The organism is Sphingobium quisquiliarum P25 (genome assembly GCF_000445065.1).
Lineage (GTDB): Bacteria > Pseudomonadota > Alphaproteobacteria > Sphingomonadales > Sphingomonadaceae > Sphingobium > Sphingobium quisquiliarum.
This window is the reverse complement of the sequence record NZ_ATHO01000175.1, coordinates 1-57671: the sequence shown is the minus strand read 5'-3', so window position 1 is coordinate 57671 and position 57671 is coordinate 1. Positions and strand designations below refer to the sequence as shown.

39 protein-coding genes are annotated in these 57671 nt (G+C 61.9%); 16 read left to right on the top strand and 23 right to left on the bottom strand.

What is annotated here, in order from left to right; all coding sequences use genetic code 11:
- Positions 1–7: 7 nt before the first annotated feature.
- The 9 genes from uvrC to L288_RS41620 form a co-directional block, all read right to left on the bottom strand.
- On the bottom strand, positions 8–1924 hold the full coding sequence (gene uvrC, locus L288_RS41660) for an excinuclease ABC subunit UvrC (RefSeq protein WP_031305003.1): 1917 nt from the start codon (positions 1922–1924) through the stop codon (positions 8–10).
- A gap of 405 nt (positions 1925–2329) precedes the next feature.
- Positions 2330–2944 (bottom strand): F0F1 ATP synthase subunit B family protein, encoded by a 615-nt coding sequence (locus tag L288_RS41655; protein WP_021240112.1) that lies wholly within the window; start codon positions 2942–2944, stop codon positions 2330–2332.
- Positions 2937–3431: a F0F1 ATP synthase subunit B family protein gene (locus tag L288_RS41650; RefSeq protein WP_021240111.1), complete on the bottom strand. Its 495-nt coding sequence runs from the start codon at positions 3429–3431 to the stop codon at positions 2937–2939. The genes L288_RS41655 and L288_RS41650 overlap by 8 nt, the downstream gene beginning before the upstream one ends.
- Positions 3432–3518: 87 nt before the next feature.
- The gene (locus L288_RS41645) at positions 3519–3746 is read right to left on the bottom strand and encodes a F0F1 ATP synthase subunit C (RefSeq protein WP_021240110.1); all 228 of its coding nucleotides are present in this window, start codon (positions 3744–3746) and stop codon (positions 3519–3521) included.
- Between the two features lie 53 nt (positions 3747–3799).
- The gene (locus L288_RS41640) at positions 3800–4585 is read right to left on the bottom strand and encodes a F0F1 ATP synthase subunit A (protein WP_021240109.1); all 786 of its coding nucleotides are present in this window, start codon (positions 4583–4585) and stop codon (positions 3800–3802) included.
- Between the two features lie 48 nt (positions 4586–4633).
- A complete protein-coding gene (locus L288_RS41635; protein ID WP_021240108.1) occupies positions 4634–4957 on the bottom strand; it encodes an AtpZ/AtpI family protein in 324 nt (107 codons plus the stop codon).
- Between the two features lie 172 nt (positions 4958–5129).
- Positions 5130–5531 carry a YdbL family protein gene (locus tag L288_RS41630; protein WP_021240107.1) on the bottom strand — a complete coding sequence of 134 codons (402 nt, stop codon included), beginning with the start codon at positions 5529–5531 and terminating at the stop codon, positions 5130–5132.
- The gene (locus L288_RS41625; RefSeq protein ID WP_021240106.1) at positions 5528–5716 is read right to left on the bottom strand and encodes a YnbE family lipoprotein; all 189 of its coding nucleotides are present in this window, start codon (positions 5714–5716) and stop codon (positions 5528–5530) included. Before L288_RS41625 ends, L288_RS41630 begins: the two co-directional genes overlap by 4 nt.
- A complete protein-coding gene (locus tag L288_RS41620; RefSeq protein ID WP_021240105.1) occupies positions 5713–8931 on the bottom strand; it encodes an intermembrane phospholipid transport protein YdbH family protein in 3219 nt (1072 codons plus the stop codon). The genes L288_RS41625 and L288_RS41620 overlap by 4 nt, the downstream gene beginning before the upstream one ends.
- A gap of 130 nt (positions 8932–9061) precedes the next feature.
- Here L288_RS41620 and L288_RS41615 point away from each other — a divergent pair, with 130 nt between their 5' ends.
- The 3 genes from L288_RS41615 (at position 9062) to L288_RS41605 (ending at position 11472) form a co-directional block, all read left to right on the top strand.
- Complete coding sequence (locus L288_RS41615) at positions 9062–9655, top strand: JAB domain-containing protein (RefSeq protein WP_021240104.1); 594 nt, start codon at positions 9062–9064, stop codon at positions 9653–9655.
- A 147-nt stretch (positions 9656–9802) separates the two neighbouring features.
- Positions 9803–11056, top strand: a complete 1254-nt coding sequence (locus L288_RS41610) for a tyrosine-type recombinase/integrase (RefSeq protein ID WP_021240103.1) — start codon at positions 9803–9805, stop codon at positions 11054–11056.
- Positions 11053–11472 carry a thermonuclease family protein gene (locus L288_RS41605; RefSeq protein WP_021240102.1) on the top strand — a complete coding sequence of 140 codons (420 nt, stop codon included), beginning with the start codon at positions 11053–11055 and terminating at the stop codon, positions 11470–11472. The genes L288_RS41610 and L288_RS41605 overlap by 4 nt, the downstream gene beginning before the upstream one ends.
- A 22-nt stretch (positions 11473–11494) precedes the next feature.
- Here the strand turns inward: L288_RS41605 and brxL are convergent, their stop codons facing one another.
- Genes brxL through L288_RS41560 form a run of 9 tightly spaced genes read right to left on the bottom strand, consistent with a single transcriptional unit; the run spans position 11495 to position 26929 of the window.
- Positions 11495–13570, bottom strand: coding sequence for a BREX system Lon protease-like protein BrxL (gene brxL, locus L288_RS41600; protein ID WP_031305002.1), 2076 nt, complete (start codon positions 13568–13570; stop codon positions 11495–11497).
- An 11-nt stretch (positions 13571–13581) separates the two neighbouring features.
- Positions 13582–16083 carry a BREX-1 system phosphatase PglZ type A gene (gene pglZ, locus L288_RS41595; protein ID WP_021240100.1) on the bottom strand — a complete coding sequence of 834 codons (2502 nt, stop codon included), beginning with the start codon at positions 16081–16083 and terminating at the stop codon, positions 13582–13584.
- A gap of 2 nt (positions 16084–16085) precedes the next feature.
- Positions 16086–19565 carry a BREX-1 system adenine-specific DNA-methyltransferase PglX gene (pglX, locus tag L288_RS41590; RefSeq protein WP_021240099.1) on the bottom strand — a complete coding sequence of 1160 codons (3480 nt, stop codon included), beginning with the start codon at positions 19563–19565 and terminating at the stop codon, positions 16086–16088.
- Positions 19565–20065 carry a hypothetical protein gene (locus tag L288_RS41585; protein ID WP_021240098.1) on the bottom strand — a complete coding sequence of 167 codons (501 nt, stop codon included), beginning with the start codon at positions 20063–20065 and terminating at the stop codon, positions 19565–19567. Before L288_RS41585 ends, pglX begins: the two co-directional genes overlap by 1 nt.
- Positions 20062–21234 (bottom strand): AAA family ATPase, encoded by a 1173-nt coding sequence (locus L288_RS41580; RefSeq protein ID WP_021240097.1) that lies wholly within the window; start codon positions 21232–21234, stop codon positions 20062–20064. The genes L288_RS41585 and L288_RS41580 overlap by 4 nt, the downstream gene beginning before the upstream one ends.
- On the bottom strand, positions 21234–24767 hold the full coding sequence (gene brxC, locus L288_RS41575; RefSeq protein ID WP_021240096.1) for a BREX system P-loop protein BrxC: 3534 nt from the start codon (positions 24765–24767) through the stop codon (positions 21234–21236). Before brxC ends, L288_RS41580 begins: the two co-directional genes overlap by 1 nt.
- A 7-nt stretch (positions 24768–24774) precedes the next feature.
- The gene (locus tag L288_RS41570; RefSeq protein ID WP_021240095.1) at positions 24775–25377 is read right to left on the bottom strand and encodes a DUF1788 domain-containing protein; all 603 of its coding nucleotides are present in this window, start codon (positions 25375–25377) and stop codon (positions 24775–24777) included.
- 8 nt (positions 25378–25385) lie between these two features.
- A complete protein-coding gene (locus tag L288_RS41565) occupies positions 25386–26006 on the bottom strand; it encodes a DUF1819 family protein (protein ID WP_021240094.1) in 621 nt (206 codons plus the stop codon).
- Positions 26006–26929, bottom strand: a complete 924-nt coding sequence (locus tag L288_RS41560; protein ID WP_031305000.1) for a helix-turn-helix transcriptional regulator — start codon at positions 26927–26929, stop codon at positions 26006–26008. The genes L288_RS41565 and L288_RS41560 overlap by 1 nt, the downstream gene beginning before the upstream one ends.
- A gap of 128 nt (positions 26930–27057) precedes the next feature.
- Between L288_RS41560 and L288_RS43705 the strand changes: the two genes are divergently transcribed.
- The 4 genes from L288_RS43705 to L288_RS41545 are packed head-to-tail and all read left to right on the top strand — an operon-like array spanning position 27058 to position 36628.
- Positions 27058–27201: a hypothetical protein gene (locus tag L288_RS43705; protein ID WP_021240092.1), complete on the top strand. Its 144-nt coding sequence runs from the start codon at positions 27058–27060 to the stop codon at positions 27199–27201.
- 15 nt (positions 27202–27216) lie between these two features.
- Positions 27217–29877: a PD-(D/E)XK nuclease family protein gene (locus tag L288_RS41555; protein ID WP_021240091.1), complete on the top strand. Its 2661-nt coding sequence runs from the start codon at positions 27217–27219 to the stop codon at positions 29875–29877.
- Complete coding sequence (locus L288_RS41550) at positions 29874–33272, top strand: UvrD-helicase domain-containing protein (protein ID WP_031304998.1); 3399 nt, start codon at positions 29874–29876, stop codon at positions 33270–33272. The genes L288_RS41555 and L288_RS41550 overlap by 4 nt, the downstream gene beginning before the upstream one ends.
- 14 nt (positions 33273–33286) lie before the next feature.
- Entirely contained in the window at positions 33287–36628 is a 3342-nt protein-coding gene (locus tag L288_RS41545; protein WP_021240089.1) for a DEAD/DEAH box helicase, read from the top strand.
- Between the two features lie 67 nt (positions 36629–36695).
- Here L288_RS41545 and L288_RS41540 read toward each other — a convergent pair whose 3' ends face one another.
- From L288_RS41540 to L288_RS41525, 4 genes are read right to left on the bottom strand one after another with little or no spacing between them, the layout of a single operon-like run.
- Positions 36696–39878: a C-terminal helicase domain-containing protein gene (locus tag L288_RS41540; RefSeq protein WP_021240088.1), complete on the bottom strand. Its 3183-nt coding sequence runs from the start codon at positions 39876–39878 to the stop codon at positions 36696–36698.
- Complete coding sequence (locus L288_RS41535; protein ID WP_021240087.1) at positions 39875–41728, bottom strand: phospholipase D family protein; 1854 nt, start codon at positions 41726–41728, stop codon at positions 39875–39877. The genes L288_RS41540 and L288_RS41535 overlap by 4 nt, the downstream gene beginning before the upstream one ends.
- Positions 41725–42954, bottom strand: coding sequence for a DUF6361 family protein (locus L288_RS41530; RefSeq protein WP_051209799.1), 1230 nt, complete (start codon positions 42952–42954; stop codon positions 41725–41727). Before L288_RS41530 ends, L288_RS41535 begins: the two co-directional genes overlap by 4 nt.
- Before the next feature lie 5 nt (positions 42955–42959).
- Positions 42960–44153 carry an ATP-binding protein gene (locus tag L288_RS41525; protein ID WP_236613089.1) on the bottom strand — a complete coding sequence of 398 codons (1194 nt, stop codon included), beginning with the start codon at positions 44151–44153 and terminating at the stop codon, positions 42960–42962.
- Positions 44154–44446: 293 nt separating this feature from the next.
- On the opposite strand from L288_RS41525, the gene L288_RS41520 reads away from it, so the two are divergent.
- From L288_RS41520 to L288_RS41485, 8 genes are all read left to right on the top strand, one after another.
- Positions 44447–45640, top strand: a complete 1194-nt coding sequence (locus L288_RS41520) for a hypothetical protein (protein ID WP_031304996.1) — start codon at positions 44447–44449, stop codon at positions 45638–45640.
- 174 nt (positions 45641–45814) lie between these two features.
- On the top strand, positions 45815–47935 hold the full coding sequence (locus tag L288_RS41515; RefSeq protein WP_021240083.1) for a ParB/RepB/Spo0J family partition protein: 2121 nt from the start codon (positions 45815–45817) through the stop codon (positions 47933–47935).
- 99 nt (positions 47936–48034) lie between these two features.
- Positions 48035–48451 (top strand): hypothetical protein, encoded by a 417-nt coding sequence (locus L288_RS41510; protein ID WP_021240082.1) that lies wholly within the window; start codon positions 48035–48037, stop codon positions 48449–48451.
- On the top strand, positions 48448–48714 hold the full coding sequence (locus L288_RS41505) for a DUF6117 family protein (RefSeq protein ID WP_021240081.1): 267 nt from the start codon (positions 48448–48450) through the stop codon (positions 48712–48714). Before L288_RS41510 ends, L288_RS41505 begins: the two co-directional genes overlap by 4 nt.
- Positions 48711–49007, top strand: coding sequence for a hypothetical protein (locus L288_RS41500; RefSeq protein WP_021240080.1), 297 nt, complete (start codon positions 48711–48713; stop codon positions 49005–49007). The genes L288_RS41505 and L288_RS41500 overlap by 4 nt, the downstream gene beginning before the upstream one ends.
- Positions 49008–49162: 155 nt before the next feature.
- A complete protein-coding gene (locus tag L288_RS41495; protein WP_021240079.1) occupies positions 49163–53452 on the top strand; it encodes a strawberry notch-like NTP hydrolase domain-containing protein in 4290 nt (1429 codons plus the stop codon).
- Positions 53452–54492, top strand: a complete 1041-nt coding sequence (locus tag L288_RS41490) for a DUF7146 domain-containing protein (protein WP_021240078.1) — start codon at positions 53452–53454, stop codon at positions 54490–54492. The genes L288_RS41495 and L288_RS41490 overlap by 1 nt, the downstream gene beginning before the upstream one ends.
- Before the next feature lie 318 nt (positions 54493–54810).
- Complete coding sequence (locus L288_RS41485) at positions 54811–55737, top strand: DUF2493 domain-containing protein (protein ID WP_021240077.1); 927 nt, start codon at positions 54811–54813, stop codon at positions 55735–55737.
- A 37-nt stretch (positions 55738–55774) separates the two neighbouring features.
- Here the strand turns inward: L288_RS41485 and L288_RS0122460 are convergent, their stop codons facing one another.
- A complete protein-coding gene (locus L288_RS0122460) occupies positions 55775–56236 on the bottom strand; it encodes a HEPN domain-containing protein (RefSeq protein WP_031304994.1) in 462 nt (153 codons plus the stop codon).
- Between the two features lie 197 nt (positions 56237–56433).
- Here L288_RS0122460 and L288_RS41480 point away from each other — a divergent pair.
- Positions 56434–57671, top strand: a 1238-nt coding sequence (locus L288_RS41480; protein ID WP_031304986.1) for an IS1380-like element IS1247 family transposase, incomplete at its 3' end; no start/stop codon positions are given.

Below are 57671 nucleotides of genomic sequence, written 5' to 3'. Positions count from 1 at the left end.
AAACAAATCATCCGTGGAAGTAGTCATAGACTTGTTGCGCAACTGCTTTCGATACGCCGGGCGCTTTCTGCAAATCCTCCAGCGCGGCGCTCTTTACGGCCTTGGCTGTGCCGAAATGCATCAGCAAAGCTTTCTTCCGCGACGGGCCGATGCCTGGAACTTCATCCAGTGAACTGACGGTGATCGCCTTGCTGCGCTTCTGCCGGTGCGCGCCGATGGCGAAGCGATGCGCTTCGTCCCGCAGCCGCTGGAGGTAGAAAAGAACGGGATGATTCAGCGGGAAGGTGATTTCCCGCCCATCGGGCATGTGAAACACCTCCCGCCCGGCATTGCGGTCAGGCCCCTTGGCCACGCCGATCATGCACACATCCTCGATCCCCATATCTTCCAATATGGCGCGCGCGGCCGAAAGCTGCCCCTTGCCGCCGTCGATCAGGACGAGGTCGGGCCACTCCCCGCCGTCGCGATCGGGGTCCTCCCGCGCCGCCCGGCCGAAGCGCCGTTCGAACACCTCCCGCATCATGGCGAAGTCGTCGCCGGGCGTGGTGTCGGGATTGCGGATGTTGAACTTGCGATAGGCGTTCTTGCGGAAACCCTCCGGCCCCGCCACCACCATCGCGCCCAGCGCATTGGTGCCCTGAATATGGCTGTTATCGTAAATTTCGATCCGGTCCGGCACGCCGTCCAGCCCGAACCTCTCCACCATCTCGTCCAGCACCCTGGCCTGCGTCGTCGTTTCCGCCAGCCGCCGGTCCAGCGCCTCCACGGCGTTGCGCTGCGCCTGCTGGATCAGCCGCGTGCGCGCGCCCCTTTGCGGCACCTCTATCCGCACCTTGGCTCCCAGCCGTTCGCCCAAGGCCTGCGCCATCAGCTCGCACTCTGCGGGCGCGCGATCGGACAGGATCAGCTTTGGAGGCGGCACTTCTTCGTAAAATTGCGCCATGAAGCTCGCCAGCACCTCATCTTCGCTGACCTCTGCCGTATGGACGGGAAAGAAGCTGCGGTGGCCCCAATTCTGGCCGCCGCGAATGAAGAAGGCCTGGATGCACATCGCCCCGCCTTTGGCAGCGAGCGCGAAGATATCCGCGTCGCCAAGCCCATCGGCGTTGATCGCCTGGCTCCCCTGGATGAAGGTCAGCGCCTTCAATCGGTCGCGCAGCACGGCCGCCTGTTCGAAATCCAGCGCTTCCGATGCGGCCTGCATCGCCTGCCCCAGCTTCTTCTGCACCGCGGTCGACTTGCCGCCCAGGAAGTCCTGCGCGTCCTTCACCAGTTCGGCATAGCCCGCATCGTCGATCCGCCCGACGCATGGCGCGGAACAGCGGCGGATCTGGTAGAGGAGGCAGGGACGCGAGCGGTTGGCGAAGAAACTGTCGGTGCAGCTCCGCAGCAGGAACAGCTTCTGAAGCGCGTTGATCGTCCGCGTCACTGATCCGGCGCTGGCGAAGGGACCATAATAGCGCCCCTTATATTTGCGCGCGCCGCGATGCTTCTGCACCCGGGGGAAGGCGTGATCCTCCCGCAGGAGGATGAAGGGAAAGCTTTTGTCGTCGCGCAGCAGCACATTATAGGGCGGGCGAAAGCGCTTGATCAGCTGCGCTTCCAGCAGCAGCGCCTCCGCCTCGCTGTTGGTGGTCACGATCGTCATGGACCGCGTCTGCGAGACCATGCGCTGCAACCGCTTGGGAAGGCGGTCCACCTGCGTATAGTTGGCGACGCGGTTCCGCAGGGCGCGCGCCTTGCCGACATAGAGCACGTCGCCCCGCGCGTCCTGCATGCGGTAGACGCCGGGCCGCACCGGCAGCGTCTTCAACGTGGTACGGATCGCCTCCACGCCAGCTTCTATGTCCGGCGTTCCTGCGCCGCGAACGGTGTAACTGGCTTTGTCTTCGTGAAAACGGTCAGGCGATTGGGGATGCGACATAGGGCAGAGATAGCGGTGGCTGTGGCAAGCGCAATGGCCTTGACCAGCGGCTCACCGACTATCCGCGGCCGTAACCCCAAGAGCGACCGGCATTCAGTTCTGGCGGCCTGCAAATGGCGGTTCTTCGCGCTTCCGGTGCTCACCTACTGTAAAGACGCTGCGCGCCGGGTCACGAAAATCACCATTTCGCTACGCTGGCCTTCGGCTCGGCTCCCCATCTCCCGAATGTCGATCGGTCCTAGGGGTCAAGCATGGTCAGGGATTCAACGCCGGTGAAGGCTCGGTCATGGCCATGCCTCCCAGCATTCCGGCCCCGCTTACAAGCGCATCGTCTACCAACGCAACGAACAGGGCCGGTGCGACGATCCGCACCGGCCCTGTTCGACTGTTGCGCTGTTCCAGTGATCAGACGCTGGTGCCAAGGCCCCGGATAGCGCCATCGACCAGCGCACGATCGGCGTTCGCGTCGTGATTCTGGGCGATCAGGGTCGCGGCCGCACTTGTCGCCGCATTGACCGCCTTGGCACGAATGTCGGCGATCGCCGCGCGTTCGGCGGCGCCGATCTTGTCTTCCGCCATCTTCTGACGGCGGGCGACCAGAGCGGCGGCATTCGCCTTGGCGTCCTCCAGCAGTGTCGCCGCATCGTTTTCGGCTGCCTTGCGCATGGCTTCGGCTTCGCCTGCGGCAGCGGCGATCTTCGCCTCATATTCCGCTTTCAACGCTTCGGCTTCCGCGCGGAGCTTGGACGCTTCTGCCAGCTGGCTCTTGATCTGAGCGATCCGTCCATCGAGCGCGCCGCCGATCAGGCCCGGCACCTTCTTGACCAGCAGGATGATGATGAACACCGCCATCGCCAGGCTGACCCAGGCGGTGGCATCCATGCCGACGGCCTTGGGATCGCTGTGGGGAGCAACCCCTTCATGCGCGACGGTGCCGACAGGCTCCAGCCCTTCCGCATGGATCGCTTCATTCAGGTGCGGAGGAGTAGCTTCGCTTTGCTGTGCTGCTGCGTCAGCCATGGGCCAGGGCCGCCTTTACTGCATTGCGGGCCGCTTCGTCCGACGCCTGAACGCCGGAGATGCGTGCCACCATGTCGCGCGCCGCTTCGGCCGCAACGGTCTCAATCTCTGCCATGGCCGCCTGGCTGGCGGCCTGGATGCGTGCTTCCGCAGCGCCGATCCGGCTCGCAATCTCTGCGTCGGCTGCGGCGAGCTGCCCTTCGGCAACCTTGGCGGCTTCGGCCTTGGCCCGCGCCAGGGTCGCCTGAACCGCAGCGCGGTTTTCAGCGTCGCGGGCGCGGTAATCGGCTTCCGCCTCGTCAGCGCGCGCGAAGGCGGCCTTGGCGGCGTCGAGGTCGCCCGTGATCTTGGCGTCGCGCGCGTCCGCCGTCGCCTGAACCTTGGGCACCATGCCCAGGCCGATGACGAAGAACACGAAGCCGAACGTCAGCAGCATCCAGAATATCTGCGAAGCGTAGGTTTCGGCGATTTGCGCGATTTGAGGCATATTATGAGGTCCGTCCGATCAAGGCGCGGTCAAATTCAAAGGGAAGCGGGCGAGCGGCACCGGGCCACCCTCCCGCTTTCCAAACGGTCAGGCCACGAACACCAGGATCATGGCGATGACGAAGGCCAGCAGGCCCAGAAGTTCGGCGGCGGCGAAGCCGATGAACAGGCGACCCTGCTGACCGTCAGCAGCACCCGGATTGCGCAGCGCACCTTCGAGGAACGATGCGAACACATTGCCCACACCGAGCGAAGCGAGACCCGCACCGATGGCGGCCAGGCCAGCACCGAGCAGCTTTGCGGCTTCTGCGTCCATGTCGTAAACTCCCTTTTCTAAACTCTAACAAACGTTGATGAAATTGCGGAAACTCAGTGCAGATTCTCGGCGTCGTTCAGATAGACCGAGGTCAGCAGCGCGAACACATAGGCCTGGATGACCGCGACCAGCACTTCCAGCGCGCTGATGCCGATCATCAGGATGAAGCTCGCCGAACCGACCGTCAGGCCATAGCCCACGCCCGCATTCGCACTGTTGATGACAAAGCCTGCCAGCACCTTGAGCAGGACGTGGCCCGCCGTCATGGCGACGAACAGTCGCAGGCCAAGGCTGAACGGACGCACCAGGAAGGACACCAGCTCGATCGGGAAGATCACCGGGATCATCGGCAGCGGCGTGCCGTGCGGAACGAACAGAGAGAAGAAGTGCAGGCCATGCTTGTAGAAGCCGACCGCCAGCACGATCGAGAAGCTGAGGATCGCCAGCACCCCGGTCGCCGTGAAATGGCTGGTGAAGGTGAAGGGATGAAGGCCGAACAGGCCCAGCGGCAGCAGGCCCAGCAGGTTCGCCAGCAGGATGAACATGAACAGCGAGAAGACGTACGGAATATACTTCTTGCCGCCCTCGCCCACATTGGCGATCAGCAGGCTCTTGATGAAGCCGGTCATATATTCGACCGCCATCTGCCAGCGGCCGGGAACCAGTTCGCGCTTCATGCCGCCGACCACGAAGATCCACAGCACCACAGCGGCGGCCACCATATAGAGCGCGCTGTTGGTGAAGGCGATATTGAACCCGCCCAGCGACAGGTGATCCGTACCGAACAGCGGTTCGATCGCAAACTGGTGCATCGGATCGATTTTGCCGGATTCTGCCACGTTGACCCCTGTAACGTCTAACCTTTTCGACTAAGACAAAAGCGCCCCTTATTGGTCGGGACGCTTTGCCGTCGTCAATCTGATGATGTTCCTGAACGCCACCACGATGCCCAGACCGAGGAAAGCGAGCAGAAGCCATGGGGATGTCCGCAGGAAGTAGTCCAAAGTCCCACCTACCACGGCACCACCGGCCAGACCCCCGATCAGTTCGGCGAGTACCCGGTTGCCAAGGCGCGACCCATCGTCCGCCTTTTGTCCCGAGGTCCCCTGCCTGACCTGTTCAGCGCGCTCAGCCCGCCCGATCCGCTCCTCCAAAGAAGCGATCCGTGCGTCCTCATCCGCCGGGTCTTGCCCGGGCACTTCCGCTACCATCGCCAATCCTTCCATTCGGGCTTTCAGCCCAGGTCCGGTGGCATGGCGTGTGCGGCTGCACCCGTCAAGGCGCGGCCCGTTTAGAAAGGGCTTTCGGGATAGTCAACCATCGTTGGGCAGGAGTTTTCGCCGCAGCTTCGAAGCGCCGGGCAAACCCCTGCCTCCCGCGCCGTCAGCCCGCCGTCGCGCAGTAGGACGGCAGGGCGATCGGCCCGGCGCCCTTGGTCTGCCATGGTCCGGCGCCGATGCGATAGACCTGCCCCGCCTTCACGCGGCTGCTGAGCGTCTGGCACCCCGTGGCGGCGGCGACGTCCTGCACGGTGACACCCCGCTTGCTGGCAAGGTCCGTGTAAGCGGCGCGGCGCTTGATGTTGATCGATTCGACTTCGGAGCGGACCGCCGCACTGACGGTTCCGGCGATGCCCAGATAACCATCGGCCTGTTCGCCCACCGCCCCTTCCGCCATGGCGGCGGCCACCGCGCCCGACTGTGCCCAGGCCGGAGCGGTCGCGGCGAGCCCGGTCGCCAGGGCAATGGCGGCACAACCGGCGATCATCAGAAATTTGCGTGTCATTGCGGGAACAACTCCGGGTTATTCTGGATAAGGTCCTGCGCGTCGCGTTGCAGGCGCACGACGACTTCCTGCTGCACTTTCACGTTCAGGTTGATTTCGATAGGCTTGTCCGGTGCCTTGACCTGGATGCAGCCTCCCAGCGCCAGCCCCGCACAGCCCACTGCAAAGATCGCTTCTTTCCTCATTTCTGCTCCGTCTTTTGCACAGTGTCGCTTTCCGCAGGCTGAACTGCAATCCCTTCCCTGATCTTCTCCTGCATCTGATCGCCGATGCTGTTCTGGATCAGGGTCGTGGGATCGATGAAGGATTTCGCCGTGCCGAGCAATCCGCGGAAGGGCGCGGCGATTCGCACGTTGAACAGGAAAGGCAGGCCAGTGAAATTGCGCGCCAGCCCCGCCGGAGCATCGCCGATCCTTCCCCGATTCACCCCGTTGAACACGACATTGGTCACCATCTCTCCATCCAGCGCGCCGTCCATCAGGATGGTAAGGCATTTATATTGCAGGTCCTTGAGAGCGTCGAAGGCCAGCCGCCCCATCGCTCCCAGTTGCTGGTTCGACACTGGCCCCACATAGGAAAGCGTGCCTGATTGCCGGTTGGGGTCGCAGGGGATGGAGGGCAGCACGCCTTCGGGCATGATCAGCGGCGGCATGCCCTGCTGCCGCGCGACCAGCACGCCGCCCGCCACGCGCCCGCCCTCCGCATTGAAGATCAGCGGCATGATGCCGTCGAACGTGCCGGTGGCGGACACATTCTCAAGCTCCATCGCCTGGATGAAGGCGCCCGCGTCCAGGCCGATCACGCGGAACGTCAGATAGCGGTCCACATCGGCGCTGAAATCCATGATAGTCGGCAGCAAGTCCAGACGTCCGCCCGAAAAGGGCCAGCCGCCGCCCTCGATATGCACATGCTGGCCCGGTTCCAGCCGATAGCGGACGATGCCATCGCGCACCTCCACACCCGGATTGACGGAGCGAATCCGCACCTCCTGCCCCGGCGCGCTGACAAGGCCCAGCAGGTCGGTGAAGCGCAACTCGCCCGAAAGCCCCTCCACCGGGCCGAAAGCAGCGGCAAGATTGGCGTTGTCCGTGCGGAAAACACCATCGCTGGTGACGTTGGATCCATTCCAGCGGATATGGCCCTCACCGCTGATGGTGCCTTTCACATTGGCGACCACGCCCAGGGTCAGGCGGGTGACTTCCTCCGGCTGAAGGTCCGGTCCAAAGACAAGGCCGGGCACCGCCAGATCGGCCTTGCCGCGGCCGGTCGACAGGTCATGCGCGATGTCGGCGCGCGCCACCAGGGCGTCGTTGCGCGGCACCCGCATTGAACCTGTCGCGGCTATGCGTCCATCCTTCAAGGTCAGCCGGAAGTCTGGAACCTTCAGCGGCTGGAACCGGCCGGGCGCCTGCGCATCGCGCACCATGACGCCAGCAGCGAGCTTGAGGGTTCCGGCGGCAAAGCTCCAGTTGCCCGCGCCGTCCTCGATGATCAGCGGCACGGTGCCGATCTTCCCGCCAGCGCCGCTCAACGTCCCGCTCAACCCCCGCGCCGACGATTGGCCGTTCAGGCTCGCCGCGCTCAACCGGACAGGCGCTTCGGACGATCCGATGGCCAGTTCCGCACCCGTCAGCGCAAAGCCCATCTGCCCCAGCAGCAGTCGCGCGCGATCGGCGGAAAGCCGCATCGGGTTGTCCCCGCTCCTGCCCGACAGCGTCAGCCCCCGGATTTCCGCGCCGCCGCGCAAACCCGATGGGCCGGTTGCGACCAGCGCCCCGTCAACCGGGCACAGCGTCTGGCGCGTCCGCCCGATGGTGAAGCTGCCATATTTCGCTTCGGCCAGCGACAGCGGCACGCAGCGGCTGTTGATCGCAATCACTCCGCCCGCCGTCATCCGCCCTTCGACCGGCATGGTCAGCCCCCGCAAATGTCCACCCGGCAGAGGCCCATCCAGCCTGACCGTGGTGGAAAAGCGCGTGTCGCCGCCCGGCCCGGCCTGGAAGCGCACCGGCTCCAGCGCCAGTTTCGCACCATCCGCCGCATAGCTGTCCACGAACAGCTGACCGCCAAAACCGCCGCCCGTCCTGCGCGCCAGCCGCAACGCCGATTTGGGAAGGCCGCCACCCTCCGTCGTCATCGACCCGTCAAGCGCCCAGTCGATCGCGCTGCCACTCCGTCCGGGCCAGGAGATGGTGACACGGCCATCGCCGGGAATCGCAGCCCTGGCGCCGCTACGCGCTTCGAACCGGACGCCGTTCAACACGATGCTGCCCCCACTTCCACGCTGTGTGAAGGCGAGATTGCTCTGCAACACATTGCCCGCGCTGGCCCGGCGCACCGCCTGTGCCAGACGATTCGCCAGCGGGCCGACCGGCGTGCCGCTGGCCGATCGGCTGAGATCGCCCAAAGGATCGCGTCCCGCCATGCGAAGCTGATGAGCGGACAGCCTGCCCTGCACGCGTGAACCCCCTTCGCCCATTTGCCAGACGCCGCTGAACTCCGTCCGCCCCGCCGCAGCGCCAGCGCCGGACAGGGCGTCGGCGCCGATCCGCACCCGCCCCGCCATCGCCTTGGCCGAGCCATTGAAATCGATCCGCCCGTCCGGCCGCGCCAGCAGCACGCCATTCGACCGCAGCGCCACGCCCGACAGCGCCGCATGCCCCTCCCACCTGTCGAGCGCCTTACCAAAGCGTACATCCACATCCGCGACCGGCTTCGCGATCGCGATGTCCGCGCCGCGACAGCCGATCGCCGCCGCCCTTACGGGGCCGGAAAGACGCGGCCGCCCATCCTGCATGGCCACATTCAGCGTCGCCGTCATGCCTGCCATCCCACATCCCGCCAGGCGCGCATCCGGCATGGCTGCGGCGATCTTCCCTCGAAAACCGGACGGCAAATTGCCCTCGCCATCGATCTGCATGCCGACCGGCCCGGCGTCGGTGTCCAGTTCGACCCGCGCGCCGGACAGCGCCAGCACGATATCGGGCAGGCTGAACGGCGTGGTGGAGGAAGGGTCGCGGAACTTGTCCAGTTCGCCCAGCCGCAACACGGAATCCCGGTAGGACCCGCGCAGCCGCACGCCCCCGGCCCGGACCGCAGCGACATGGGGCGACAGGCTGGTGAAGGCAATGTCCACTTCCACCCATTTCGCCGTCAGGTCCGGCCGGGCCGGATCGCCCAGGACGATATTCTCTATCCGTTGCGTGCGCAGCCCCACCTGCGTCAGGTCATAGCGGGCCTGCACGCCACGGCGGTTCATTTCCCGCCCGATGAAATTTTCCGCGATCGGCGCGCGCTGCGTCCAGAGCGCGACGAGAATCAGGGCCAGCGACCCTGTTCCCACGCCCAGCCAGCGCAGCCAGGCCCGGCGAACGTCCGTTTCGCCGTCCTCATCTTCCATGCCTGTCGCCAACCCCGGCTTATGTCCTCAAATCTGTAACGGCATCATAACGTCTGATGGCCTCTAAATATCCTTGCCCGCCGAATGTGCAACGCATAGCGTCCTTTGCTGAACAGGGAATGATAGAGCGTTGGCGAATAAGGAAGAAAGTGCGCCCCATGACGGGGTTGGGCACCGCGCCCGGCTGCGGCGGAAATTGGCGGAAAGCGGCGGGGACGCGTTGCATGATCATGAACTGATCGAATATCTGCTGGCCCTCGCCATTCCGCGCCGCGACACAAAGCCGCTCGCCAAGGCGCTGCTTCGCGAATTTGGCGGCATCGGCGGGCTGATGACCGCCGACTGGCAGTCGATCGCGCGCGTGCCCGGCATGGGCGACACCAGCATCGCCGCGATCAAGATCGTCCACGCCACGCTGATCAGGATGCTGCGGAACGGCGTCGCTGAAAAGCCGGTGCTGGCCAGTTGGCAGGCTCTGCTCGACTATCTGCGCGCCGATATGGCCTTCCTGTCCGTGGAGCGGGTGCGCGTGCTGCATCTCAACGCGCGGAACCAGTTGCTGCGGGACGATCATATGGGCGACGGATCGGTCGACCAGGCCGCCATCTACACGCGGGAAATCATCAAGCGCGCGATGGAGTTGGGCTCAGCCAGCCTGATCCTCGTCCACAACCATCCTACTACCCCCTTTTCCATCACGCTGGATCACGCTCAATACCATTGAAACACAATGATTTTTTGGCTTGTCGTACTGCCGGATATCGTGGCATATTGGGGTCGGTTTTAAGGGGATCGACGCCCTTTTTGACCCCAGTCGCCGACCCCACAAAATCGTCTGGCGACCCCACTTGGAAGCCGACGGGAGACCCCAGTGCCAAGCCTTACAGATGGAGAAATTCGCCGCGCCCTTAAACAGGTAGAGCAGACCGGCAAGCAGCTTAGCCTCGTCGATGGCGAGGGACACGGAACCGGCCGCCTGGTTCTGGTGATGAAGCCAATGCCAACACGTGTGACAGCGGACTGGATGGCTCAGCAGTGGCGGGACCAAAAGCGGATCAAGAAGAAGCTCGGGGCGTATCCCGCGATGCCACTCTCGAAGGCGCGAGAGGTCTTTCAGCGCGATTTTGCCGATATGATCCAGAAAGGTCGGAGCATCAAGATCGCTGGCGACACCCGACCTGGCACAGTCGCGGACCTCTTCGAAGCCTATGTCGCCTATCTCAAGGACGCAGGGAAGCCTTCCTGGAAGGAAGCCGAAAAGGGGTTGAACAAAGTCGCAGACACACTCGGACGCAACCGCCCAGCGCGGGACATTGAGCCCGAGGAAATTACCGATGTAATCCGCCCCATTTACGAGCGCGGAAAGCGGTCGATGGCCGACCACGTCCGAAGCTATATCCGTTCCGCCTTTAGCTGGGGCCTGAAATCAGAGCACGACTATCGATCGTTTTCTTCTCGACGCTTTCGCCTCGTCTACAACCCTGCTGCCGGCATTCCGACGGAACCCAAGAAGGTTGGGACGCGCTGGTTGGATGAGGAAGAATTCCTGCGTCTCTATCGGTGGCTCGAATGCCCCGACACGCCTGTCCATCCGCCCTACACCAGGGCTGTCCGCATTCTCATGTTGACCGGACAGCGCGTAGAGGAGATCGCTCGGCTGCACATCGATCAGTGGGATGCCAAGGAGCGTATAATCGACTGGTCCAAGACAAAGAATGGCAAGCCTCATGCCATCCCTGTACCCAGCGCCGCCGCCGAGCTGATCGAGTCCATCACACCCAACGCTCACGGCTGGTTTTTTCCGTCAGCCAAGGACCCTTCGAAGCCCGTCAGCCATGGTACGCTCTATTCCTTCATGTGGCGACAGCGTGATCGTGAGGTGATTCCATATGTCACCAACCGGGACCTACGCAGGACCTGGAAGACGCTGGCTGGCAAAGCAGGACTCTCTAAGGAAATCCGTGATCGCCTCCAAAACCACACGCTTCAGGACGTCAGCTCGAAGAGCTATGACCGCTGGAACTATATGCCCGAGAAGCGGGCTGCCATGGCCAAATGGGACAAATTTGTCCGCACACTTTTAGCCAAGAAGCGGGGCAATCGCGCTCTAAGGAAAGCAGCATGAACAAGTGCTCACTCCTTGTCCCCGCGATTTTTGTGCTATTTGGCTTCGCCGCCCCAGCCGCGGCCGATCCATGTGAAGGCCCTCTCCCCAAACAACCCGGGGCAACCTTCGGGGGCACCATACGATACGTGGGCGATGGGGACAGCCTGTGCGTCGGGCGAACCAACAGGCCGGAAGAATGGATCGAGGTTCGTCTCGCTGACTTCAACGCACCGGAATTGCATGGCTCTGCGGGTGAAGCGGCGAAACAAACACTTACCAGGATCGCTTTTGGTCGATCCGTCCTGTGCAGGGCCGAACGCGGACGCAGCGAGCGTGTCATATCCTTCGATCGCGTGATCGCCCGCTGCCAGATCGACGGCCGTTCATTGGGAGACGCCATGCGCGCTGCTGGCGTTGCCGAGGGCGGCCATTGATGGGCTCTACTTGTCCCTTACCTCATGTTGCATCGCCTTTGAGAAGATACGTTACCTCGAACGCTTTCACCTGGCGATACGCCTGCAACCTATTGGCTAAGTTAAACGCATCGTTCAGCTCAAATTTCTGAAATATGTCGAGGCCCCGATCTAAGCTGATCTTCCAACCTCGATCCGTCACGAGATGCCGAGCGTGAATCGTGTTGGTCCCGTCGAACTCCCAAGAAAATTTGATTCCTGCAGCCTCCGCCGCAGCCTCAATCGCAATTAAATTAGATTGTTGCTTTTCTGGGTAACCCTCGTCTGCACAGGTTATCAGGTGAACCGTCATCTCATCTTCCGGCGCTTTGTGCTGAGCGATCATTTCTATGAATTCCATCAAGTTCCGTAGCTGATGGAACATACGGATGTAGGGATCAGTGAGGACGATATTTGTGGCCCCGTTCAGCCAGGGCCAGAAGAGATCGGCGAACGTGACCCCTTTTTGGTTCTCACTGAAAACCTTGTGTCCTTCACGCGGACCAACGGCATCTGTTTTTGCTTCAGCCGCGGGCTGCACGACGTTTGAGGTGGACGCACCTTTGACATCACCTGTGCTCTCGGGCGTCGGACCGTCGTGGCCCGCCGCACGCTTGTGATAATATTGCGGGTACTCTGTCTCTTCGAGCGTCTTGACGACGACCTTCCGCCCATCTTGCGCCGTGAACGAGAAGTCCGTCTCCGGATATGTGCTGTCTATCCGAAGAAGTTGATCCTTTACCCGCTTCCGCCCTTCCACAGCCAAGTGCAGAATCTCTTCGACTTCAGCCTCGGTTGCATTGTCTGCTGGAAAGAGCAGCTTCATCATGCCCGAAAAGGTCTTATTCACCCCGTCGCGATCACGAGTCGAAATGTCCGCTGAAAGCGTGAAAAGGGCCTGATAGCGATTGGAGTAGTCGTCATTACGCATGTGTCGAAGGATTTCGGCGAGGTAGTCAACGACAAAACCGTAACCGGACGCAAACATCTCCCCACGGATAACGTCGATCTCCCATCCCGGGACATAGGTGTGAAGCCGGTCGATAAAGGCAGAATCATAGTATTTCTCGGGAAGCTCCTCAAATAAGTCTGTGTGCTTCAGCATGTATGGAACGTTGTGCTTGGTGTTCCCGACAAAGACCATCGACGCCTCGGCGCCAAGCGTCTCCACTCCTCGCGAGAAGCTCTTGTTGGCCATGTAATTTTTCATAATGTCAACAAGCGCCTTGTCGACACGCTTCTGCCGACCGGCAAACTCATCGAAGGCTACGACATCCCAGTAGCCGACCAATCCGATCTTTCCCGAGCTGTTGTTGACAAACAGCTTGGGCACCGTCACTTCGCCCCCTGAAATCAGGATGCCGTGCGGCGAGAACTCCGAGAAGATATGCGACTTGCCGGTACCCTTCGGTCCCAGTTCGATCAGATTGTAATTTCGCTCGACGAAGGGCACGAGGCGCATCAGTTGCAGGAGCTTGCTACGGCGACCAAACATCTCGGGATCGAAGCCGACCGTCTGGAACAACAGGTCGATCCATTCATCGGTCGTAAATCCCGCGCGCGCGCCGAGAAATGCCTCATAGTCAAACTTTGATAGCTGGATCGGTTTGATGCTCCCTAGAATCCAAGGTTCGACGTTCTTGTCTTCGCTGTGCTCGTACTCAACGTCGGCAATACACCAGACGCCGCTAACCAGCAGCTTGGGGTGAGCCTTCACAGTGTCTGAGTCGATGATGACCTTCTTGATGCCCAGGTTGGCGAAGGTCGCCTCATAGGCATCTTTGTCAGTGTTGAGATCAACGCTGACTTTGTCGATCACCTTCCATCGGCCCTTTTCCCGGATGTTCGATCGGATCAGCCCCGCCTCATTGCGATGAACGTAGTGCTTGCGAAGGATTTCCTTAACGGTCTCGATCCCTGATTGGATCGAGCTCTCGTCATTGGTGGCGCAGTATTGGCCGAGCAGGAACTCCAACACGTAGGACGGGACAATGGCATTGCCCTTTACCGCCTTGACCAGGTCCTTGCGAACCACGAGGCCCGGGAAGCGTTCATTGATCTTATCATCCAGCGCGGTCATCGCTTCCCCCATCAAAAATCGAAATCACTCGAGAAGCTGCGGCGCAGCGTGTAGCGAGCCGTGCGGTACTCCCTGAAGTGGGACGTATCACCATGCCGCTCTTCCAGCTTCAGGATCACCTCCTGACCGTTGAATTCGTCGGCCTGGCGGAGCAGGAGGAACCGGACCGGAACTTCGCGCTCGCGCGCGTTTTCAGATCTGAAGTCGAACACAAGCTCGTGGCTGTCCGAGATCAATTCGCCCGATTGTGCATAAATCCCTGCTTTGAGCGTGCGCGCCTGGGTTTTCTCCGTGACGGCCTCCACTTGGTAGAAGCGGACAGATATTTGGCTAGACGTGATCAACTGGTTGGAGCTTCCGATGATCTCTACCTCAACCGCTGTTGTGTCGCTCTGCCGCTTCTTGTTGATCTTGACGACGGGAACGACAATCTCCTGAAGGGTCGCGCCGCCATGCACGAATCGGCTCCCTGATCCCTGCCGACGAAGCCGGTTGATGGATTTGGGGATGAGAAATTCCACCGAACCTTCGAGACCAGCCTGCTCCGGCGCGAAGCGTCGCAGGCCATGATTGCCCTTCAGACTGTGACCGAGGATGAAACGCCGGTCGCGGAAAAGGATCACGTCCCCTTCGACCTGCGCAGAGGAGAAGTCGCTCTCTTCGATCGGCCGATGCTGGTAGATGAAGCCATGATCGGACGTCACGATCATGTTGTTAGCGTTCGCGCCATTGAGCTTTTTTACGACCCGCACGATCTCCTCTATCGTGTCTTCGGCGGCCTCGAAAACGCGCTCTTCTGAATCCCGCTTGTCGCCGATCGCGTCGATCAAATTGTGATAGACATAAACGACATCATGATCGCGGACGAGCGCTCGTGCATCATCCTTGTCCAGTGCCATGAGGTCTTCCGCCTTCACGGCCGTTGTTCTGTCTCCCGTCCTTCCGTTCGCCAGGATTTTCTTGCGGTTCTCTATTCCCTGTGAACTCTGACCATTCACCAGCACGGTGCCGCTGTCGTTGTCCGCAATCTGCAACTCACCATTTGGCAGAAGCGCCGCCATCCCTAACTGGGTGTAGCTCGGAAGGCAGCCCAGCATCGGATCAATGCCGGCCTCGTAGCGGTCAAGGCTAAGAATGCGCCCCCGCAGCTCCTCCGCCACCTCATAGCGAAGCGCGTCGGAAATGATGACGCACACCTTCTGATCGCGCCGGCGAAATTCGCCCACATGCTCCCTGTAGAAAGTACGCTGCGCAGGGATCGGAGTCGCCGACCAGGTTTCAGTCCCGTCGACATGAGCCTGCCAAGCATCGTTCAGGCGCATCAGGTAACTGTTGACGTAGTGGTTCTCAACCTGCTCGAACAGCTCGCGCATCAGCGTCGCCTGCCCGGACTTCTGCATGCGCCAGATGAATTTCCGGTAGAGTTGATCGATCCTAAACCAGCTCTTCGCATAACGTTCAACGCCTTCCGTGAGGCTGGTCATACCAAGCGTGACCTGCGCCATCGCTTGCTGGAACTCGGCGGCGAACCCGATCGCTTCGTAGAGGTCGCGATAAGCGCTGTACCAATGGCTCTGCCGACGCTGACGGATCCAGTTCAGGACTTCGCCCTGCGCCACCGTCTGATTGCCAACCTCGCGGACCAAGGCGCGGATGATCGCCCGGTCGACTTCCTCGAAGAAATCCACTTCGATCAGGGTGCGGAAGTCGCGTTTGATGAGATCCTGGGCAACGCCTAACGCCTCGGCATATTCGGCCGAGAGGGTAGCGAAGGCCTCCTCCGCGTTCCGGTTGTTCTTCCAGCGACGGAAGAACACCACGGCTTCCGGAGCCAGGATCGCTTCGCCGCCGACCGCGCTCTGGTAACAGGACTTGAACAGAGCGATAGCGAAGTCGCCGATACTTGCCTTGTTGGCACGATAGCCGAAGAACCGCTCCATCTGATCCCAGAGGAAGCCACTCAGGCCAACGCGGTCGATCAACCGTAGGCTGTCATCCTTCCCGGCTGCCAGCTCTCCCAACAGCGCCTCGATGACGGTATCGAAGTCGCCGTCGGCCCCGGCGCACACGCCCAGCATCCTCAGGCGCAGCTTCGCCTTCGTGTCGTCACCGCGGACGATGGTTTTGAGCCTCTCCATCCGGCGCCCGGCGCGAAAGAATTCGTGGTGCTCCCGAACAACGTCTTCGAAGCTGATCGGCAACCCCAGGTCCGCCAACCAGATCGCAACCTGATCGCTCTTGAAAACCCCGTGCGCCAGTTCGATGTCGAGGAGCCAGTTCTCGATGTCAGCCGGACGCGGTCCGTCCCGATAGAGCAGAAAGCGCCGCTTCGGCTCCTCACGCAGGACGCGATGCTTCACCGAGAACTCCGTGTTTGCCACCTCGATCTTTTCGACACCGTCGAGCGTCAGCGCATCGAAAGCCTGCCGGAATTCATGCCCTGGATCGTACCAGAAAACGATCCGATGCTTGTCAAATTGGGCTTCGAGTCCCTTGGCTATCCTGTCTTGCATGCTCAATCGTCCGAATCGCTGAGCCCCTTGATGGGCTTTAGGGCGGTGCCTAACTTCGGGTAATTGGCCTTCACCCCATCATTGAGGTCAATCTCGATCTTTTGGGTCGCCAGTGGGAAGAGAACATCACGCTCCCAAGCATCGAGCTCCTCAATCTGCTTTGATGTCGCCTCGATCTCCTTCAGCGCCTTGGTCTTTTGCGCGGGCGAAGCATCCCCGCTGATGCTGAGTGCTTCCTGCGCCCGGCGATGAGCTTCAAGTTTGGAGCGAAATTCACGAAGATAGTCGTTCAGCACCACGCTCACCGTGTCGGGGCGGTAGCGGTGCATGTACATCAGCGCGTTGAAGGTGCCCTTCGGGCTAGAGAATAGCCAGTAGACGGGCCGCTTTTTGTACCACTTCACATGATCATTGAAAAAGTCACGGGTGAAGTACTTGCGGATGTCCTTGCCCAGCGCCTCCTCGACAAAGGCGAGGTTCTCCTGGAAATGCTCATCGCCGAAGGTGACACGCAGGAAGCGGCGGAAACGCGCGGCGATGTCATCAGCGAACCACTCGCCATCGAGCAAGGGAATCACGTTATCGGCATCCGGCTCAAAGGTGGGGTTCGGCACCTTGGCGCGATAATCCTCCATACCCTCGCCCTGGTTGGCGAGGATCAGGCCGGGCATATCGAGACTGTAGCGGCCGAACATGCAGCCTACGGCATAATGCAGGAATTCGGCCATAGTGTCGGAAAGTAAACGCGCCTCACGCTCCGCTTCCGTGCCTTTCACGCCGTAGCGATAGGCTGGGTTGCAAGTGAGTGTGATCTCCTCGATTGGCACTTCGGAGGTCAACTCGTCTTGCAGACCATAGGCGTCTATGAAGATACGGTTGCTCTCTTCCTCCAGCCGCTGCATCTCGTCCGTCATGCCCTGCCAATGGGCGCGCAGGCGAGCATAGCTGCCCTCCAGCGTCTCGGCCCGGTGCTCGGACGAGAGCAGCGGAAGCGTGGTGAAGTCCCAGGAGGTCTCGTAGGCGTCCCAGTCGGATTTTCCAAGTTGTATAGCTGCTGAGGCGTTGCGTTGGACCCTAGTGTCGCGAATTTCATCACAAATTGGTAAGTTCACAAGGCTGCCCGGATTGAAGTCGAGTGTCGGGCAGAGGATCTCAAGAATCTTAGCGCAAGGCTTGCTAAGGAGAAAGGCGAGGATCGAATTGGTTTCATCTGCATCGTGCGGCAAGAAAACGCTACCCTTCTGATCGAAAATCCCGAAGTCGTCTTTGAGACGTGCGGAAAACGAACCAGAGCTCAGGTTTGTGTAAGTGATGCCGTTTTCGAAGTATCGACGATGATTGCGTAAGACCGCACTTGGATGAGCGCGGATTTCTTGACCATCATTGGACCAGTTCAGAACGTAGTCTTTGTTTCCATACCACTTACGAAATTCTCCGCCCTTAGTGTAAGGCACCCACTTCCATCCTAAATTCGTAGCACCTTTGCGCAGTCTTTGATCGGTTTCATGCCAGTATCTTAGGAATTTGTTATTATCGCCAGTCTGTAACCCGACACAGATGTCGCAACGCTCGCCAAGGCGTTCATTCTCTTTGAAGGCATGAAGCATTTCTTCGGAAAGCCAATACGCGATTGGATTCCCGGGGATTGAGAGAAGGTCAGTTTGCTTGAAGGTGAAGCCGCCATAACTAGGGTCCAGAAACAGGGCTTCGATCTCGGATGGTGTTCGGACTTGAACGTGCTTTTCAAAAAGCCGTCGGTACAGTCCGGTTGTGTTCTTAGTTGGAGCCGTCTTCCTAACGAGAAAGGCAACGCTGCCGAAATCAGAACCAAAAATTCCTCTTCCAAGGTGGAGAAGCCCAACAATGGACGTTCTTTCAACAAGCTCAAGTCGTAGCTTTTCAAATGACCCAAGGAACATCCAAGATGGAAGGTTGATCATTCCGTATATGCCGTCAGGCAAAAGCGCGCCAACAGCTCTTTCCATGAAGGCCGTCATCAAATCGGACTTCGAGTTAGGATAAGCCGTCTGAAGGTGAGACTTTAACTTCGGATTCATGCCGTTTGCGTTCATATACGGCGGGTTGGCTACCACCACATGATACTTCGGCGACAGCGCCTCAGCCATATGCAGCACAGCCAAAACTCTGTCTTGCACCTCCTTCAGCAGCAAATCGCTGCCGAAGTCCCGCCCCTCCACCACGCGCAGTGTCTCGGCCGAGACGCACAGCTTCGGCACGATCAGTGAACCGAAGTTTTTCGCCTGCTCGAACTGCATGAGTGTCTCGCGCAGGTTATCCGTGAACAGGTCGCGCCCCACCACTGCAGCCACGTCAGCCATCTCGGCCGCGGCGAAAGTCACATTCTGCAACACGACGATATCGGGCTTAGCCTCCATCCGTACGAACCGGCGCCGCCCCAGCCGCGCCGCCGCCTTCATCGCCAGCGCGAAGGCCGCCAGGGCCCCGGCGCGGTCGTCGATCTCCAGACCGGTCAGATTGTGCTTCAGGATCAACACCGGGATCTGGGGTGGGTCATATCCCTCCTCCTCATAGATGACGTAGAGGAGATCGAAGGCATAAGTCAGCATGTGCCCGGAACCGCAGGCTGGATCGCAGACCCTGATCTCCTCGGGCTTGCCGATCGTCGGGAAATCCGTTTCCGGCTCTTCCGGCACGATGTAGTAATCCATCCGCTCGGCGAGCTTGGATCCTGGCCGGTTCAGCAGCCAGAGTCGGCCCAGCGAGTTTTCGACCAGGTAGCGGACGATCCAGTGCGGGGTGAAGAGCTGCGTCGCGGCCGGGATATTCTCGGCCGTGATCTTCAAATTCTTCTTCAGGCCAGCGAAGACGTCGTCTTTCTTCTCGGAGATGTAGAACTGGTAGAGCCAGCCGATAACCTCTACATCCTGGCAGGCGTCCGGCGTCATCGCCTCGCGCAAATAGGTGAGGATCGAAGCGTTCGACAGCAGATCTTCGGGCAGCAGCAGCTCGGTGTAATCATCGATCCGTTCGAACAGGAACGGCATGACCGTGTACCAGTCATTGCAGATCGCGACGAGCAGCAGCCGATAGGCCTCGGCCTGCGCGTCGGGGCTAGGGATGCGTCCGTCCAGAAGAGCGCGGACCTTGGCCCGAATCTTCTCGGGGATACGCTCCTCATCGATATTCCCGGCTTTGGCCTCAGCAAGAATTTCAGGCTGAAACTGACCGGACAGAGGTGAGACGATGCGAACGGGGTTAAGCTCGTTCACGTCCATGTAGCGCAAAGCCGAGAAGCGGTTGAACCAGGTATAGGCCACCCGCTCGATCACCTGCCCCCTGCCGTCCCGGGCGATGGCAGCGTCGAGCTTCTTCAGCGCCTCCGGATGCTCGCGCCGCGCGGCTGCATCTGGCGCGAGGACGGAGTCCAGCTTGGCGCTGACCTGCCCCATCAAAGTGCGGCGGGCAAACTGCGCAAACTTCTTGAGCTTCGTCGTGTCCATCAAACCGCCCCTTCACTAATTCGTCGGATTGACTGATCACCAAACCGCTTTTTCCATTGCTCAATATTCAAGATGATGCAGCTTGCGGCGCAATCCCGCCCCCAATCCACATGTCTGATCGGAATAGATTTCTTAAGTTCGTCCTGCTTTGCCAGCAGTAAGGCCGCCTCCAATCTCCTCATTGAAAGAAGAACCACATAAACGACACTCAGGTCGTCCTTCCCCTGAATGGACCGAAAGAAAAGAGTATCCCGGAATTTCCCGGACAGGCTTTGTACAAGCTTGCCAGAGTTCAGCTTGTTCTCAAATGCCGGCACGTTCTGTGCGATAGGGTTGTCAGGATCTTTTATTTCAACGAACACAGACCGATCTTCATATTCGGCTATGTAATCGACCCGCTGCATGGTGCTATTGCCATGATAGGCGCTGTCATCAAAATGAATGACTGCCTTCGCTTCCGGGAACGCGATTTCCAGATCGTATTCCTGCACTGTTGTCATAGCGAGACTCCCTCTAGGGAGCGCTCGATTTCAGCGTCGTACAACTCGCTAAAGGTCTTCGCTATTCCGGTATTCACGAGTTGGTCGTAGTCATCGGTAGAGTGAACGGTGATCGCCGCACTATTCTCCGCTTTGACCAACACATGGAAACGAACATGATCCTCCTTGCCCTTGTCCATGAGTAAGTCGAACCACTTCAGTAGAACATAGTCGTGGGTCGCGAGGATGATCTGCTGACCGTTACGCGAAAGCTCCAGGAGAAGCTGAACAACCTTCTTCATCAGCTTCGGATTGAGGTTCGCTTCCGGCTCGTCCCACAGGAGAACGCCAGTGGTGCCGGGGTTGATCGAGCCATTGCAAAGCAGCCGATGCAGCACGCCGATTTTTCTGTATCCCTCAGCGGTCATGCCGCTTGCCAGCGATGACCCACCTTTCGGCACAAAACGGGTGACGGTCGCGTCCTGATAAGCTTGCGCCATCTTTGATTTCGATCGGGTGGGATCGGCCTTCTCCTCGTAGCGTCCAGGCTCGAAGCGGAACGCGCTTCCAGCCGTCCAGCGATACCGCCCGCCGACAAGGTCGACCAACTCGCGGACGACGCTCGAAAGCCTGGGATCTTCCGCAAGACTCGAAGCCTCATCCTCGAAACCAGGACGGACGAGAAGTTCCGCTAGGTCGATATAGCCGTCGTCGAAGATCATCTCGACGGTGGCGCGATCATGATCCGGGTGACGCATGCCACGGACAAGCGACAGTACCTCCTTCGTCGGAATGAACACGGGTTGCAGTTCATGCCCCGTGCTGCCGGCATCCGCCTCGATCTGCACTGTTTCGGAGCGGTTGCCGAACGAGATGGCTACACGGGTGTCATCGCTGCTCACCAGGCTGAGCCGCGTTGGGGCCTTGACACCGCTGGGACGAAGCGTGCCTAGCCTGCTTTCCTCGGGAGAGAAGAGCCGCAACAGCTTCCTTGATATGTCGGCCGCCACCTCCTTGGCCGAACGATCCTCGGATGCAGACAGGCCCGCCAGCGCCAGGCCATAGATCGCCTTCAGGAGGTGTGTTTTCCCCGTCCCGTTGGAGCCTATAACCACGTTCACACGCGGAGACAGCGATAGCTGCAAGCTCCCGAACGCCGTGAAACTCTCAATCTCGACGCCAGCGATCATCACACAGTCACCCGCTTGCCAGCGCGGATTTCCGCGATCAACGTCTCACGCAGGGTATCCAGATAGGCGTCAATGTCCCGTTCGTCGGCGAGGTATGGCTTGGCGTAGGTGACGCGCAACGCGCTGGCGGCCACGTATTCCGGTTGGGTTGGTGCCGGTGGTGTATCGGACCCGCTGTCCGTGAAGCCACGCGGCTTATCGTCCTCACCGTCCTTCTTCACAGGAGGCGGCGCCGTCACGCGGCCGAGCAGCGCCGGATAGCCGGACGCCCGGAACCCGCTCACGCGCTCCCGGATCACCGCGATCAACTTGCTGGTCTCGATAGCGTCCAGAACCGTCTTAAAGGCCGCCTCGATTTCGCGGCGGCTAGGCTCGGCCAAGGAAGCGAATTCGGGCAGCGCCCGCAGCTTGGTGCGAAGCTCCTCGACGTCGGCAATCGCTGTCTTGCGTTCCGCTGAAAGCCGATTGTTTACCTCGGCTCTCAGGACATCAAGGGCACCCTTCATTTGCTGGATGGCGTTGCCCTTGAAGCAGTTTGGATCGTCCAAAACCTCGTGAATGGCGCCGGCCTGCTCTTCGCCGCCATATCCGAAATTAGCGCTTTGATCGGCCAGATAGCTCCGCGCCTCTTCATAGATCGCCTTCTGACCACCTCCCATGAAGCGACGGATCGGGTCAAGGACGCCCTCCTTCAAATCGAGCAACCGATCCACGTGACGGCCGAGGTCCTGAAGATACCAGGCATAGGGCTTGCCGGTGACCTCACGCAGCGCATCCTGAAGCTGACCCAGCGCCGACAGAAAGGGGTAACGCGACGATTGCCCTTCCAGGACCGCTAGTTCGGTTTTGAGTGCACCGAATGCCTCGGCCGTCTCAATTCCAAGGGATTTTCCTTCCGTTCCAGCCGGTTGCGCATCAAAAAATTCGCGGTAGAATTCCTTGAGCTTGCGCGTCTGCGCTGGCGTGAATTCCGTTTGGAGTTCGAGCACGATATTACCGAGCGCGTGGGCGTTCTGGAGTCCGCGCAGTAAGGCATCGCCTTCCAACGGGCTACCATCCGCGCGCGCTTCGATCTTGCCACGGCCAAGCAAGCTGGCCGTCGTGCAAAGGATGGCAGCGTAGGACCAACCATAGGGCTTGCGCTCGAACCGCTCGACGACGGCCTTGACGGTCGTCCTGATGCCATTACGCGCGTTTGATTGCGCGAAGTTAAGGATCTCCAGCTCGGCCTCGGTGAGATTGGCGCCATCCTCACCAAACATGCCGTCATTGCCATGCGTGAGGAAACGGCCGATCTCGTTTTCGGAATAGGTAACCCCGCGCAGCATACCGAGATTGACGTGAACCTTGTCGACGAGAGTCTGGAACGCCCGCTCGATCCGGGCCAGTGCATCCTCGGAGCGCACTTCGACTTCCTGCCCGCGCACGAAAAGCCGGGCGCCGCCCACCAGGGCTCGGACCTTAAGGGTCAGATCTCGCTGCCGGATGTTGTTCTGCTCTCCCTTCTCGCGGACGATGCGCTCGATGCTCGGCTGCTGCGCTACGGAGCGCGCCTGACGGATATATTTGTCCGTCCTCTTGAACATCATCAAGTCGCTGACAAAGCGGTTGTCGGCATTGAGAATGATCGCGAGTTCGTCCCTCGACATGGTGCGCATGGCGATCGCCTCGGCGTTACCGCTCTGCTCGTGAAATGGCGTGATGGCGTTGATCGCCAATTCATAGTCTCGACCGAGTAGCCGGCCATCGAGGTAGCGCGCAAAGGCGTAGTCCTGCGAAGATGCCTCGTGCCGCAGCTTGCGGCTCTTGACGACGCCATCGAAAATCAGCGCCTCCAGCTCTTTGGCAATCTCTGCCGTATCGACTTCGATCGCCTTTATTTCTTGTTCGACATCCTTCTCTTCATCGGTCAGAAACTCGAACAGCTCACCGTTGCGCTGGATATATGTCTGCTGCTCCAGCAGGCTCAGGGCCTCATCAACCCGCCGCTTATGCTTCGTCAGGTTAGTGTCGAACCTGTCCAGCATCAGGACAGCGACATTGCGGGCCGTGGGCTTGAAGCCCTTCACGTATTTGACCAGAAATAGCGCCTTCAGAATCCGTGTGGCGAATTCGTCGCCCAGGTTCTTCTCGGCGATCAGAACCGATTGCTGGACATTCGATTTGAGCGCGGTGCGGATGCCCTCGAACATCTGATCGAAGGTCGCAAGCCCGCCGACCTGTAGATCAGCGAGCCGCACTGCGACCTCCTGAAAAACCCCCAGCATAGACCGTTCGCCGACCGAGCTATGCTTTCCCTCGAAAGCGTTGTGCTGGGACAGGTTCTGGATCGCCAACTGGAACAGCGGATACTGGTAGGGAACAAAGGGATAGCTGTAGATGAAATGATCGCGGTCGCGGAAGTTCTCTAACCGGATTGAGCCATCCGTGAAGTCAAACAGCGTCTTCAGGTTATTCGACTCGCGATGGTAGAGGTCGGACAGGCTGCTGATGCCGGACTCGGTCTTTTTGAGCAGCCGCTTCTGGATCACTTCCGCGACATCGGCACTGTTGAGCGGCATGCGATTGGCGAAGCGTGCCTGGATCTTGGAGAAGTCGTTCTCCTGCCGCTGGTTCATATCGCCGATGACGGACGCCATATCCTGCTGCGCCGTGACGATGATCCAGGCTCGGCCGCGGCACTTCGTATTCAAGCTCTCCGCGATCGTCTGGAGATTCGTCATGAGCTTGACGTTGTCCGCGATGTACTGGCCCACCTCATCGACGAAGAAATTCAGGCGGAAGCCCGGCTTCTGCGTTTCGATGTAGGCCTTCACCTTCTCGGCGAAGTCCTCGATCGACGAACGGAAATCCTGACGATACCGCGTCAGGATGCCTTCGCCCTCGGAGTGATTGGCGCCGGTGGCCTGGCCATAGGCCTTGGCGACATTCGCATTCTCCAACAGCGCCTGCTCGCGTCCGCGCTCCCAAGGCTTCCCGGCGACAGACTGATATGCCTCCTTGAACGCCTCGAGCACCCCGCGACTGTCCAGATCGCGCTCGAACTGCGCGATGTGCGGCTGCTTGCCGTAGTAACCTCCCATTTCGTCGAAGACTTTTTGGAACACCGAAAGCAGCGCGTCGGTTTGTCCCTTCGAAATGACGTCGGCCTTCTGGTCGATATTAAACAGGATGCTCTTCGACGATATCGACACGGCCTTGCGCAGATCGGCCGCGAGGATCTCATTATGCGCGCATTTCTGTTTGAAAAGCTCATAGGCCGGGCTCCCGCCAATGTCTCGGTTCTCCAGAAGGAGCGCAAGCATTTTCAGCAGATGCGATTTGCCCGAACCGAAGAAGCCGGAGATCCAGACCCCGTTGGCCGAGCCGTAATTATTGTAGGCGTCAAGGAACTTCTCGAGCTGACGCTCGATCTCGTTTGTGATGACATATTCCTCAAGTTCGACCCGGAGGCTGGCCTCATCATCGGCCTTGATAACCCCTTCAATCGCACGATCGACTGGTTTTTCGAAGATATCACGAAATGTGGTCATGGCCCCCTCAGATCTCATAGTGCGTTATATCGAACGCTCGGTAGTATTTGTCGTCATGCATGATTCCAAACAAATCGAGCGACGCACCGCTAGCCAGACTGTGCGTATATTTTCCTGGAAAGAACATCACCGTCGGCTTTTCTTTGGCGGTGCTCTGAAGGTTATTCAACACATTGTGGGATCGGATGTAGGGGTAAACCTCACCGACACCCGACAGGAACAAGACATCGAACTGTTGGCCTGCGAGAATCGCCCCAATAGCGGGGATGAGATGGGTTTCTGGATCGAGAACCCCTTGCAAAAGCTCTTTGAGTTCGTCCTTTCCGATGCTTGGCTCTGCCGCGATAACGTCATCCCAAATGCCACGATCGTGCAGCAGAGAGATGCTGAGGTCGTAGAGGTTGATCTCAACCACACGCACACCGCGATTCTCCAGTTGTTTCACCAAGCTGGCGCGCATCGCATCGATGCCGACCGCTTCCTCGGCCGGATAGGGGAAGATAAAGAATGGCACTTCGTTCCCGAGACCCTGCTTCTTGAGGAATCTCTCGCTGGCGATAACCTTGAGAAGGTGGTCGAAGCGGTCCTTGGGGTTTGTCGTCTTGCTCATACGCGCCACTATCTCCTCCCTCCCCTCTGCCGTTCGGCACCAGGGAAGTAACGCAATTCATTGGGGTTTTCGGCCTGAATTATTGCCAACACGCGCGGCGACAACATCGCCCCAAGTATTCGGTCATCCTGCGATAGAATCTCTGACTCGCGCATCAGGCGAAATAGCACCGCGCGAAGCTTGGCACGGGTCGAGGCCGATAGTGTCGCAAGCCTAGGGGACCACTCCTCCTTCGCCGACAGGAACGTGTCGAAATCATCGTAGGTGAGTTCTGTCTTCAAGGTCAGAAATCTGTCGCTGAGCACTTCGATCGCAAATTCGCGGATGAACCTGTAGGCCCGACAGGTGGCCAGCCAGAGGAGAGCGCATTGCTCGTTGCGCTCCCCTTCAATCAGTAAAGTCAACTCTGCCGGCGTCAGACATCTCAGGCGGTTCACGATTTCCCGAACGGAACGCCGCGCTGAGCTCGCTTTTCGCACCGGAAACACGCCGCGCTCCAGCGCGGCACCGAGCGTCGCATCCCAGTCTCCGACGACATCGTGCAATCCGGCAACGGCAACACTTTCATTGATGTACAGCCCCCCGGTTCCGAAGGACATAAGGTAGGGCTGATCCCTCGAATCCGGCATCACGCGCTCCCAGAATCGCTGGGGGCCTTCTCAACTTCCCCAAATTCGAAATCTGCACGCCGCAACGCTCGTTCCGTCTCATGCGGATTGAGCGCAACGATATGCTGAGTACGGGGGTTCTGCTGGCTCGCATCCCCGAGAAGTCCTAGCCGCTTCAGAACGTAAAACAGCATCGCGTAGCGGACAGTCAGAACCACCCGCTCATTTGTCATCCCGTAGTCCTTGGCTACGACTGTGCGCTGACTTGGGGTCAGCCCCGGATGCGGGCCGATTTCGATGTCAAACGTCTTCTTCCAAAGCGTATCCTGATCACCACCAGGTCCGGGCGCATCCAAGTTTCGAACTTGGAGAATGCGCGGCAGCAGGAAGTCTTTGAACTTTTCATCAATGTGACAATAGCCGCGGACATGCCAGCGGAAACCATCATACCCAAAAGAGTGCGGCGTCATACGCCGCCACATCGGATCAGTCCGACGGCTTCCCATTGATTGGTAGTAGACCTCGATAGAGCGCCTTTCTCGCACCGCCTCAAGCACGGCCTTCAGCACATCTGAGTCCACCGCCCGGTGCGGCGTCAGCGCAACATCAATCTCGGGAGCATGCGAGATCCACGACTCGCTTGGATCGGCAAGCCCTTCTGCCAAAGACCGTAGCCGGGAAAGATAACTATCGGGATCGGGCCTCAGGAAAATTGGCGAGAAATCAGGCGCAGCAACATAGCGCTTCGCACTCTTGTCATAGATCGCGTTCTGCGGCGCGCGCTCTTGATAGAGCGTCAGGTCTTTCGATGCCTGCGGCACGGAGACATCAAACATCTCGATGATGTCCGAGCGGTTGACGCCGCCCTCCCAGAACAACCGGAACTCAATGAATTCGAGCCGGCGCTCCACACCCCATTTCAACGCCGAAACGCCTTCTTTCATCGCCGCTCACCCTAAATCCACAATGGGAATAAAAAGTATATGGACATATCCGATCTATCCGTATAACTATTATTCCCATCCGCACCACTCGTCAATGGTGGCGAGCGTGAAATTCGTGAGGAACGGCAATGCCCAAGCGTAGTCCAAACCGCGAAGTGACCAGCAAGAAAGCGGCAAGCGCCGCATCGAAGGTTTTGCGGGATCCCAAGAGCAGCAAAGCCGCAAAAACCGCGGCAGCCTCGGCGCTGACCCAGCGCCCGAACAAGAAGTGATCCGGAAAAGGGGGAATGGCGATGACAGCCGCGAGTCGATCCACTCTTATCGTCCATGGTCGCCTCGCGATGCGGGAGGCCCGCCTCGCGGCCGCGCGCAGCGGCCGCCATGGGCTCCAGATCATGTCTTTCGAGCAAGCCGCCGTGCGGCTCGCGGGCGGGTTCGTCCGGCCGATCGATGAGGAAAGCCTGCGCGCGGCGATCCAGGCCGTGCTTCCCGCCACGCCGATGGGGGAACTGGAAGGCATCAAGATGCTGCCGGGCATGATTGGCGCGGCCGCGGACACGCTGCATAAGGCTTGGCGCTCGGGCATCGATTTGGCCGCCCGGTCGACATATCATCCCCGTCTCGACGCTATCGCTCGCTTGGAAGCGGCCGTTCTCACCCAACTTCCCGACGGGATGATGCGTCCGGTCGATATTGTCGCCGCAGCCAGCAACCGTATCGCCCACGCGCCAGCCGTTCTCGGCACCATGGAAATCGCCGGGCTGACTGAACTGTCTCCGTGCTGGCGCCCTCTGGTGAAGGAACTCGCCGCACGCATTCCGGTGCAATGGACGGCAGGCCCCCGTTTCGTCCCAGACTGGCTCCACGACAGCGGCGTCGTTGTCGTGCAGACGAAGGCCGAAGGGCCGACGGTTGGTTCCGTCAGCGCCGCGACCGCCTATCACGAAGCCATTGAGGCGATGCGCTGGGCGCGCGCATTGCTTGCATCAGGCGTCTCACCTTCCGACGTCGCGATCGCCACGGCGTCGCCCGCCGATTATGATGACCATTTCCTGGCGTTGCGCGCCGACGCCAATATCGACCTGCATTTCGTTCACGGCGTCCGGACCGCCACGACCCGCGAAGGACAGGCCGCAGCAGCACTTGCCGATATCGTCGTGCGCGGCCTCTCGCAATCGCGCCTGCGCCGCCTTTCGGCTTTGTGCCGGGAGTCGGCGCCCTTGGCCTCGCTTCCCGACGGGTGGTTGCGTGTCCTCCCGAGCGATGCGCCGTTGTCCACCTCTACGGCCTGGAGCCGCCTGCTGACACGCCTCAAACCGGACGACTGGCCCGATGGCATGGACCATGCCCCAGCACTGCGCACGGCGGTCGACCTTCTGGCGAAGGGGCCTGATGCCGCGCAGGACATCGGGGAAGCCTTTCTCAAGGGACGAGCCTTGTCGATCTGGCGCAAGGCGCTGCTCGCCGGACCAGCCGCCTCAATCGATGTCACGCTCGAAACGCTGAAACAGGATGACGGGCTGGAAGCCTGCGTGTCGGTCGCCTGGATGCCGGCCAGCGCGCTTGCGGCCTCGCCTCGTCGTTTCGTCCGGCTGGTCGGTCTCAACTCCTCGCGCTGGCCACGCGGAATCACCGAGGACCGGCTGATCCCAGACCATATTGTCCCGACCGGCGAACTCGACCCGCTTCCCGTGAGCCTGGCCGACCGCCGCGATTTCGAAGCGATCCTCGCGACAACCTCCGGCGGGGTGGTCCTGTCACGCGCCCGGCGCGACAACGACGGACGGCTGCTGGGCCGGAGCCCCTTGCTCGCCGGCCTTGGCGACGAAACCTATTTGCGCCGCAACGCGATCCCCACCCATGCCTTCAGCGAGACCGATCGGCTTATGGCCCGGCCGCAGGAGTTCGCCAGCGATCCCCAGGCTATCAGCGCACGTGCTTGCTGGAGCGACTGGCGCCAGGCCGAGGTCACACCGCATGACGGCCTCGTCCGGCCTGACCATCCGCTCATTCTCGCGATTCTTGCGCGAGCCCAGTCGGCCAGCTCGCTAAAGACGTTGCTTCGCAGCCCGCTCGGCTTCCTCTGGCGCTATGCCTTCGGCTGGAAATCCCCGCAAAGCAGCGCCGAACCCCTCGTGCTCGACGCGCTTGCGGCAGGCGATCTCATCCATCTGGTGCTCGATCGCGCCTTGCGGAATCTCGAAGCGGCCGGAGGGCTGGCTTCCGCCGATGCGTCCGCGATTGACGCTGCCGTGGCCGAAGCTGCGGACGCGGTAGCTGCCGAATGGGAAAGCGAACGACCAGTCCCGCCCAAAGTTATCTGGGGCCGGACGATTGGCGATGCACGTCTTCTCTCCAGCCAAGCTCTCGCCTACGGCGACGACCATTTGCCCGGCAGCCGTTCCTATGGCGAAGTGCCCTTCGGCGGGTCCGAACCCAAATCGCAGGCGGAACTCCCCTGGGATGCGAGCCTGCCCGTAACTATCCCGGGCACAGACCTCCAGATCGCTGGCTACATCGACCGGCTCGACATCGCCGGCGACGGCAGCCGCGCACTGGTGCGCGACTATAAAACCGGGAAGCCCCCAAAGAGCGATATCCGCCTGAACGGAGGGCGCGAGCTTCAGCGCTGTCTCTACGCCTTCGCGGTCAAGGCGCTCCTGGGCGACCATGTCGCGATCAGCGCCTCCCTGCTCTACCCGCGCGAACCGCTGGACCTTCAACTCGACGATCCGGCGGCAGTGCTGGCGGAAATCACCGGCTATCTGCAGGCCGCACGGATTGCGTTGTCGAGCGGCGCGGCACTGCCGGGTCCGGATACAGGCGGTGACTATGACGATCTCGCTTTTGCGCTGCCGGCCAATGCCGGCGCCACCTACTGCAAACGTAAACAAACCGCCGCAACTGAGCGGCTCGGCGATGTCGCTCAGGTCTGGGAGGCGGAATGATGAACATGATGTCGAAGACTCTTAAGGACGATGGCGCTCGGCGTGACGCGATCAGCCATCACCATCGTTCCATCCTCGTCGAGGCAGGTGCGGGGTCGGGCAAGACCGCGGTTATGGCTGGGCGGATTGCCCTCATGCTGGCGCAGGGCGTTGCACCACGCGCAATCGCCGCTGTCACCTTCACCGAACTGGCTGCGAGCGAGCTCCTCGCCCGCGTCCGAGATTTCGTCGCCGACCTCGCTGCAGGTCACATCGCACCCGAGCTTGCGGTCGGGCTACCCGATGGTCTGTCACAAGGGCAGCGCGATAATCTGATCGCAGCGACCGCCGCCATCGACGAGATCACCTGCTCGACCATCCATGGTTTCTGTCAGCGCCTAATCAAGCCCTATCCCGCCGAGGCCGATATCGATCCGGGCGCGGCGGTCATGGACCGCAACCAGGCCGATCTCGCCTTTCTCGAAATCGCCGATGGCTGGCTGCGCGAGCGCCTGTCAGGCGGCCAAGGTGGAATCCTGGCTGAGATGGTGCTGCACAGCCCCGGCGAGACCGTGGCACTGATGCACAAGATCGCCGAGGCTTTGCGCCGTCGCAGGAGCCTCGTGGCGCCAGCGGTGACACCGCTCGCCGGCCATCTTCTGGCATTTCGGCAGACGGCCGACGACTTCTCCGCTTTCATGCAGGCAACCACCGCAAGTGAACCGGAAACGGAAGTCTACGCGGCACGGTTCTCCGAAATGGCAACGATGCTGCCGACCGCCGCAGACGCTGCCGCGCCTGCAGGCCTGGTCGGACTGCTCGTCTCGCGCCCCCATCCTGATCTCTGCACCAAGGCCGGAACCTTTTCCTCCTATCGAAAGAAGGGCAAATGGGCCGCCGCGGCCAAGCAGGCGGGTCTGTCCAAGGCGGACGGCGATCGACTGAACGATGCCGCTCAAGCCCATTTCGAAGCGTGCTGCTCGGCCTGGGACGCCCTTCTCCAGGCAGTTTCCGGTCAGGTTCTCGCGGCGCTGATCGACGAAGCCAGGCCGATCCTGGAGCGTTATCACGAACACAAGCGCGCCAGTGCCCAGCTTGACTTCGACGACCTCATCTATGCCGCCCGCGATCTGTTGCGCGATCATGAGGCGGTGCGGCAGGCGCTTGGCCAGCGGTTCGCGAAGGTCCTCGTCGATGAGTTTCAGGACACCGACCCGCTCCAGGCGGAAATCTTCTGGCGCTTGTGCGGCGAACCCGGGGACGATCCGCAGGATTGGACCGGCTTCCGGATTCGGCCGGGCGCACTCTTCCTCGTGGGCGATCCCAAACAAGCCGTGTATCGATTCCGCGGCGCCGACGTCGGTGCCTATGTTCAGGCCCGCACCGCCTTCACGGTGCAGGATGCGGACGGCCTCGTGTCGATCTCGACCAATTTCCGCTCCTGCGCCTCGATCCTCACCTTCGTCAACGAGCGTTTTGAGGCGATCCTGTCGGCGGATGGCCAACCCGGCTTTACGTCGCTTGATCCCTTCCATGACGATCGCGGCGAAGGCATCTGCGTCGCCGCGATCGACATTGCCGTCGCCGATGAAGATGGCAAGGCCAGCGCCGAGCGGCAACGCGACGCTGAAGCCGATGCCGTGGCCGACCTGTGCGCCCGGTTGATCGGCAGCCATCCGGTTCTGGATCGCAAAGCCGGCACCGAACGCCCCTGCCAGCCGGGCGACATTGCTCTCCTTGCGCCGACCGGCGCGGATCTGTGGCGCTATGAGGAAGCCCTCGAGCGGCGCGGCATTCCGGTGGCGACGCAGGCCGGCAAGGGCCTGTTTCGCCGACAGGAGGTTCAGGACCTCATTGCGCTGACCCGTGTGCTGGCCGATCGCCGTGACACCCTGGCGCTCGGCGCACTGCTGCGCGGCCCGCTGGTCGGGCTCAGCGAAGAGGAACTGCTGGACATCGTCTGGGCGCTTCCGCGCACCGAGGACAAGCCCGACCGGATCCCCCGCCTCGATCTCGGCGTCGACCCGACGGCGATCGTCCATCCGCTCGCGCGCGATGTGGTCGAAAAGCTGCAAGCGCTCTATCGGCGCGGAAACAGTACGACACCGCATGAACTGCTTTCGCAAGCCGTGGATGTCCTGCGGTTGCGTCCCATTCTGCTCGATCGGCATCGCGGCCAGGCCGAACGCGCGCTCGCCAATGTCGATCTCTATCTCAGCCTCTCGACCAGCTACGCGGTGCGTGGCATGCGGGCCTTCTCCGAGGCGATGACAGCGGCTTGGACCGATGAAGCTCGCGCGGTCGAAGGTCGGCCCGACGCTCAGGAGGAAGCCGTCGCGCTCTTCACGATGCACGCCGCCAAGGGCCTCGAATGGCCGGTGGTCATTCCCATCAACACCATGACCGGTGTGATGGCGCCCGACAGCGCGGTGATCGATCGCCAGACCGACACCTTCTATTGCCCCGTTCTCGGCGCCGCGCCGTCTGGCTACGACGTTGCGCGCCAGGCCGAAAAGGATGAACTGGATCGCGAACGCGTGCGCCTCTGGTATGTCGCAGCAACACGCGCCCGGGAATTGCTGCTTCTACCACGGCTCGATGTGACGCCCTCCAAGTCCGCCTGGATTGGCCTTGTTGACCTGACGCTGGCCGAACTTCCGGCTTTTGATGTATCGCGCTTGCCGCTCGATGCGATTGTCACAGCCGGCAGCGCCATCAATAATCAGACCCGCGAGGGTTTTGCCGCGGAGGCCGGCGCAATCGCCGACAGGCAGGTGCGACTGACCTGGCTCGCCCCGAGCCGCGACGAGAATGCGACCGGCACGGTATTGCAGGAAGAGGAAGCCAACATCTGGGCAGGGTCGGACGACGACACTCCGAGCGAATTGGGGGTGCCCTTGGCCGTCCAAGGTGGACGTGAGCGCGGGCTCGTCTTGCACAAGCTCATGGAAGAGGTACTGACCGGCGAGACCGATGACGCCTCTGCGGCACTCGCGAGGCGCGCCGAGGAACTCATCCGGGCGCTCGGCAAGGTTCCCGTCGCCAATCCGGCGGCAGGGCTCGCCCCGGAGGAACTGGCAGGCTGCGTCACGCGGACGCTGGCGCTACCGGAGATCGCGGCCCTGCGGCCCGCGCTGCTCGCCGAATTTCCGGTCTACGCTCTTCGCGGCGAAGACACCGAACTTGTCGCGACGGCGGGCATCGCCGATGCGCTGACGGTCAACCCCGACGGCCGGCCGGTCGTGGTCATCGACTGGAAGAGCGACGTGAGCCCAGATCCGCGAACGCTCGATCACTATCGGGCGCAGGTGCGCGCCTATCTCGACATGACCGGCGGCGAACAGGGCCTGATCGTCCTGATGACAAGCGCGACGGTTATCATCGTCGCGCCCTCGCCGCAAACGATGGCGGTCTGAAAGAGGACGCCGCGATGGCCAGCCGCAAGCGCACCGCCAGTTCCAGCCAGGACGATCTCTTCAATCCCGAAGTTGAGCTGCTGCTGCCCCCTCGCCTCGCCATAGACGGCAAGGTGCTGGCGAGCCCCGTCCGTCAGTTGGCGGTTCCGGCGCAGCGCGTGCGCTGCAAACTGCGCCCTTTCGCGATCCGCCGCGTCACTGGCCATGAGGCCACCCTCAAATCGGGCGAGACGCTGAAGATTATCAGTGCGAAAACGGCAACGCCGTTGGACGCCGATCTCATTCTCCTGGTGCCCGGCGCGACGGAGGCGGTGCGGATCGCCGAAACGCTCGAAATGGGCGAAGGCCGTTGGATCAACTCGCTGCCGACCAATATCGCCACGCTGGATCGTGCCGCGCGTGCCGATCGGCTGGCTGCCGTCTCCGCCTCCTGGACGGATGCGGTCTATTTACGCGAAGGACGTGCCGCGGAGACCGGCGAGCCGGCGCGGCCGGGTTTGCGGCGTCCTCAGATCGGCGCGCTTCACGCCGCACTGGCCCACGCAACCCGGTCAACCGATCCGGCAACCGTGGTCATGCCGACCGGCACGGGCAAGACCGAGACCATGCTCGCGCTCAACGCCCACCAGAACTTCGAGCGGCTGCTGGTTGTGGTGCCGACCGACGCCTTGCGCGAGCAGATCGCCGGCAAGTTCGAGACCTTCGGTGTTCTCAGGCAACAGCAATGTCTCGCCGACGCAGCAGCCTTTCCGCTTGTCATGCGGCTGTCCCATATTCCGACGAGCCCGGCGGAGGTCGATGAAATCTTCGACAGCGCCAATGTCGTCGTCACCACGATGCAGATCGCCGGGCGTGCGGACGCGCCCGTTCAGGAGCAGATGGCAGCGCGCGCCTCGGCGCTCTTCATCGACGAGGCGCATCATATCGGCGCCCCGACCTGGGCTCGTTTTCGCGGCCTCTTTATTGATCGGGAACCGCCGCTGCCCATCGTCCAGTTTACAGCCACCCCCTTCCGTGAGGACGGCCGGCGAGTCGATGGCGAGTTCATCTACACATATCCGCTCAAAAAGGCGCAGACCGAAGGCTATTTCAAACCGATCCGTTTCGAGGCTGTGTTCGGGCTCGACCAGGCCGATGCTGACCTGGCCATTGCCGAGAAGCTCGGCGAGATTCTGCAGGGCGATCTGGACGCGGGCCTGAATCACCTTGCCATGGCACGGTGCCAGACGATCGACCGCGCCAAGGACCTCCACCAACTCTACAGCGCGATGTTCCCGGAATTCCGGCCGGTCATCGTTCACAGCCAGCAGTCTATCCGCGAGCGTCGCGCGAACCTCGCCGCGCTGAGGCGCTTCGAAAGTCGGGTCATTATCTGCGTCGATATGCTGGGCGAAGGTTTCGATCTCCCGGAACTGAAGATCGCGGGCCTGCATGATCCGCACAAGAGCATCGCCGTCACCATCCAGTTCGTCGGCCGCTTCACCCGGCAGGATCCGCGTCTGGGTGATGCCACGGTCATCGCCAATACTGGCGTGGACGACATCGACCGATCGCTTGCCAAGCTCTATGCGGAGGACGCCGATTGGAACGCGCTGGTCGAGGCGCTCAGTACCGCAAAGATCGACCGGCAGGTTCGGCGCGCCGAAATGTTCAAAGGCTTCGTCGGCGACCTCAGCGACATCCCTCTTCAAACGCTCGAACCGAAGATGAACGCCGTGGTTTATCGAACGTCGTGCGACGCCTGGGAACCGCTCCGGGCCGAGGACCTATACAATCCCGGCGTCTATCTCGGCATGAAGGTCAACCCGCACCAACGCGTTGCCATCTTCGTCACCCGATCCGAGGAACAGGCTGGCTGGACCACCGCGCAACATGCGACCAATGTCATCTGGGATCTGCACATGATGCACTGGGATCCGGACCGACAGCTTCTCTATATCAGCAGTTCGGCCAAAGGCCCCTACGATCGGCTCGCCAAAGCCATATGTAGCGACACGACACGCCGCGTCGAAGGCGAGGAAGTCTTCCGCAGCTTGCACGGGTTCAACCGCCTCATCTTGCGCAACCTTGGCCTGACCCATCATCAGGGCCGCGGCGTTCGCTACTCCATGTACATGGGCGTCGATGTCGCCGACGGCCTCGATACCGCCAAGTCGCAGTCCCGCATAAAAAATAACGTCTTTGCGACCGGCTTCCTCGATGGCGTGCCCGCATCGCGCGGCTGTTCGGCCAAAGGCAAATTCTGGTCGATCTCTCCAGTTCGCGATCTCACCGACTGGGTCGAATGGTGTGCCGATATCGGCAAGGCTGTGAATGATCCGGGAATCACCACCGATGGCGTGTTCAAGAGTGCTATGCGGCCCCGCCAGATCAGCGACCGGCCGACCGTGCCGCCCGTCGCCATCCATTGGCCGGAGTCGCTGCTCACACAGATAGAGGACCGCGTAGAGATCAGCTTCGGCGACCGGGCTATGCCATTCGCCGAATGCGACATCGAACTGCTCGATCATGAACGCACCGGACCGCTGCGCTTCTCGGTACGGAGCGATGTGGATGTTGCTGAGTTCGAGATTGTGTTCGCCGAAGGCGGTGCTCGCTATCCCCAACGATCGGGACCGAAAACGACCATCAAGGTTGGCGGCAAAGTGAAAACTCTATCGGAATCCTTCGGCGAGGATTCCCCGCAGATCGATTTCGGGGACGGATCACTGCTGATCTACAGCCATCTCTACGCCTTGCCAGATGGTGTTGCCTTCGCCCCCTACCCCTCGGACCAGATCGAAGTCTGGGACTGGTCCCGGACAAATATCAGGGCTGAGGCGCAGGGACCTGAAAAGCGCGCAGACTCGGTACAACGACGGGTGATCGACGCGTTGCTCGCCGATGATGAAGCCTATGACCTTGTCTTCGATGACGACGGCGCCGGCGAAATCGCCGACGTGGTCACCCTTCGCGTGACGGAAGGCCTGGTGCAGGTGACTCTGCATCACTGCAAGTATTCCAGCGCGGACACACCGGGAGCGCGCGTGAAGGATCTCTACGAGGCCTGCGGCCAGGCACAGAAATCCGCTCGATGGCGCGATCGTCCCCATCGCATGTTCACACACATGCTGAAGCGGGAAAAGCTGCGTCTCGACAAAGGTCAGAGTTCACGCTTCGAGCAAGGAACAGCAGCTTTTCTCAAGAAGCTGAAGGCAAGCTGGCAGGACTATCGCTATGAGTTCGATGTCAGGATCGTGCAGCCGGGCCTCTCGCGCGCAGCCATTACCGAAGAAGGTCTGCACCTCTTGGCCGGGGTCGAGACCTATTTGATGGAGACACGCGCGATGAAGCTGAGGATCATCGGCAGCGCGTGACTGTCCATCCGCACCCGTGAGCCTAAGGTATCCCCGCCAAGGGAAGCACACCCATCGCGCTTCGTGATCATCCCGGATCAGCGATCGGAAGGATCGGCTCGGATGGCCTGGGGTCAATCGCCATCGCCTCGGTCTCTGCCGCGAACACGTCCCCCCCGTTCAAATTTGGTGCGTCAATGGTCGATGTCAGCCCGTGGCCGTTCGCCGGTGCTGCCTGTGCCGCCTTTATCTGACGAAGACCCATCGCGGAAAGATCGAGGACGAGCGGTTGCAGCAGCTCGCGGGTCGCCTCGCCGCCCCGCGACAACACGTCGATGAAATCCTCCTGATTGGGCTGCCCGAGAGCCAGGCGATAGATCATGCGCTGCTCTCGAAGCTGGGCGAAACGCACGACATCCCGTCCAAAGGGGCGCTCGAAAACATGGCGGCTGATTTCGGCGCCATCAAGCACCCACCAGGGACGAAGGCCGCTTGCATCGACTGACCTCTCCGCATGGCCCTGCAAACACCGCCAGGGTGAACCGTCGGCCAGCGTGGAATCTCTCAACACCTCGTCACGCAATGTTGCTGCGAGCCGCCGTCTGACCGCCAAGCCCGCATAACGCTGTATGCGCCCTTCACGTTGCTCGAGATCAAGCGGGTTGGACGAGAGGTCCCAATGAACCACATGCGAACACCAGGGGTGAAAATCCAGCCCCTCCTGCCCCACGGACGTCGTCGCCAGAACGTGCGGCCAGAATGGCGTGTTGAAACTCCGGCGAACTTCATCGGGTCGGGCTGGAGCAGCTTGCGCCACGCCGCCCTCCACCTTGACGACGGGCTCGGTCTCAGCGTCACCGAACGGCACCGCGACGTGACAGCGCACCGGGATCTTGTGCGGTGGCCCGCCAATGCCATGAAAGCTGAAGCTGCCGGCGCGTAGGCCGAGCGACGATTGCAGATCCTTGGCGAGGCCAGCAGCGCCTTCATGGAGATTTTGGGCGCGCAGCCAGCAATGCTCATCGAGAACACTCTCGAAGCCGCCGTCCACCACCGCGCCCATGACTTGCTCGACCGCGCTTTTCCCCGCCAACGATGACAGGATCACCGGATTGTCGAGATAGGCGCGCAGTCCCTGCCAACTGAGTTGAACCAGCTCCGGATAGCGTGTTGGGTCAAGGATCGTCGGGTCATGCCGCAGCAACGCCCGGCCGAGCGCGATGCCTGGCGCCCCAATCGCATAGTCCACGAGATCCGAAAGCTCGATGGGAGAGAGCCGGTCGATCGGCTGCGCCTGGCGCCACTTTTGAACAGCCGACTGCGCGGCACGATCGTCACCGATCGCGCTGCGCCAGCCTGCGGCGGACAGCTCGGCGACACCGGCCATCCGTTCGATCGCCGCCAGCGTCATCGCAATCGATCTGTGCCGGCGTCTGGCCTTCGCGGTATCGCGCTCAATGATGCCCCTGGGCAAGGCGGCGAGGATCTGCCGCCGGACCTCCTTGCGAACGACGCCGAGCGCCGCGCCAGCTTTCGCAAGCGGGTCTGTGTTGCGGATCAACCATGGCGATGGATGGAACGCCGCCATCACGGGGCCGGGAACGGCCGCCAACTTGAAGCGCCGCCGCCTATAAGCCTTCTCATAGCCGCCTTGTTTCTTGGGGAGGCAGTGCGCTTCCACACCAAAGCTCAGAAGCGCAGCCACGCTGGGCGGAGTCGCTCGAAAGCGGCTGAACATCAGCAGCTTGGGATCAGCCGCCGTGCTCTTCCAACCTCCGCCGAGTGGCCACCAGGGAAGCGACGGGGCAACCCAGGGGAGCGACAGCAGCTTCGGCGGGGCAACATCGCTGAGCGCGCGGAGCTTCGCGTCGGGCCATGCGGTTGGCGCATCGAGTTTATTACGGCGATCGCGCGTCATCCGCGTGAGCTTCGGCGCCGCCTTGATCTTGGCACGCTTCCAGGCCGCATAGCGAGGGCCAAGCGCCTGAGCCGGCAACGGAACCGAGGACCAATATGGCAACGCCTCATAGCGCATCGGCTCGGCAAAACTCTCCACGAGATGCCGGTAGACCTGAAAATCCTCGGGCGATGGGTCGGCATCAAGGAATTGCGTTGCGGCGAGCGGGTCGGCCGACGCCACACTATCCCGTTCCGTCCGCGACATCACGGGCGTCAGCAGTCCGCGAAGCTCATCCCTCAGCCTGGCCGCCTCAGCAACCTCGCGCTCCAACTCTGGATGATTCACATCGGAATGCGCCGCGATGTCACGCAACTTGTCGCCGAAATCGGCAAACAGCGTCTTGGCGCGCTCTCGAACATCGAGGCCTGCCAGGAACTCGATCAGGTCCAGAAGCTCCGCATGGGCGAGCGCACCGCGCGCCTCCTCCCATCTTGTGCTCAGGAGCCGATACGGCGTCGCACTGAGCAGCAGGATCGCAGGCGGAACAAGCGAGCCTTCAGGTTCCAGAAGCGCTTGCAGAAGCGGATCGGCGTCCTTCTCGTCGAGAATTTGCCGGTAACGCTGAAACTCGTCGAGAACGACAAGATCAGGTGGCTGATGACGCAGTGTCGCCAGCGCCAGGGCACGTCGGAGGCGACCAACAAAGGTGGTCGGTTTGAGCGGATTGACCTTTCTCTTCGCATCGCCCTGGACCGCCAGATCGAGCATCGCGCGTACCGGTTCACCGAATTCGGCCGCCAGAGCTTCGCGAAACCGTTGGCGAAGATGGGGAGGCGAAGTCGCGAACTTGTTCTCCGCATCCTTAACAGCCCAGTCCCACGAACCTCGCGCGCTGAGCCGCAATATGTCCGGGTCAAGATCGCGGGCGAATGCAGGATAGGTCTGCTCAAGCAACACCTTGAGGAACGCCCGCTCTTCCTTGCGTCCTCCCGTGAGACGCGCGCGCGCTCCCGGAAATGACGTCGCGGGGGTCAAGGCGTAGATGAGGACGGGATTGTCCGGCTGCTTCGCGATCGCAATCAGCGAAAGTCGATCCGGAGTTGCAATTGCGGCCTTGCGTTGTGAATCGCTCAGGAAGCCAACGACCCGGCCCTTGTTCTGATGCGAGACCGCGTGCCCATTGGCGATGTAGTAGATCACCAAAGGCCGGCGGCCGTCCTCGGACATGCGGCGAGCCAGTTCCTTCGCCACGACCGTCTTTCCAAGGCCGACTTCATCGGCCACCAGAAAACGACGGCGCCCCGTCAGATCCTCGAAGGCCGCGAGCGCCGCATTGACAGCAGCTTCCTGGAATGGCTTGGGCGTGCTCATCGGCGTCTACCCTTGATCTCGGCGGCGCCAAGCCCGCTTCGAACCTTGCCCCATAATGCGTCAAAGCGTCTGAGCATCTCCGCGGTTTGCGGGTCTTCCTGTCCGGCCTGCTCAAGCACGGCGGGCAGATATTGAGAGACCCGTCGCTCGATCTCGCGGAACTTGTCTGGGTCGCGCGCCCATGCCGCCAACATCTCTTCCAAGGTGGGCAGCGATGCGTCCAGCACCGGGTTCGCTACCAAACCGGCGCGTTCCTGCGGCTCGTCATGCGTCCAGTCACCCTCGCCCTGCCGGTCGTCTTCGGCAAGCAACCCGGCCACCCAGAGAAGAAATCCTCTGGCTCCGAGGAAACGCACAAATGCGGCGCGGTCGCGTTCCTCCCCAAAAGGTGGCTCGGCCGGTGCGCGTTGCAGCCACGAAAGCCCCTTGTCTCCACGGCTGACCCGCAAGCGCACGAACTCACTTCGTTCGGCGGGAGTGACAGGCCCCAGAAGCATGTCGGGTTGCTGCGCCGGCCAGGCCACAAGCTCGCCATGAAGCGCGCCGACTTCCAGCAGGATGTCGGCGTCATCGGGATGCGGACCGCCAGGATGGAGATCGGAACGATGAGTGAGGCGCATCCCTTCGTTGTCGATGCTGAGTTCTGCCGCCCAGCGCGCCGCCACTTGGGCGTGCGCCCGTTCGAGCGCCTCCTCTTCCAGCGTCGCCGCATCGGGCGAATGCTCCACACCGGGTGCTTCGACAGGACGCGCTGACCCGAGAAGCGCCTTCAGACCTTTCTCGACGGACTCGGAAACCTCCAACTCAGCCGTCACCTCGGCGTTGCGTCCGGTCCAGGCGCGCAGCGTCGCGTTCGCGCTTCCGAGCCATAGTGCCCGCTTGCGCCCAGAACGCATGAACAACAGCTTGGCATGAAGGCCGCGGCCGACTTCCTCCTCCTCATCATCGGCCGCGCCGGCATCAACCGGCAGCGCCGCGAGCTGTGACGCAGGTTCGGGATCGCCAATGGGATAGTCGGGCGCATCGAGTGCGAGCAAATCGTCGAATACCGCCAGTGACGGACCGACCCGTTCGATCTCCCGCATTGTCGTCAGCAGTACGCTTCGTGACGGTTTCGTTCCCTTCGGTGTCTGTCTGGCAAGAAAGTTCTTGTCGACAAAGGGGCTCACCACGACAACCTCGTCCGTCCCCGGTGGCGGGACAGGAACGACCTGATCTCCCGTCCCGGCCGACCAGCGAATCCGCTCAACGCGCACGCCTGCTGGCGCCCGCCAGGCCACCTTCGCAATCGTCGCCGCAAGGGAAGCGGAACGCGCGCCTTTCAGCTCGGCCTTCTCGGCCAGTCCGCGCGCCAGATCTTCCGCACCAGGGATCCGAGCACCACCTTTGCCACCAGAAACAAGCAGCAGCCCAATGTCGCGATTTACGCATTCGGTCAGGTTCCGGCTGCCGACCCAAAGCCGCCAGCCGATCTCGCCGTCCGCGCCGCACGTTCGCACCAGAGCGGCCTTGGGGTGCCAGCTATGTGTTGCCTCATCGAAATCGACTTCGCGAACGAACTGATCCAGCACGGCAGCGATGCGCGGGGTACGCCGCATTCTTGCGAGACGGCCGCGCTGGATCACAATGCGCACTTTCCCGCGCAACCTCTCGACCGCATCGGCGAAATCGGACGGAGTGCCACGGCCAGCGTCGGTGTCCTTGCCCGCCAGCGCGAGCAAAGTGGCGCCGATCGATCCCAGATCCGCCGAATAGGACGCCAGCAAGGCGAGCTCGACGCTTTCATCGGGGCCGGGACGCAACCCCTCCAGGAACGAGAGCGCCGGCCAGCTTTCGACCACCTCGCTCATTCGGGGTCCGCCAGATCTTCGAGGAGCGTACTGACTTGCCCCCATCTATAGTGGAGCGGCCCAGCGAGGCCATGTTCATCGCTCGACCATTCGAGGCGCCGATCTCGTCCATTAACAGTCAAAGCAAGCCGTGCGCGCGGCCCCTTGCGGGCTTCAGCCGCGGCGTAGACGTCGAAGAGCGGGGCGGGATTTCCCGATCTGGATGCTATCCAGTCCTTCGTGGCCGTCAGAACAGCACGCAACCTCGACGGCAGCGCGCCAATGTCCGTCTCAAGCGCATCGACATCGAGCTTGGCCGCGATGGAACCGTGCTCTTCGATGATCGCGACGAGATGGTCACGATGTCGGGTCGATATCTCCCGCTTGTCGCCGGTCTCGACGACACGCTCCAGAAGCGCGTCATAGATGGCCCGGCCTACACCCGCGAGACTTGCGGCCTGCCGTGCCCTGGCAAGCGCGGCCTGATCGGGACCGGCGACCGCGCTAACCTCGGCTCCCCACATCCCCGATGGCGCCGCAGCCTCGGTACGCGCCAGTCTCGCGAGCAGGGACAGCTCATGACTACCATCGCGACGCAACTGTGCGAGATGCTCGCGCAGAAAAGCCGCTTCTGCGGCCGCCATCCGAAGTGTGATGTGGCCGCCAAGCCAATTATCCGGTCGATCGAGGAGTGGCACGAACGGCGGGTCGAAACTGACAAGCGGATGACCATCGTCATCGGTCGCCGCTCCGGCGCTCTTCAACAGCCGATGCGCCTGTGCTCGCGAAATAGTCCGCCCATCAATGCGGGGACGCAATATGCCCCAGACCGCAAGCGCATTCCAATACACGGTCGATGGCGGTTGGCTCGACGGCTTGGGAAACACACGTCCCCCGATCACCTGGGATTCGCCCGCGTCCTTAAGCCGGCCCGCAAGCTCCCTTTCGCGTTCGCGCAGAGCACGCACGGCGGCCGGTCCCGTCAGGCCTGCCAGATCCTCGAACAGCCAAGGCACGAAGAGCGCATAGCGGGCACGCGTGTGCAGCACCGATGTACCCGGGAAGAAGCGGTCGGCATAACGCTGATGGATCGTCAGGAAGCCGATCTCATCGCGCACGCCCATGGATTCTTCGTCCATTTGCGCCTTGGCGCGCGCCAGCGCCTCCCGCGACAGATAGGTCCATCCCAACGCAGGTTCGATAGACGGGCTGCGTCTGGTGCGGGATGGTTTTGCCGATTGTCGCATGACCATCAGCTCCACAAGGCGGACAATGGCGCTGCGGCCAATTTGTCGCCGAAGGGCACGAGATCGGTGCTATCGTAGAGCACGACGCCGTAGGCGAACCGGTCCTTGCACGCTTCGGCCAAGGTCCGCAGCCCGGCAAAGTCGCTGGACTTTACCGTCGCTGACGCCTTGACCTCGATCCCCACGATCATGCCGTCGTCGCGTTCCAGCACAATATCCACCTCGTGCATCTGCTGATCGCGAAAATGATATGGCGTAAGCCGTAAGTCGGACGCATCCATGAGCTTCAGGACTTCGGCAAACACGAAGCTTTCCAGAAGCGCGCCGAATACGCCGCGGTCCGCCTTCACCCGATCGAACGTCAACCCGCGCGCCGTGGCGAGAAGGCCGGAATCGAGGAAATGCAGCTTCGGCGTCTTGGCGATCCGCTTCAGCGCGTTTGTGTACCAAGGCTGCAATGTCGAGACGAGGAAGACCTGCTCCAGCAGCGCCACATAGCGCTGTCCCGTCTTGTGGCTGACATTGATGCTGGAGCCGAACTGCGAGTAGTTGACCAACTGCCCCGAATGCTCCGCCAGCAGGCGAACGAATTTCGGCAGCTCGGTCAGCTTCTCGATCTCGGCGATGTCTCTGAGATCACGGGTCAGAACCGACGTCAGATAGGACCGCGCCCAATCCTGCCGCCGCCGTTCACTGTCACGGCTGATCGCCTCGGGAAAGCCTCCGAACAGGGCGAGTTGGATGAGGTCATCGCCAACAATCGCCCCACGGTCCCCCTGAAGTTTCCCCGCGAACAAACGCTCCAGAAAGGTCGGCGCCTGGCCTGTTATTTCCGCCCGGGCCAGCGGCAGCATTCGAATGGTTTCCATTCGACCCGCCAGGCTGTCGGCAACTCGCGGCAAGGTAAGTACATTGGCCGAGCCGGTCAGGAGGAAGCGGCCGGGGCGATAGTCCTCGTCCACTGTCTTCTTGATCGCCAGCAGCAGATCGGGCGCGCGCTGAATCTCATCGATGATCGCGCGATCCAGACCACGAATGAAACCGGCCGGATCGGACTGCGCAGCGTCGAGCACCGTCTGATCGTCGAGCGTGATATAGCTCCGGCCCTCCTCCCCCATCTTCCGGACAAGCGTGGTCTTGCCCGCCCGGCGAGGTCCTACGATCAGGACCACCGGGGTGTCTGAAAGGGCTTCCTCCACCCGATGCTCGACGAGCCGTTCGTACATGCCTGTTTCCGATTCTTTGACGACTGGAACTATGATGCATGATAATTGGAAGTCAATGACCCGTAGATTGGAAATGGTAGCGCAGTGATCCGGGAATGGGTGAAGGGGGAAGGCCTTCCCCTGCGGCCGAGCCCTTGGTCTCGTCCGACCCCTTCTGCGGGGGATCCCCGCAACGCCCCCTGTAGAGTGAGAGAGTGGCCGGATCGTCCGTGACGGGTTGAGGACCGGGAGAGAGGCTTCCGGCGCCCGTCATGGAGTTTCGTCCCATGAATATGCAGGTTCTGGAAGCCCGTCGCGACGTAAGCGGCGGCTACAAGGTCGATGTCACCCGTGGCCAGCGCGTCGGCCGCGTCTCGTCCGAATGGTTCTCGCGCCCTGACGACGAGCGCTATCTGTCCCTGTCGGATCTGGCACGCACGGTTCGCGGGCGCTCCGAACGCAGCCGCACACGCGTAGTCGAGAGCGAACTGATCCATGTCGAAGCCAGCCGCTCCGATCCCGAGCGCCTGGCGCTGACCCTGCCCGACGCCGATGCCCCCATCGCGCCGACGCACTGGAGCTTCGGCCAGCTTGCCAGCCTGGTTGGAGCACCGGCCGCCTATCTACGTCAGCTTCCCGCCGCGCTTGCCGGAATCAACCTGCAATATGGTCTGTCTTCGCACCGGGCCGAGCAGATCAAAACCTTCGAGATCGAGGACGGACGGGTCGAGCTGCGCGCCGTGACCGGACCCGATTACGGCAGGATTCATGACTACGAACTGGTGGAGGCCGTACAGCGCATCGCGGGCAACGGCACGGGTGACACGCGCTGGAAGGTCCCCGGCGTGCTCGACTGGTCAAGCGGGATCTACAATCCCAACGTCGATATCTCGAAGGATACCACCACGCTCTACGCCTCCGATCGCGACGTCTTTCTCTTTCTTGTCGACGATCTGAACCCGATTGAAGCCGGCCGCCTGCCGGACGGATCGCCCGATCTCTACTTCCGGGGATTTTATGCCTGGAACAGCGAAGTGGGCGCGAAAACCCTTGGGATTGCGTCCTTTTATCTCCGAGCGGTATGCCAGAATCGAAATTTGTGGGGCGTCGAGGATTTCGAGGAAATCACCATTCGCCACAGCAAATACGCCGCCTCGCGCTTCGCCCATGAGGCGGCTCCGGCACTGCTGAACTTCGCTAACTCGTCGCCCATGCCCTTCGTCAACGGCATCAAGGCGGCCCGCGAACGGATCGTGGCCAAGACCGACGAAGACCGCACGAACTTCCTGCGCCGCCGCGGCTTCTCGAAAGCGGAAACCGGAAAGATCATCGATACGGTGCTGGCCGAGGAAGGTCGTCCGCCCCAGTCGATCTTCGATTTCGTTCAGGGCATCACCGCGCTCGCGCGCACCAAGCCTCATCAGGACGCTCGCCTCGATATGGAGGCCAAGGCGAAGAAACTCCTGGACCGGGCAGCCTGAACCTCGCGAAGCCGGAAATCCTGTTCTCCGTATTTCCGGCTGCGTGCATCTCCGTCTCCACGTTTTTCCGGTACGGCGGCGCTGCTCCCTTCAGAGGAAGAGGGCGGCGCTTCGCTTCGTGACGGGTTTCGGGTCGAGAGAGAGGCTCTCGGCGCCCGTCGCGGAGTAACTCACATGGCAACTGCCGTTCAGAAGATCATCCTGTCGTCGTCGCGCGACGTTCCCTTCAACAAGCTCGTACTTAGCCAGTCCAATGTCCGGCGCGTGAAGGCCGGCGTTTCGCTCGAGGAGTTAGCCGAGTCCATCGCCCGTCGCGGCCTCATCCAGAGCCTCCACGTCCGGCCGGTTCTCGATGCCGACGGAGCCGAGACCGGCATGTTCGAGGTGCCCGCCGGCGGCCGCCGTTATCGTGCGCTCGAACTGCTGGTGAAGCAGAAGCGCCTCGCCAAGACCGCACCGGTCCCCTGCGTCGTCGGCGACCCGAACAGCGACGTGACCATTGATGAAGTGTCGCTCGTCGAGAACATCGACCGTGCGCCGCTCCATCCCCTCGACCAGTTCCGCGCTTTCCAGGCCATGCGCGACAAAGGCATGACCGAGGAGGCCATCGCCGCTGCCTTCTTCGTCGGCGTCAACGTCGTGAAACAACGCCTGCGCCTCGTCTCCGTTTCGCCGGTGTTACTGGAGATCTATGCCGATGACGGCATGACGCTCGAACAGCTCATGGCTTTCACCATCTCGCAGGACCATGCCCGCCAGGAACAGGTCTGGGATGCCGTCAAGGACAGTTGGCAGAAGGAACCCTACCAGATCCGCCGCATGCTGACGGAGACTTCGGTACGCGCGTCCGACAAGCGGGCGATCTTCGTCGGCATCGAGGCCTATGAGGCAGCCGGCGGCATCGCCCTGCGTGACCTGTTCCAGTCCGATGATGGCGGCTGGCTTCAAGATGTTGGGTTGCTCGACCGCCTGGTAAGCGAGAAGCTCAAGATCGTTGCCGACGAGATCGCGGGCGAAGGCTGGAAGTGGGTCGAGGCCGCCTTGAGTTTCCCCTATGGCCACGAGCACGGGCTTCGTGCGTTGACCGGGACCACGGTCGATCTGACCGACGACGAAGGCACCACCCGCGAAGCTCTGCGAGACGAATATGACCGGCTCGAAGCCGAATATGCGGAAGCCGACGAACTGCCCGAGGAGATCGATGCGCGCCTTGGCGAGATCGAACAGGCGCTCGACGCCTTCGAACAGCGCCCAACGATCTACGATCCAGCCGACATCGCCATCGCTGGCGTCTTCGTCAGCCTCGACTCAGACGGCTCGCTCTCCGTCGATCGCGGCTATGTCCGTCCCGAGGACGAGCGACCGGTCGAAGATGCCGACCACGACACGTTGGATGAAGAGGTCGATCCCGAAACCGGTGAAATCCGGTCGCCTGCGATCCAGCGCGCGGTCATCACCATCGGCGGCCAGGTTGCGGAACCGGAAGACGACGAAGACGACGGCGTCAAGCCGCTACCCGAACGCCTCGTCATCGAGCTGACCGCGCACCGCACCCTGGCGCTGCGCAATGCCGTTGCGGAACATCCCGATGTCGCCATGACCATGCTGCTGCACAAGCTGGTCAGCGACACCTTCCTGCGTACCGCGCCAACCGGCTGCCTGGAGGCGAGCGTCCGCCATGTCTTCTTCTCTGCTCAGTCGGAGGACCTGAAGGCCAGCATACCGGCACGTGAGGTGACCGAGCGGCATGAACGATGGGGCGATCATGTTCCCGCCGACGATCAGGCTCTGTGGGACTGGTTGACCCATCTCGACGACGGGACGCGGCTCGATCTGCTCGCCCATTGCGTCAGCTTCGGCGTGAACGCGCTGTTCGAGCGGCCGAACCCACACAGCGGATCGAGTGTCAGCCAGCATGGCCTGGATGTGCGCCTCTCGCAGGCCGACCGGCTTGCGCGGGCCACCGGCCTCGAAATGGTTGCGGCAGGCTGGCGGCCGACCGTCGGCAACTATCTCGGCCGCGTCACCAAGCCCCGCATCCTCGAAGCCGTTCGCGAGGGCGCCGGCGAACGGGCCGCCCAGCTCATCGAGCATCTCAAGAAGGGCGACATGGCCAAGGAGGCCGAGCGCCTGCTGGCCGACACCGGTTGGCTCCCCGAACCGCTGCGCCTGGTCGAGCAGGGCGAGCCGGCGACGGACGGCGACGGCGACGATGCGCTCCCTGCCTTCCTCGACGACGAGGATGAGCTGTCGGAAGAAGAGGATGAAGCCCTGCACGCCATCGCCGCCGAATAGCACACCGACGCGGGGCGGCATCAACCGTCCCGCCCCTTCCCACTTTTTTTCCTTCAGCCCGGCGACCTGCGCCGGGCGTTTTCGTTTCAGGAGCTCACCATGGCTGACTACTTCACGCATTTCTCGTGCCTGCTCGATGTTGGTACGTCCGAGAACGCTGCTGGCGCGCTCGATCTCTACAACAAGCTCTCAGAAGAAGGCGCATCGGAAGATCCACCCTCCGACGGCTTCCTCCTTTCTATCCAGCCTGAACATGGCGGCCCGCAGCTTTGGATGCGCGACGACGAAACGGGCGACCCCGAACGCCTGATCCAATTCGTGAAGCTCTGCGCCGCCCAATTCAGCCTGACGGGCCGTTGGGGATTCCAATATGCAAACACCTGCTCGAAGCCCCGGCTCGACGGCTTCGGCGGCGGCGCGCACGTTCTCGATCTCGCCACCGGTGAAACGCTGGATTGGACCTACACCGACGGCTGGCTCGCCGAAACGCTGTCCAACGAGGGGGACCAGATATGAGCATCCCCTCTTTCGCCCGGATCAACTTCCAAACCCTGCTGCGCGCAGCAGCGGACGGCAATCTCGCGCTCATGGAGTGCCTCGACGCCCAATCCGGCAACCGGCGCTATGTGATCTGTGCGGTGGGTCGAGACAACGGCGATTACGTCTTCACGCCCTTCGGTCATCTCGCCGACGGGAACCCCCACGACGCCTATCTTCCGCCAGCCCCCGACGATCCCGCGACCTTCCTGCGCCCTGATACACAGGGAGAGGCGTCATGACCGATGTCGAAACAATCTTCGCGGACGATCGCACACGTCCGCCACCGGAACGGTCGCTGCCGTGGCCGGAAACTTCTGGCGGTGTCACCGTCATCATCGAGCCAAAGCCTCACTGGGCGGGCGACCTTCGCGCGTTCCGGCTCGATGCCAAGGAATACTGCACCTATTCCGATTGGACCGAAAACGGCGCCCGAGCCCGCTTCTTCGGGCACGTCGATACGAGCGGCGACACGGTGATGCGCAGGGCGCGTGCCGTGCTCGCCCGTGAGATCGCCGACGGACTCTGGAACTGAGCCTTCACAGCGCCTCGCCTCATGGCCGGGCGCTGTTTTCATGTCGCGGTCGCGACGCGGAGAGGAAGAGGGCCGCCGGGACGAGATGAGGCCGGGCGGTCGAGAGAGAGCGCCATCCGGGCTTTCCCGTTCCCGCTCTCCCGAAAGCTCATCCCATGAACATCGCATCTCCCGTCGCCGCTGCAGCCGCACCCACCGTTCTGGCCGCCGCGCATCGTCTTCTCGACCATCTCGAACGTGGGCAGCGCATCGACGCCACCGTGCTGCGCGGCGCGATGGAATCCGCGTTCGACGCTTCCGACTCAACTGGCGTCTGGGATTGGAAGACGGCCTATGACGCCTGCGAAGCGGCGACCGTCCTGTTTCTGCGCAAATACGGAAAGGCGCTTTTCCGTAAAGCAGCATCTCCGCCTGCACGACTTTCCGCTATCGGAAGGATTGCAGGTCTCCTGCCGACGCATACGCGCCGCTCCGAGCAGAGCCAGGCGCTACAACAATTCTCGACGCCTGCTCCGCTCGGCCTCGCCGCCGTCACCGCCGCCGACATAACGGCAAACGACGTCGTCCTGGAACCTTCTGCCGGCACGGGCTTGCTCGCGGTCCTTGCCGAAATCTCCGGCGCCACGCTGCTGCTCAATGAATTGGCCGAGACCAGGGCCAATATCCTCGCCTCGCTCTTTCCGGCCATCGCCGTCACGCGCTTCGACGCGGCCCAAATAGACGATCATCTGGGTCACACCGCGGTCCCCAGCGTTGTGCTGATGAACCCGCCATTCTCGGCAATGGCGAACGTCTCGGGCCGCATGGCCGATGCCTGCTACCGCCATGTTGCCTCGGCGCTTGCTCGCCTCGCGCCCGGCGGTCGTCTGGTAACGATCACCGGCGCGAACTTCGCGCCCGATGCCCCCGACTGGCGCGACGCCTTCATTCGCTTGCAGTCGCGCAGCCGCGTCGCCTTCACGGCCGCGATCGATGGTTCCGTCTATGCAAAACACGGCACCACGTTTCCGACGCGGATCACCGTCATCGACAAGCAGCCCGCCGACGATCCGACCATTTTTCCGACCTCGCCCGGCAGGGCGCCGGACATCGCCACGCTGCTCGGCTGGATTGCGGCGCAGATTCCGCCGCGACCTGTCGCAGCCATGCCGACTTGCAACGCGACGGCGTCCATCACCGCACCACGCACTGTTCGTGGCTACCTCGCCCGCTCGACCGCCGCACGTCCCGCCATGGCTGCCGTCGATCCCGAGGGCGTCGAACTCGCCTATGAAACCATGGACTGGACGCCGCCGGACGGCGCACGGCTAACCGACGCCATCTATGAGGAATACGGATTGCAGTCGATCCGTATTCCCGGCTCCCAGGCGCATCCCACCAAGCTGGTGCAGTCAGCGGCGATGGCGAGCGTTGCGCCGCCGAAGCCGAGCTATCGGCCGATGCTGCCGGCAAACATCCACGACCTTCTGTCCGATGCCCAGATCGAGACGGTAATCTATGCTGGCGAGGCGCATGGCGAGTATCTCGCCGGATCGTGGTCGATCGATGAGACCTTCGATGTCGTTCGGGCCGCGCCCGCCGACGCCGAGCACTCCGTCCGCTTCCGTCGTGGCTTCATGCTTGGCGACGGGACCGGTGCGGGCAAAGGCCGTCAGTCGGCCGGTATCATCCTCGACAATTGGCTGCGCGGACGCCGCAAGGCCGTCTGGATCAGCAAGTCGGACAAGCTGATCGAGGACGCGCAGCGTGATTGGTCCGCGCTCGGCATGGAGCGCCTGCTGGTCACACCGCTTTCGCGCTTCCCCCAAGGCAAGCCGGTCACGCTCTTGGAAGGCGTCCTATTTACAACCTACGCCACGCTACGCTCCGACGACCGTGGCGAGAAGGTTTCGCGCGTCCGGCAGATCGTCGAATGGTTGGGCTCCGACTTCGACGGAGTGATCATTTTCGACGAAAGCCACGCGATGCAGAACGCCGGAGGCGGTAAAGGAGAACGAGGCGACGTCGCTCCCTCGCAACAGGGGCGCGCCGGCCTACGCCTGCAACATGCGCTTCCCAATGCCCGCGTTGTTTATGTCTCGGCCACCGGCGCCACCACCGTCCACAATCTCGCCTATGCCCAGCGGCTCGGCCTCTGGGGCGGCGAGGATTTCCCGTTCGCCACCCGCGCCGAATTCGTGGAGGCGATCGAAGACGGCGGCGTCGCGGCCATGGAGGTTCTGGCGCGCGATCTTCGGTCGCTTGGCCTCTATACGGCGCGGTCCTTGTCCTACGACGGCGTGGAATATGAACTGGTCGAGCACCAGCTCACCGACGAGCAGCGCCGCATCTACGACGCCTATGCCGGAGCTTTTCAAGTCATACACAACCACCTCGACGCAGCGATGGAGGCGGCGAATATCACCGGCAGCGACGGCACGCTGAACCGCCAGGCCAAGTCCGCCGCCCGCAGCGCTTTCGAGCAGGCAAAGCAGCGCTTCTTCGGGCATCTTCTGACCAGCATGAAGACGCCGACCCTGATACGGTCCATCGACCGCGATCTGGAGCAGGGCCACGCCGCCGTCGTCCAGATCGTGTCCACCAGCGAAGCCCTGATGGAACGGCGCCTGGCCGAGATCCCCACCGAGGAATGGAACGACGTCAGGGTGGACATTACTCCTCGCGAGTATGTGCTGTCGTACTTGCAGACCGGCTTCCCGGTGCAGCTCTATGAGCCCTTCACCGACGGCGAAGGCAACCTCTCCTCGCGGCCAGTGTTTCGCAACGGCCAACCGGTCGAGAGCCGGGAAGCTGTTGCCCGGCGTGACGAGCTGATCGAACATCTCGCATCGCTGCCGCCAGTGCCTGGCGCGCTCGACCAGATCGTCCAGCGCTTCGGCACCGACATGGTGGCAGAAGTAACGGGCCGTTCCCGCCGCATCGTTCGCAAGGGCGACCGCCTCGTTGTCGAGAACCGCGCCCCCTCCGCCAATCTCGCCGAAACCGCCGCGTTCATGGACGACCTGAAGCGCGTCCTGGTCTTCTCGGACGCGGGCGGCACCGGCCGCAGCTATCATGCCGAACTCTCAGCAAAGAACCAACGCCTGCGCGTCCACTATCTGCTCGAACCGGGTTGGAAGGCCGACGCCGCCATTCAGGGGCTCGGGCGCACCAACCGCACGAACCAGGCACAGCCGCCACTCTTCCGCCCGATCGCAACGGATGTGAAGGCCGAAAAGCGCTTCCTCTCGACCATCGCGCGGCGGCTCGACACGCTCGGCGCAATCACGCGAGGACAACGGCAGACCGGTGGCCAGGGCCTGTTCCGGCCGGAGGACAATCTTGAATCTCCCTATGCGCGCGGCGCGCTCCGCCAGCTCTATGTGCTGATCGTGCGCGGCAAGATCGACGGCTGCTCGCTGGAACGGTTCGAGTCCTCCACCGGTCTGAAGCTGATGGACATGAACGGTATCAAGGACGAACTGCCGCCGATCACCACGTTCCTGAACCGTCTGCTGGCGCTGACCATCGAGCTTCAGGGCATCCTCTTCACCGCCTTCGAGCAACTGCTCGATGCCAAGGTCCAAGGCGCCATCGCCAGCGGCATATATGATATCGGGCTGGAGACATTGACGGCGGAGAGCTTCGTCGTCACCGACCGGAAGACCATCTACACCCATCCCGCGACGGGTGCTCAAACGCGGCTCCTTACGATCACCGAACGTCGTCGCAATCGCCCGATGACACTGACGGACGCCCTTGCCCATGTAGAAGATGACCACGGCAGGCTGCTGGTGAACGCCAAATCCGGCCGCGCTGCCGTGCAGGTGGCCGCCCCTTCGCTCATGCTTGATGACGGCGAGATCGAACGCCGTGTCCGGCTGATCCGGCCGATGGAACACACCCACGCTCCGCTGAAGATGATGGCAGAGAGCCATTGGCAGGAAGCTGATCATGCCAGCTTCGCAGCCGCATGGCAGCGGGAGGTGCTAGAGACACCACCCTTCGCCGACAGCACTATCCATATCGTCGCCGGTCTCCTCCTGCCGGTGTGGAAACGCCTGCCGAACGAGTCGACGCGGGTCTATCGGCTCCAGACCGATAACGGCGAGCGCGTCATTGGCCGCCGTGTCTCTCCGGCATGGGCGGCAAACGCCGCGTCGACCGGCAGAGCCAGCCTCACGGCGGACGACGCCTATACAGCGTTGGTCGATGGGCGGACCATACTTGATCTGGCCGAGGGCCTCCAGCTTCGCCGCGTCCGCGTCATGGGCGCGAACCGCATCGAACTCTCCGGCTTCGCCGAAACGATGCGCGAACGCCTGCGGGCCTACGGCCTCTTCACCGAGATCATCTCCTGGTCACTGCGGTTCTTCGTGCCGGTCGACAGCACGGGACCGACCGTGCTCGGCAAGTTGCTCGACACCTACCCCATCGATCGTATCTCCGAACGGGAGGCTGCGTGATGGCGCGTCACGACGCTTCCGATCTTGCCCACCGTCTCAGCCGTCAGGCCGAAGCGGTGTGCCGCCACTATCTCTCGGCAGGCCGCAAACAGGGCAACTACTGGCAGGTTGGCGATGCCCGCAACAATCCCGGGCGATCTATGTTCGTGCGGCTGAAGGACTCGCCCAAGGGGCTTGCCGGTAAATTCACCGACGCGGCGACGGGCGAACACGGCGATCTACTCGACGTGATACGGGAAGCACTCGGCCTCATCGACTTCGCAGATGTTGCCGAAGAGGCTCGCAGCTTTCTGAGCATCCCGCATCCCGAACCAGAGCCCGCACAAAAGCGGCACGCAACAGCGCCGGCGCCGTCAGGCTCAGCCGAAGCGGCACGGCGGCTGTTCGCCATATCGCAGCCAATCGGTGGCACACTCGTGGAAACGTATCTCCGCAATCGCGGCATTACGGCTTTGCACGGAACCGGAAACTTACGCTTCCATCCGCGCTGCTACTATAAACCCGACGAGCACAGCCCGACCGAGACCTGGCCGGCCATGGTCGCCGCCGTCACCGACCTCGCCGACAGGATTACCGGCACGCATCGGACCTGGCTCGCGCCCGACGGCTCAGGCAAGGCGCCGATCGACGTCCAGCGCAAGGCGATGGGCGACCTTCTTGGGCATGCAGTCCGCTTCGGGCTCTCCGGTGACGTGCTGGCGGCCGGCGAAGGGATCGAAAGCGTGCTATCGGCTCGTGAGGTCATGCCCGGCATGTCGGCGGCAGCGGCACTCTCCGCGGCGCACCTAGCTGCCATCCAGTTCCACGACCCACTGCGCCGGCTCTATGTCGTCCGCGACAATGATCGCGCCGGGGACGGTGCGCGGAACACGCTGATCGAACGGGCAAACGCGGTGGGGATTGAGGCGATTGCCCTGTCACCCATGCTCGGGGACTTCAATGAAGATCTCCGCACGTTCGGCCGTGACGCACTGATGGCGCATATCCGGGTGCAACTCGTCCCGCAGGACGTCGCCCGCTTCATGCTCCTGGCAGCGTAGCCTGGAACAGGGAAGCGATAACGGTGCTCCGTCATCGTGCCCGTCCGGATGCGTTCTTCCATCGGAAGATGAACCGCGCCTCGGCCTTTGAGAGGGCGATCGGCCCACAGCCGGTGCGGCCCGGCAATGGCGGCGGCCGACTATTTTCCGGCGGCGCGTCCCGCGCCTTTCCATCGCGAAGCAAAATAGTCGCCCTCTGCCATCCTCCGCTAACGCTCCGGCCCTGACGCTTCGCGTCAAGGTGCAAGGCCGTCCCGCCCATGGGCTTCGTCGCCATGAAGGCCGCGACGGTCGCGGTCCACACCGACGGAGCATCCCATGAACGGGCACGACGATTACGAACCCCACCACAGCGAATCCCCAACCGCCCACGTCCTGCACGAGCTTCAGCTCTACGGCTATCGTCCCTTCGAGGATGAACCAGATCCCCGGCCACTCCCCGAAGGCGATCGCATCGCTGGCGCCATCGCCGACATCTTCGATGCCCTGATCTCGACGCTCGAAGACACCCGCCTCGAACCCGACCTCGACGATCTCCTCTGGTCGACCGTCAATCTCTTCCATCGCGCCTCAGAGCGGATCGAACGCGAACTGGACGACAACGAGCAGGCACAGCGCCGCGGTCAGCGCGAACAGGATGGCAGCGAGGTGAAATCGGTCGAGTTGGAGCGCCTGACCGCCGAGGGGCAGACTCTTCTCGAACGCCGTGACGCCTTCGAACTGATGCGCGATCAAGCCGCCGACCACTTCGAGCGGCATACCAGGTCAAGCTGGCGACCGCGCACCGGCTCCATGGTCAACCATCGCAACCTTACCGCCGCGATGATCGACAGCCGCGACTTCATCGCCGCCAAACGCCGCGCTGAGGCCGAAGTCCTGTTGCCCGCCGGGCCAAAGATCGCCTTCTCCGGTGGCGACAGCACCGACCACAAGCTGATCTGGGCCAAGCTCGATCAGGTTCACGCCAAGCACCCTGATATGGTGCTGATGCACGGCGGCTCGCCCAAAGGCGCCGAGAAGATCGCCGCCCGCTGGGCCGACACGCGCAAGGTGTCACAGGTCGCCTTCAAGCCCGACTGGACGAAGCACGCCAAGGCCGCCCCTTTCAAGCGCAACGACCAGATGCTGGCCGTCATGCCGATCGGCGTTATAATTTTCCCCGGCACGGGTATTCAGGACAATCTTGCCGACAAGGCCCGCAAACTCGGTATCCCGGTCTACCGGTTCGGCTCAGGTGGCGCGTGAGCGCCACCTGCCTCTTACGGCCATCCCATGTCTGGCATCAGGCACGAGTTCTATTCGGTACGGCCATCATCGCAGAAACCTTGTTGGCGACCTCATCCAGAGTCGCCGTGAGCCGGTTGATCTGCGAGATCGTTGCCGTCATTTCCGGCCCATACCGCGTCACGAGATATTCTCTGTTCCCAGCCATGGCCGACAGATGCGCAGCAGTGCGCTTTCGCAGTTGGAGGCCATTCGCGATCGCCATTTCGGATCGCGCGGCAAGGTTATGTTGCAGCCCCCTTATCCGGGATGTTTCCTGTCCCATGAAGAGAAGCAGCGCGTTCAGATAAAGTTCGATCGCGTGAATGGCAGACAACCGGCAAGGAGCGCGTGATAGTGGATCTCCGCGTCGTCCGAGTTGCAGCAGCAGATGGGCCGCTTTTCTGTATTCTTCTGCCAACCGGAGTATTTGCTCAGGCGTGGCGGATTCCCCAGGGTATGTTTTCGGCGTGTCGGACAATCAGTTCGCTTTCCCCATTCCCGCTCAATTCTGAAATAATACGGCGAATTGCATCAAGAGATTCTGAACGCCGTCCTGTAACTGCGCCGGAAGAACTCTTCCGCCCACATTTCCCAAGTAAGGCGCTGATTTCGCTGTCCTGACCATTATATTTCCTATATAAAACATGGTGTTGAAGGCTGCGAGGGGCGCGTTTCATGGATCACCCAGAGGGTGCGGGCTTGCAACGGGCAGATCGGGTGGATTTCGACCCTCGCGTGCGGCTGGAATTTCGCGGCACGCAGCTCAGTTCCGACGGCGGCCTTCTGGTGATGCGCGAGCTTGATGACGCGCTCGGGTTGTCCGATTTGGCGTCAGCGGCGCTGCGCGATACTCGCTCTGGCAAGAACACGGTCCATCGGCTCGACGGCCTGTTCCGGCAATCAGTCTTTGGGCGGCTGGCCGGATACGAGGATGTCAACGACGCCAACCGTCTCGCCTGCGATCCGGTCATGCGCCAAGTTGTCGGCGGCAGAGCGGTCGATGCACAAGCGGCCTCGGCATCGCAGATGGGACGGTTCGAGACCGAGACGCTGGCTCTGGCCGGGAACCGTGCCGCGCTGGCCGACCTGAACGGGCAATGGATCGACCGGTTCCATGACCGTAACGGGCTGAAGTACATCGTTCTGGACATGGACAGCTCGGTCAGCCCGACCCATGGCGACCAGGAAGGGTCCGCCTGGAATGGCCATTTCGACTGTAGCTGCTATCACCCCAACTTTCTGTTCAACCAGTTCGGGATGCTGGAACGCTGCGCCCTGCGCCATGGCAACGTCCACAGCGCCGATGGCTGGCGTGATGTTCTCGACCCCGTCATTGCGCGCTACGCGGAGCGCGACCTTGGTGGCAGGTTCTTCCGGGCCGATGCTGCCTACGCGATCCCGGCGATCTATGAGCGATTGGAAGAAGCGCGGTTCTTCTACGCCATCCGGCTGCCCGCAAACGCGGTCCTCAAGGACAAGATCGCGCATCGGCTAACGCGCCCTGTCGGGCGGCCGTCACTGACCAAGGTCAAGCGGTTCTTCGAGGAATTCGAGTATCAGGCGGCGTCCTGGGACAAGGAACGCCGGGTGATCGCCAAGATCGAATGGCATCCGGGCGAACTGTTCCCGCGTGTCGGCTTCATCGTCACCAACCTGCCGATGGAGCCGGACTGGGTGGTGCGGTTCTACAACCAGCGCGGCACCGCCGAGCAGCACATCAAAGAGGGCAAATACGCCTTTCGCTGGACGCGGCTGTCGTGCCGGAAGTTCCGCGACAATGAGGTGCGGCTGCAACTGCACGCCCTGGCGTACAACCTGGCCACCTTCTTGCGCTGCATCGAGCTGCCCGAGGCCATGGCCGACTGGTCGTTGACCAGCCTGCAACTGAAGCTGATCAAGATCGGGGCACGTGT

Excerpts from the sequence above, each read along its gene's own strand:
- L288_RS41495 (WP_021240079.1), top strand. The coding sequence starts at position 49,163 with ATGAACATCGCATCTCCCGTCGCCGCTGCAGCCGCACCCACCGTTCTG.
- L288_RS41605 (WP_021240102.1), top strand. The coding sequence starts at position 11,053 with ATGAACAAGTGCTCACTCCTTGTCCCCGCGATTTTTGTGCTATTTGGC.
- L288_RS41510 (WP_021240082.1), top strand. The coding sequence starts at position 48,035 with ATGGCTGACTACTTCACGCATTTCTCGTGCCTGCTCGATGTTGGTACG.
- L288_RS41655 (WP_021240112.1), bottom strand. The coding sequence starts at position 2,944 with ATGGCTGACGCAGCAGCACAGCAAAGCGAAGCTACTCCTCCGCACCTG.
- L288_RS41500 (WP_021240080.1), top strand. The coding sequence starts at position 48,711 with ATGACCGATGTCGAAACAATCTTCGCGGACGATCGCACACGTCCGCCA.
- uvrC (WP_031305003.1), bottom strand. The coding sequence starts at position 1,924 with ATGTCGCATCCCCAATCGCCTGACCGTTTTCACGAAGACAAAGCCAGT.
- L288_RS41505 (WP_021240081.1), top strand. The coding sequence starts at position 48,448 with ATGAGCATCCCCTCTTTCGCCCGGATCAACTTCCAAACCCTGCTGCGC.
- L288_RS41630 (WP_021240107.1), bottom strand. The coding sequence starts at position 5,531 with ATGACACGCAAATTTCTGATGATCGCCGGTTGTGCCGCCATTGCCCTG.
- L288_RS41530 (WP_051209799.1), bottom strand. The coding sequence starts at position 42,954 with ATGCGACAATCGGCAAAACCATCCCGCACCAGACGCAGCCCGTCTATC.
- L288_RS41585 (WP_021240098.1), bottom strand. The coding sequence starts at position 20,065 with ATGACAACAGTGCAGGAATACGATCTGGAAATCGCGTTCCCGGAAGCG.
- L288_RS41535 (WP_021240087.1), bottom strand. The coding sequence starts at position 41,728 with ATGAGCGAGGTGGTCGAAAGCTGGCCGGCGCTCTCGTTCCTGGAGGGG.
- brxC (WP_021240096.1), bottom strand. The coding sequence starts at position 24,767 with ATGACCACATTTCGTGATATCTTCGAAAAACCAGTCGATCGTGCGATT.
- L288_RS41485 (WP_021240077.1), top strand. The coding sequence starts at position 54,811 with ATGAACGGGCACGACGATTACGAACCCCACCACAGCGAATCCCCAACC.
- L288_RS41650 (WP_021240111.1), bottom strand. The coding sequence starts at position 3,431 with ATGCCTCAAATCGCGCAAATCGCCGAAACCTACGCTTCGCAGATATTC.
- L288_RS41520 (WP_031304996.1), top strand. The coding sequence starts at position 44,447 with ATGAATATGCAGGTTCTGGAAGCCCGTCGCGACGTAAGCGGCGGCTAC.
- pglX (WP_021240099.1), bottom strand. The coding sequence starts at position 19,565 with ATGGACACGACGAAGCTCAAGAAGTTTGCGCAGTTTGCCCGCCGCACT.
- L288_RS41550 (WP_031304998.1), top strand. The coding sequence starts at position 29,874 with ATGATGAACATGATGTCGAAGACTCTTAAGGACGATGGCGCTCGGCGT.
- L288_RS41490 (WP_021240078.1), top strand. The coding sequence starts at position 53,452 with ATGGCGCGTCACGACGCTTCCGATCTTGCCCACCGTCTCAGCCGTCAG.
- L288_RS41620 (WP_021240105.1), bottom strand. The coding sequence starts at position 8,931 with ATGGAAGATGAGGACGGCGAAACGGACGTTCGCCGGGCCTGGCTGCGC.
- L288_RS41560 (WP_031305000.1), bottom strand. The coding sequence starts at position 26,929 with ATGAAAGAAGGCGTTTCGGCGTTGAAATGGGGTGTGGAGCGCCGGCTC.
- L288_RS41570 (WP_021240095.1), bottom strand. The coding sequence starts at position 25,377 with ATGAGCAAGACGACAAACCCCAAGGACCGCTTCGACCACCTTCTCAAG.
- L288_RS43705 (WP_021240092.1), top strand. The coding sequence starts at position 27,058 with ATGCCCAAGCGTAGTCCAAACCGCGAAGTGACCAGCAAGAAAGCGGCA.
- L288_RS41515 (WP_021240083.1), top strand. The coding sequence starts at position 45,815 with ATGGCAACTGCCGTTCAGAAGATCATCCTGTCGTCGTCGCGCGACGTT.
- L288_RS41635 (WP_021240108.1), bottom strand. The coding sequence starts at position 4,957 with ATGGTAGCGGAAGTGCCCGGGCAAGACCCGGCGGATGAGGACGCACGG.
- L288_RS41580 (WP_021240097.1), bottom strand. The coding sequence starts at position 21,234 with ATGATCGCTGGCGTCGAGATTGAGAGTTTCACGGCGTTCGGGAGCTTG.
- L288_RS41555 (WP_021240091.1), top strand. The coding sequence starts at position 27,217 with ATGGCGATGACAGCCGCGAGTCGATCCACTCTTATCGTCCATGGTCGC.
- L288_RS41645 (WP_021240110.1), bottom strand. The coding sequence starts at position 3,746 with ATGGACGCAGAAGCCGCAAAGCTGCTCGGTGCTGGCCTGGCCGCCATC.
- L288_RS41540 (WP_021240088.1), bottom strand. The coding sequence starts at position 39,878 with ATGAGCACGCCCAAGCCATTCCAGGAAGCTGCTGTCAATGCGGCGCTC.
- brxL (WP_031305002.1), bottom strand. The coding sequence starts at position 13,570 with ATGACCGCGCTGGATGATAAGATCAATGAACGCTTCCCGGGCCTCGTG.
- L288_RS41625 (WP_021240106.1), bottom strand. The coding sequence starts at position 5,716 with ATGAGGAAAGAAGCGATCTTTGCAGTGGGCTGTGCGGGGCTGGCGCTG.
- L288_RS41545 (WP_021240089.1), top strand. The coding sequence starts at position 33,287 with ATGGCCAGCCGCAAGCGCACCGCCAGTTCCAGCCAGGACGATCTCTTC.
- L288_RS41565 (WP_021240094.1), bottom strand. The coding sequence starts at position 26,006 with ATGCCGGATTCGAGGGATCAGCCCTACCTTATGTCCTTCGGAACCGGG.
- pglZ (WP_021240100.1), bottom strand. The coding sequence starts at position 16,083 with ATGCAAGACAGGATAGCCAAGGGACTCGAAGCCCAATTTGACAAGCAT.